Consider the following 56,369-nt stretch of genomic DNA (forward strand, 5'->3'; position numbering starts at 1 on the left):
GATCTGCAGGAAAAGCGCGTCTCGTTCGAGCAGTTGTCCGAAAACGCCTATGCCTACACGACGGAAGGCGATCCGAATTCCGGCGTAGTGATCGGCGACGACAGCGTGCTCATCGTCGATACGACTGCGACGCCCGCCATGGCGCGCGATCTGATCGCCAGGATCCGCAGCGTCACCGACAAACCGATCAAGCACGTCGTGCTGTCGCACTACCATGCCGTGCGCGTGCTCGGCGCGTCGGCCTATGCGAGCGAAGGAGCCCAGGAAATCATCGCGAGCCGCGGCACGTACGAGATGATCGTCGAGCGGGGCGAAGCGGACATGCACTCCGAAATCGAACGCTTTCCGCGGCTCTTCGCAGGCGTGGAGACGGTGCCGGGCCTCACTTGGCCGACGCTCGTCTTCGAGCGGGAGCTCACGCTGTTTCTCGGCAAGCTGGAAGTCAAAATCATGCATCTCGGGGCGGGCCATACGAAAGGCGATACGGTCGTCTGGCTCCCCGGGCAAAAGGTACTGTTCTCGGGCGATCTCGTGGAATACGAGGCGGCCTGCTATTGCGGCGACGCACAACTCGCGCAATGGCCGGCCACCCTCGATGCATTGCGCGCGCTCGGGGCCGAGAAGCTCGTGCCGGGACGCGGCCCCGCACTGACGAATCGCGCGGCCGTGAACGCCGGCATCGACTACACGCTGGATTTCGTCACGACGCTGCTTGCGCAAGCGCGCACGGCCGTCGAGCGCAAGCTCGATCTCAAGGCCGCGATGGCCCTCGCGCGCGAGGCGATGGACCCCAAGTTCGGTAGCGTCTTCATCTACGAGCATTGTCTGCCGTTCGACGTTTCGCGTGCTTACGACGAGGCGAGCGGCATCGTTCATCCTCGCATCTGGACGGCGCAGCGCGACAAAGAAATGTGGGGCGCCCTGCAGGCCTGAGCGCCCGAGGCAACGTATGGAAACGCCGGCCGACTATCGGAACGCGCACTTCGCCTATCGACGCGCGGCGGAAGCTGCGTCCGATCCGCAGGCGGTGGTCCATCCGGTCGTCGTCGTGGGTGCGGGCCCGACGGGACTCGCGACGGCAATCGATCTCGCGCAGCGCGGCATCGAGGTGGTGCTCGTCGATGACGATGACCGCCTCTCTGTCGGATCGCGCGCGATCTGTTTTTCGAAGCGATCGCTCGAGGTATTCGACCGTCTCGGTTGCGGTGAGGTCATGGCGGCGAAGGGCGTGCGCTGGCACGTCGGGAAGGTGTTCGTCCGCGACGAACTCGTCTATGCGTTCGACCTGCTCGGAGAAAGCGGTTACCGCCGCCCGGCGTTCGTCAATCTGCAGCAGTACTACGTCGAAGGATATCTGCTCGAGCGGGCGATGCAGCTCGACAATCTCGACGTGCGCTGGAAAAACAAAGTGGTCGCAATCGAAGCGCCGCGGATGGGCGATGCGGGTACGCGCGGCAACGGCTGCGAGCCGATCGCGTTGACGATCGAGACCCCCGAGGGGCAATACGCGTTGCGCGCGCGTTTCGTCGTGGCCGCCGATGGCGCGCGCAGTCCGCTGCGCAAGCTGCTCGGCTGCGACAGCGCGGGACGCACGTTCAAGGACCGCTTCCTGATCGCCGACGTGAAGATGGAGGCCGATTTTCCGCCTGAACGATGGTTCTGGTTCGATCCGCCATTTCATCCGAATCAGTCGGTGCTGCTGCATCGACAGCCCGACAATGTATGGCGAATCGATTTCCAGCTCGGCTGGGATGCCGATCCGGAGCTCGAGAAGGCGCCCGAGCGTGTGCTTGCGCGCGTGCGTGCACTGTTGGGCCACGATGCGCAATTTTCCCTCGAGTGGGTCAGCGTCTATACGTTTTCATGCGTGCGCATGAAGAGCTTTCGGTGCGGCAATGTCCTTTTCGCGGGCGACAGTGCGCATTGCATGTCGCCGTTCGGTGCTCGCGGCGCGAATAGCGGCTTGCAGGATGCGGATAACCTTGCCTGGAAGCTGGCGCTCGTGCTGCGAGGACTGGCACCGGACGCGCTGCTCGATTCCTATGCGCGGGAACGCGAATATGCAGCCGATGAGAACATCCGCCACTCCACGCGCTCGACCGATTTCATCACGCCAAAGACGCCGACGAGCCGGGTCTTTCGCGACGCGGTGCTCATGCTCGCGCGACATCATGCGTTCGCTCGCCAGCTCGTCAACAGCGGCAGGCTGTCGGTTCCGTCGGTGCTTGCCGACTCCGCGCTCAACACCGCGGATCGCGACACCTTCTCGGGCAGCACGGTGCCCGGTTCCGTCGGCGCCGACGCCCCGGTCAATCGCGACGGTGATGACGACTGGCTGCTCTCGCACCTCGGCGATACTTTCTCGCTGCTCATTTTCGGCGGTCCGAATGGACTCGACGCGAATGCGCGAGGATTGCTGGCGGCCTCAACGAGTTGCCGGGTTCCAGTCCGAAACGTCGTCGTATTGCCGGCGGGTGCGCAAGTGAGCGGCACCGATGATGCCGCTGCCGCGACCCTTTTATTCGATCGGGAAGGGCTGGCTGCCGCACGCTACGACGCGAAACCCGGCACCGCATACCTGATCCGGCCGGACCAGCATGTCTGCGCGCGCTGGCGTGCGGCAACTGCCGCCGATCTGGAAGCAGCGCTCGCGCGTGCGCTATGCGCCAACGTGGATTGACGCCGCCAAGCGCGGCGATGCGATCGAGGTGACGATATGCCGTTGAAGACCGAACCGAATCTGACCCGGCCAGACGATTTTTATGAAGCGTTGCTCGAGATGCATCGGGACCTCGACGATGCGCAAAGCCAGTCTGCCAATGCGCAACTGATTCTGTTGCTCGCCAATCATATCGGCGAGCAGGCCGTGCTTGTCGAAGCCATGCGGCTCGCGCGCGAAGGCGTGACGGAGCGTTCGACGCCTCGCGCGAGCGTTACGCGTTGAGCAGCCCGCGGCGCGCGAGGTTGCGGTAAAGCGCGCGCACGCCGAACGTCCACGGTGCAATTTCATTCGACCGTTGCACCGTATTCACGAGCGCGCCGAGCGAAGGCGTCGAAATCGTCACCACATCGCCGAGGTGATGGGTGAATCCGGCGCCGGGCGCATCGCGATCCTTGATCGGCGAAAACATCGTGCCGAGAAACAGCACGAAGCCGTCGGGGTACTGATGATGTGGGCCGAAAGTCTGCGAGACGAGGTCGGCCGGATCGCGGCTGATCTCGCTCATGTGGCTGACGCCCTCGAGCACGAAGCCGTCATCGCCCTCGATGCGCAGCGCGAGACTCGCGAGACGCACCGTATCGAGCGTGAAATGTTCGTCGAAAAGGCGCACGAACGGGCCGATCGCGCACGAGCCGTTGTTGTCCTTCGCCTTGCCGAGCAGCAGCGCCGAGCGGCCTTCGATGTCGCGCAGGTTCACGTCGTTGCCGAGCGTCGCGCCGACGATGCCGCCCGCGCTGTTCACGGCCAGCACGATCTCGGGTTCGGGATTGTTCCATTGCGAGCTCGGGTAAAGACCGACGGCCGCGCCGAGTCCGACCGCCGACATCGGCTGGGACTTGGAGAACACTTCGGCGTCCGGGCCGATGCCGACTTCCATGTATTGCGACCAGGCATTGCGACGCTCGAGCTCGGCCTTCAGCTTCATGGCCGCTTCCGAGCCGGGTTTGATCTTCGCGAGATCCGTGCCGATCAGCTCGACGATGAGCTGCCGCACCTGCTCGGCCTTGCTCGCATCGCCGCCGGCTTGCTCTTCGATCACACGTTCGAGCAGGCTGACGGCGAACGTCACGCCGCAGGCCTTGATGGCTTGCACATCGCACGGCGCCAAGAGCCGCGCGCCGCTTGCGCCGCCACCGTCGAAGCTCGCCTCGATCCATCGCGCGACGGGACCGAGCGACTCGCCCGGTGCGTGCCGGGCGACGTCGACGGCATCGGGGCGATCGAAGAGATCGGCTGTCGTGGGTGCCGAGGCCGTGATATCGAAGACCTCGCCGTTGCGCACGGCGACGACGGACGGCCCATCGACGGGCGCTTCGCGCCAGACGCGCCCGACGAGGAGCGCTCGGTCGAGGTCGGTCGGCAAAACGGAAAGCGATGCTGGCTGCATGAGCGTATTCGGTACGAAAGTTGACGGTTCGACGATCGTAGCCACTGCGCGTCACAGTGTCCACGGTTTCGATGCGTAGCCGGTCGCGCGCGTGGGCGGGCGACCGGCTAAGACCCCACGCAGGGTGGGGGAGGGAGACTCAATCGTAGAGCTGCGATGCGATCTTCGGATCGTCGATGTTCGACTTGTCGTACCAGTAAAAGCCCGTGTCGATCACCTTCGGAATCTGCTTCGCCTTGCCGTTGATGGCCTCGACGGCCGCCTTGACCGTTTCGTAGCCGATACCGCCCGGGTTCTGCGTGATTGCGCCGGCCTCGATGCCGGAGCGGATCGCTTCTTTTTGCTCCTTGCCCGAGTCGTAGCCGATGATGACGACCTTGCCGGTCATCTTCATTTCCTTGGTGCCGTGGATGACACCGATCACCGAGCCTTCGTTCGCGCCGAAGATGCCCTTGATCTTGGGATGCGCGGCGAGCAGCGCCTTCGTGATCTCGGTCGATTTCAACTGATCGCCGGCGCCGTATTGAATATCGACGATCTTGACCTTCGGATGCTTGGCCTTCATTTCGTCGACGAAACCGTCGCGCCGATCGATACCCGTGCGGCTCGTCTGGTCGTGCACGACGAGCGCGACTTCGCCTTCATCGCCGATGAGCTGGGCCATCTTGTCGGCGGCGAGCGCGGCTGCCTTCTTGTTGTCGGTCGCCGCGGTGGCGAGCGGGATGTTGCTGTCGACGCCCGAGTCGAACGCGATGACGGGGATCTTCTCCTGCTGTGCCTTCTTCAGGAGGGGGATCGCCGCCTTGCTGTCGAGCGCGGCAAAACCGATCGCGGCGGGCCGTTTCGCCAGCGCGGCCGAGAGCATGTCGATCTGCTTGTCGACCATCGCTTCGGTTTCGGGCCCTTCGAACGTGACTCTGACGTGATAGTCCTCGCCAGCCTTTTCAGCGCCTTTTTTCACGGCTTGCCAGAACTGATGCTGAAAGCCCTTGGAGATCAGCGCGACATACGGCTCGTCCGCCGCTTGTGCCCCCGCACCGAATCCCAATGCCAGGGCAAGCCCGACTGCCGCGCCGATCAATCTCGGTTTCATCATTTGCACGTCTCCTCTCTGGTTGAACTCATGGCGCGGGCGAAGCGCGCGCCTGCTGTAAAACAAAGCAAACGTTACCGCTGTTTTCTTCGACGCAGCATGTCCATATAGACGGCCGCGATGATGATTCCGCCCGTCACGACGATCTGCCATTCCTGCGCGACCGACATCACGCGCAGCCCGTTCACGAGCACGCTCATGATGAATGCGCCGATCATCGTACCCGTGATCGTGCCGATGCCGCCCGATAGCGACGTGCCGCCGATGACGACGGCCGCGATTGCATCGAGCTCGTAGCCCTGGCCGAGCGCCGGTTGCGCGGAATTCAGCCGCGAAGCGATCAGCAGACCGGCGATGCCGCAAATGGCGCCGCCCACCGTATAGACGGCGATCTTCCACCGATCGACGGCAACGCCGGACAGGCGCACGGCTTCCTCGTTGCTGCCGAGTGCGAACGTATAGCGGCCGAACAGCGTCTTGTTGAGCGCCACCGCCGCAATGACCGCGAGCAGGAAGAGGATCAGCACCGAGTTCGGAATCGGCAGCGCGGGAATCAAAGTGCCGATCACCGAATCCTGCGAAATGCTCGTGAAGCCCGGCGTGTCGTTGAAATAGATGGGCCGCGTGCCCGAGATCACGAGCGAGAGTCCCTTGAGCAGCATCATCATGCCGAGCGTGGCGATGAACGGCGGAATGCGCAGCTTCGCGATCAGAAAGCCGGAGATCCAGCCGCACAGCGCGCCGAAGAAAATCGCGGCGAGAATGCCGACGAAAAGCGGCATTCCCCAGTTCGTCAGCACCATGCCCGTCATGACGGCGCAAAAGGTCATCAACGTGCCGACGGACAAGTCGATGCCGCCGGTGATGATGACGAACGTGGAAGCGACCGCGAGCACACCGTTCACCGCCGTGGCCTGCAAGATGCTGACCAGGTTGTCGACCTGCAGGAACTGCGGCGACGCAATGCCGAAAAATGCGATGAGCACGATGAGACTGGCGAACGCGAGCAGCTTCTGGCGTGCGCCGGAGTGAAAAATCTTGCCGAGGAGTGCGGCGACGCTGCGCTCGCGCTCCATCGACAGGGCGGGTTCTGCCGGAGGCAGCGGGTTCGGTGTCTGGCTCATGTTCGATTCCGTCGATTCATTCGGTGACGACTGACTCGCGTTGCGTCGCGAGCTGCATGATGTTTTCCTGCGTGGCGGTGCCGGCCGGCAGTTCGCCGGTCACGCACCCCTCGCACATGACGAGCACACGATGGCTCATGCGCAGGATTTCGGGGAGCTCCGACGAGATCATGACGATGGCCTTGCCTTCGGCCGCCAGCGCGTCGATGAGCTTGTAGATTTCCGTCTTCGCGCCGATATCGATGCCGCGCGTCGGTTCGTCGAAAAAGAGGATGTCGCAATCGCGCAGCAGCCACTTGGCGATCACGATTTTCTGCTGATTGCCGCCGGAGAGCAGACGCACCTGCTGATCGACCGAAGGTGTCTTGATGCGCAGCTGCTTCACGTATTTGTCGGCCGCGCGATGAATCGCGCGCTGGTCGAGAAACATGCCGAACGAGGTGAAGCTGTGCATGCTCGGCAGCGCCACGTTGGCTTTCACGTCCATCCCGGTGGCGAGGCCGAAATGCTTGCGGTCTTCGGACAGATAGCCGATGCCGTGGCGCACCGCATCCTTCGGCGATTTGATCGATACGCGCTTGCCGTGCACATGGATCTCGCCGCGCTCGAGCGGATCGGCGCCGAAGATCGCGCGCGCCACTTCCGTGCGGCCCGCGCCCATGAGGCCGGCGAAACCGAGCACCTCGCCGCGACGCAACGTGAAGCTCACGTCGCGGATCGCGGTGCCGCGCGTCAGGCCTTTGACTTCGAGCGCGATCTCGTTATCGGCGGTGTGGCTGGGGTGCCGCGGCGCGCTGTCGAGCTGGCGTCCGACCATCATGCCGATGATGGTCTCGACCGGTGTTGTCGCGGTGGGAACCGTGGCCACGTACTGTCCGTCCCGCATGACCGTCACGCGGCTCGCGATCTGCCGCAGTTCGTCCATTTTGTGGGAGATATAGACGATGCCGACGCCATGCGTCTGCAGTTGCCGAATGATACGAAAGAGGTCCTCGATCTCGACGTTGTTCAACGCCGCGGTGGGCTCGTCCATGATGAGCACGCGCGAATCGAACGAGAGCGCCTTCGCAATCTCGACCATCTGCTGCTTGGCCACCGTGAGCTCGCCGACCGGCGTGCGCGGATCGAGCTTCAGATGCATACGCTTGAAGATCGCCGTGGCCCGGCGATTGAGCTCGCGCTCGTCGATGAAAAGCCCGAGGCGCCCCTTCGGCTCGCGCCCGATGAAGATGTTCTGCGCGGCGCTCAGATGATTCATCAGGTTCAATTCCTGATGCACGATGCCGATGCCGAGTGCCTGGGCGGCGCGCGGGTCGGGAATGTCGACAGGTTGGCCATCGACGAGGATTTCCCCCTCGTCCTTTTGGTAGACACCCGATAGCACCTTCATCAGCGTCGACTTGCCGGCGCCGTTTTCGCCCATCAGGGCATGGACCTCGCCCGGCAGCAACTCGAACTGACAATTGTCGAGCGCACGCACGCCGGGAAACGACTTGCACAAGTTGCGGATGGACACCAGGGGGCGCGGCGCTTGCCCGGCTGGCGGTTGATCTGTCTCACTCATCTGTCTCGTCCTGGACGGGGCCCCGAAGGGAGCCCCGGCGGTTCGCTTGCCGAAACGTTTCGCTAAACGTTTCGGCGTGAGACTAGATGGCGCTAAGGCCGATGTCAACAGGTGAGACGGCACTATCGGGTTAACCATGTTGCCGCATCCATCGAAACGTTTCGCTAAACGTTTTGCCACAGTTTGGGAATGCGGATATGATCGGGGCTCGTCTTGCCGGCGAGACCATGAGGAGCGGCTCGGCAAAGGCATCGATGGGACCATTCAGAGCGGGAAACAACGTGGCAGCAACGATGAAGGATGTGGCGCGGCTGGCCGAGGTCAGCCTGGCCACTGTCTCGGCAGTACTCTCGGGTTCGACGTACGTGAGCCCCGAGCTGACGAGCCGCGTGCAAAAGGCGGTGGCGGCGCTCGGCTATGCGCCGAATACCGTGGCGCGCAGCCTCAAGAAAGGTGCGACCAAGCTGATCGGTCTCGTGGTGCCCGATATCACGAATCCATTTTTCACGGAGCTCGTCCACGAAGTCCAAAAGCGCGCGCGCACGCTGGGCTATGCCGTGCTGCTTTGCGATAGCGAGCGCGATCTCGAGCAGGAACGCTGGTACTTGCGCATGCTGCGCGCGCATCTGGCGGTCGGCGCGATTCTGTGCGCGACGGGCCCCGACGAAACCTACAAAGACCTCGCCAACGACGTCGGCATCATGCCGATCGTGGCCGTCGATCACATCATCCGGGCGTCGGATTACGACTCTGTCGTGTTGGACAACGTGGCCGCTTCGCGCATCGTCATGCAGCACATCCTCTCGCTCGGCCATACGCGCGTTGCGATCCTTGCGGGTCAGCAACATCTCGTGCCGGGCCGGGATCGCCTGGCCGGATTCGTCGACGGGTTGCGCGCGGCAGGGCTCGATGTGATACCGGAACTCGTGCGGCAGGGCGCTTTCGGCGAGCCCGAGGCATTCAAGGCCGCGCAGGCGCTGATGAAGCTGCCCGAGCCGCCGTCCGCCATCTTCGCGACGAACAACCAGATGTTGATCGGCGCGATGCGCGCGCTGGCCGAATCGGGCATCCGGTGTCCCGATGACATCTCGGTGGTCGGCATCGACGACTTCGCGTGGGCGGCCGCATTCTCACCGGCGCTGACTACGGTGCGGCAACCCGTCGACGAGATGGCCGCCGCCGCGCTCGACATGCTCGTCGAGCGGGTGAACGGACTCGATGTCGCGCCCCGCCATATCGTCTTCGCCCCAGAGCTGGTCGTGCGTCAATCGTGCGTCGCGCCAGCCACCAAGCGCGCCTCGGCCCGTCGGGGCAAGGCGGCGAAATCCGAACGCGCGGCCAAGGCGCCGCAGTTATCCCACGCCTGATACGGGCGCTTCGTTTATGGAGATACGACCGTGACCCACGATCGCTCAGATCGCCACGACCGTGACGAGCGCGGCGCGATCGCCCCCGGCCCAATGGGCTTCGGGGCGGCGCCGCTCGGCAATCTTTTTGCGCGCGTCAGCGACGAGGTGGCGCTGGAGACGGTGTCGGCCGCCTGGGACGCCGGCATTCGCTACTTCGACACGGCGCCGTTTTATGGCGCGGGTCTCTCGGAAACGCGGCTGGGCCGCGCGCTTGCGCGCTATCCGCGCGACGCATTCGCCGTATCGACGAAAGTGGGGCGTCTGCTGGTTCCGGACGCTTCCGTGCCCGAGGTTCATAACGGCTTTGTGGGCGGCCTGCCGTTTCGCGTGGAATACGATTATTCGGGCGACGGTGCGCGCCGCTCGCTCGAGGCGAGTTTGAAACGGCTCGGCACCGATCGCATCGATATCGTCTATATCCACGATGTCGCACAGGACACGCATGGCGACGACTGGCTGCGACACTACCGGATCGCGGTGGACGGCGCGATGAAGGTGCTGTCTCAATGGCGCGACGAGGGCGTCATCGGCGCGTGGGGGCTTGGCGTGAATCGCGTCGAGCCTTGCCTGAAAACGCTCGACGATGCGGATCCCGACATTTTTCTGCTCGCGGGGCGCTATACGCTGCTCGATACCGGCGCGCTCGATGCGCTGATCCCTGCTTGCGAGGCGCGCGGCGTGCAGTTCGTGATCGGCGGTCCTTACAACTCGGGGCTCCTCGCGGGCGGCAATACGTTCGAGTATGCCGAAGCCCCCGCTTCGATGCTCGACAGACGGGCACGCCTTCTTGCCTTATGCGAGCGCTTCGGCGTCGATCTGAAGGCCGCCGCGCTGCAGTTTTGCAAGGCGCCGCGACCGGTGGCCTGCGTCATCGCCGGTGCGCGCACGCCCGAGGAAGTCCGGCAGAACTGCGCCGCGATGGCGGCGCCCATTCCGCGCGCGTTCTGGGTGGCGCTCAAAAGCGAGGGGCTCATTCCCGCGAACGCGAGCGAGCCCGGCTGAGGGCTGCCCGGCGCACGATGCCGCCGCCCGCGATGCGGCGGATCGCCAGAAAGACATTTCCTTTGCTTGTTCAGGATTCCTGACGATGGTCATCGACGGACATTTTCATATCTGGTCCTTGGCGCGGGGCGATTACGGGTGGCTCACGCCCGAGTTCGGCGTGCTTTACCGCGATTACGGGCTGGCGCACTGGCGCGACGAATTCGCGCCCCTCGGCGTAAGCGCCGGCATTCTCGTGCAAGCTGCGCCGACCGAGGACGAAACGACCTTTTTGCTCGAGCACGCGTTGGCGCATCCCGGCGAAGTCGCTGGCGTGGTCGGATGGACGGACTTCGAGCGCGACGATGCGCCCGCGCGTATCGCGGCGCTGGCGACGCATCCGCATCTCGTCGGCTTGCGGCCGATGCTGCAGGACCTGCCCGATCCGGGGTGGATCGGGCGCCCGTTCGCGCGTCGTGCGCTCGATGCGATGGCCGAATCGCAGCTGACTTTCGACGCGCTCGTTCGCCCCGTGCATCTGCCCTGGATTCTCGAGCTCGTCGAGCGGCATCCGTCGTTGACGGTCGTGATCGACCATGCGGCGAAGCCCGTCATCGCCTCCGGAGAGGGGCGCGAGGCCTGGAGCGAGCGGCTCGCCGCGCTCGCCGCCCATCCGTCGGTCTACTGCAAACTGTCAGGTCTATGGACCGAGGCGGCGCCGGGCTCGCCCGTCGAGACGGTCGAGCCGTGGGCTCGGCGTGTGCTGGAGCTGTTCGGCACCGAGCGGACGATTTGGGGCAGCGATTTTCCCGTCGTGCGCTGTGCAGGAGAAGGGCGGGCGTGGCTCGCTCATGCGCTCGAACTGGTCGGCACGTACGGTGCCGACGCGGTGCCGCGCGTCTTCGGTGCCAATGCCCGGCGCGCCTATCGGCTCGGCGATCCCGCCGTGGCGAGCAGCGGCGCGTCCTGACGCGATGACTGCACGCTAACCGTCGGTTTGCGCGACCTTGCCCCGCGCGCCCCGAAGCCGGGCGTCGCGACGCTTTTGCAACCGTTTTTGCAGCGCCAGATAAAGCAGCGCGCAGGCGCTCATCACGAGCGGCCACAGCAGGAACCATCCGGTCGCCACGCATAGCGCCGCGACCGCGATCAATGCGATGCCGGCGCATCGGTGGGCGGCGCTGCCGCGCGGCAGCAGCTTCAGTGCGGCGGCCGTGCCGAGCGCGTAGACCGTGACGAACGAACCCGTCGTCACCAGCACGAGCGGTTTGGGCCCGAGCTGCGCCCATGCAACGACCGCGGTGGCGAGCGCGGCCAGCGCCGCGACCACGCCCAGGCTGCGACGCGGGACGTCGCCCGCGAGCGAGCCTGCTGCCAGCCAGCGCGGCAGGGCCCCGTCGCGACCGAGCGCGGCACCGAGCTTGGCTGCGCCCGCAAAGTAAGCGTTCATCGTGCCAAGCGTGAGCAGGACGGCGGCGAACGCGGCGACGATCCGGACTTTGCCGCCGATACCGATCACCAGCAACTGGGCGAGCGGCGCGTCGGCCTGGCCTGCCGCGGGGCCCAGCACGAGCACGCTGGCCGCGGCGACGGCGAGGTAGAGCACGCCCACGACGACGACCGCGATGCCCGAGGCGAGCGGCAGGTCGCGCGCCGGATGCCGGAATTCGCCTGCCAGGTGGGTGATGGCTTCCCAGCCCGCAAAGCTCCAGACGAGCAACGCTGCCGCGGGTGCGATGGCCGACCAGCCGTGCGGTGCAAACGGGTGCAGATAGGCGAGCCGCGCATGCGGCGCCGAAACGGCGACGGCCGCGAGCAGCAACGCCACGAGCAGCGCCGAGAGCACGACTTGCAAGCGCCCCGAGATCGTGACGCCGAGCGCGTTGGCGGCCGTGACGACAATCACGAGTGCGACGCTCGTCAGCAACACGGTCTGGCTGCCGCCGCCGACGGCCGCAGCCACGTAGGCGCCCGCGAACATGGCCGCGGCCGGCGCGCCGGCGGGCACGGCAAAGTAGAAACACCAGCCGACGATGGCCGAGGCGCGCTCGCCGAACGCGTTGCGCACGTAGGTTGCGACGCCGCCCGCGTCGGGGTAGCGCGCACCGAGCGCGGCGAACGTGGCCGCGAGCGGCGCGGACAGCAGAACGAGTGCGAGCCAGGCCAGCAGCGAAGCCGGCCCGGCAATGTTGGCCGCCAGCGCGGGCAACGCGATGACACCCGTGCCGAGCACGGCGCCGACATAAAGCGCCGCGCCTTGCAACACGGTGAGGCTGCCGTGGGACGGGGCCGGTGGGACGGGCGGCGTGGGCGCCGGCGAGCCGTGCATCGTTGGGTCTCCTGATTATTTGTGGTCATGCCTCGCTATGGCTGCCTACTATAGCGGACCCGTCGGATCGCCGCAGCGAAGTCCACCGTGTGCCTACCGAGCTTGTTTATTATGGAAATCCCGTATACCTACCTTGCATCGGCGAAAGGATCGAGAAGGATTGCGTCCAATAGAATTTCGCCATCAACGCGACAACAGACCGCATCCCGCGGCGCGCGATAACAAAGGAGACGTCACGATGTACCCGACCCTGCGCAACTTGAAGGTCCTCGCTCTCGCTTCGGCACTTTCATTTGGTATCGTCTCGCAGCACGCATCAGCCGCTGATGACGGAAAGGTCACGATCATGGTGGGGGGCATCACCAAGATCATTTATTTGCCTGCGAAGCTCACCGAGCAGCTCGGCTACTTCAAGGACGAAGGTCTCGACGTCGAGCTGCTCTCGCAGCCGGCCGGCGTCGATGCGGAAAACGAGCTCCTCGCTGGCGCCGTGCAAGGCGTGGTCGGCTTTTACGATCACACGATCGACTTGCAGACGAAGGGCAAGGAAACCGAGGCGATCGCCGTGTTCTGTCAGGTGCCGGGCGAAGTCGAGATGGTGTCGACGAAGGCGGCCGATACGCTCAAGTCGTTCGCCGACGTGAAGGGCAAGACGCTCGGCGTGACCGGCCTCGGTTCGTCGACGAGCTTTCTCACGCAGTACCTCGCTGCCCAGCACGGCATCGCGTCTAACCAGTACACGATGCTGCCTGTCGGCGCGGATGCGAGCTTCATTGCCGCGATCAAGCAAAGCCGTATCGATGCGGGGATGACGACGGAGCCGACCGTCTCCAAGCTGCTGAAGACGGGCGACGCGAAGGTGCTCGTCGACATGCGTAACGTCGACGGTACGAAGGCCGCGCTCGGCGGCGTGTATCCGGCGGCGAGCTTTTATGTGCAGCGTGCCTGGGCAGAATCGCACAAGCAGGAGGCCCAAAAGCTCGCGCACGCGTTCGCGAAGACGATGCAGTTCATCAGTACGCACAGCGCCGATGAAATCGCCGCGAAGATGCCGGCCGACTATCAGAAGGACAAGGAACTCTACCTGATGGCGCTGAAGGCTTCGCTGCCGATGTTCACCAAGGACGCGAAGATGCCGAAGGATGGCCCGGAAACGGTGCTCAAGGTATTGGCGGGCTTCAACCCGTCGGTCAAGGGCAAGCACGTCGATCTGTCGAAGACCTACACCAACGCGTTCGTGGAGTCGAAATAATCGGGCACCGTGCGTTCCGGCCGTAGCCGGAGCCCGTGCCTTCACCGGCGCCGCGAGGGGCGGCGCCGGCCACTTCTCTGGATTTGCGATGAACAAAGCTGTCTCCAAAGAATCACCTGTCATCGAGTTCAACTCGGTATCGTGCCGCTTCATTTCGCCCGACGGCAAGGCGACGATCGCATTGCGCGATTTCAGCATGTCGGTCGCCAAGGGCGAGTTCATTGCGATCGTCGGCCCGACGGGCTGCGGCAAATCGACGACGCTCAGCATGATCACCGGCCTGCTCAAGCCGACGACGGGTGAAGTCCGTGTGATGGGCGCGCCCGTGACGGGCATCGATCCACGCATCGGCTTCGTCTTTCAGGCGGACGCTGTGTTTCCGTGGCGCACCGTGCTCGACAACGTCGCGGCCGGCCCCATGTTTCGCGGACGTTCGAAGGCCGTCGCACATGAAGAGGCGCGCGATTGGCTGCGCCGCGTCGGTCTCGAAAAGTTCGAGAATCACTATCCGCACCAGCTCTCGGGCGGTATGCGCAAGCGCGTCTCGCTCGCCCAGACGTTCATCAACAAGCCCGAGATCCTGCTCATGGACGAGCCGTTTTCGGCCCTCGACATGCAAACGCGCACGCTGATGCAAGACGAGCTGCTGCAATTGTGGTCGGCCAATGCGGGCTCCGTCGTTTTCGTCACGCACGATCTCGAGGAAGCGATTGCGCTGGCTGACCGCGTGTTCGTGCTCACGGCGCGTCCGGCCACGCTGAAAAAGGTCTACGAGATCGATTTGCCGCGGCCGCGCATCACCTCGGAAATTCGCTACGAACCGCGCTTCATCGAAATCTCGCGCGACATCTGGCGCGACCTGCGCGAAGAAGTGCAGATCGCTTGATGTCTACCCTCGCGCAAGAACCGAAAGAACGCGGCAAGAACTGGAAGGAAGGTCGGAAAATGTCAACAGTTGAACATGCTCAACGCGCCTTTGGCGAACAATCGCTCGCCGAGGTCGAAAAAGTCGCGCAACGCCGGATCCGGCAGCGCCGTGCGCTCGTCATCGGCTTGCGTATTCTCGTGCTCGTCGTCGTGCTCGGCGGCTGGGAGCTCGGCGGACGATTCAAATGGTTCGATCCGTTCTTTTTCTCGATGCCGTCGCTGATCTTCGATCAGATCGTCGACTGGTTCGTGAACGGAACCTCGCAAGGCCCGCTGCTCGTGCAGGTCTGGGTGACGCTCGAAGAAACGATGCTCGGCTTTCTGATCGGCGCGGTGGGCGGCATCATCTGCGGCGTCATCCTCGGCCGCAACAAGCTGCTGTCCGACGTCTTCAGCCTCTACATCAAGATCGCGAACTCGATTCCGCGTGTGGTGCTCGGCTCCGTATTCGTCATTGCGCTGGGCCTCGGCATGGCATCGAAGGTGGCGCTCGCGGTGGTCATGGTGTTCTTCGTCGTCTTCGGCAATGCGTTCCAAGGCGTGCTCGAAGCGGACCGCTATATGATCGCGAACGCGCAGATCCTCGGCGCGTCGAAGCGTCAGCTGACCACCGCGGTCGTGATTCCGTCGGCGCTCTCCTGGATTCTTGCCAGCTTGCATACGAGCTTCGGTTTCGCGCTCGTCGGTGCGGTCGTCGGCGAATTCCTCGGCTCGAAGCAGGGTATCGGCCTGTTGATCTCGACGGCGCAGGGCGCGTTCAACGCAAGCGGCGTGTTTGCTGCGATGATCGTGCTGGCTGTGGTCGCGTTGACGACAGACTACCTGCTGACGGCACTGGAAAGGCGTTTGCTGAAGTGGAGACCGTCCGCCTTCTGAGGAAGTAGGCGCCGCGGCCGCAACGGAAAAGCGGTAAAAGCGGTAAAAGCGGTTCTTCGCGGGCACGCATCGAAAGATGCGTGCCCGCGCCCCGTTGAGCGTCGGATGAATAGGGGGAGTTCGTGATGCTGCATAGCCTGCGTGCGCGGCTGCTGCTGTGGGTTTTTCTGCCGCTCGGCACGTTTGTCTTCGTCACGGGCTTGATGGCGCACGACGCGTCGCGGCAGACGGCCGATCTCGTGCAGGACAGCGTCCTGCTTGCGTCCGCGCGCACCATAGGCGAAAACATCGAGTGGCGCGACGGGGCGCTGATCGCGAATATCCCGCCCGCGGCGCTCGAAATGTTCGAATCGCCTTACCGCGACCAGGTCTTCTACAAGGTCGTCGCGGGCGAGGACAAGCTGCTCGGCGGGTCGATCGATCTCGCGCTGCCCGGGCACCTGGCGAGCTTTCCCGTGTTTTACGACACGGTGCTCGACGGACAAAACCTGCGCGCCGTCGCATTCCAGCGGCAAGTCTACGACTCGGGCTCCGTCACGCCAGTCACCGTGATCGTGGCCAAGACGCAAGCTTCGCGCGAGGCGATGCTCTCGCAGCTTTGGCACCCGCAGGTCCTGCGGCAGGGTTTGATGCTCGCGCTGGCCGCGGTACTTGTCGTGATCGGCCTCACGAGCGAGTTGCGGCCGCTCATGAAGCTCAGCGAAAACGTTGCCGATCGCGACGCCATGGAGCTGGAACCGATCCGCTTCCACCATTTGCCGTCTGAACTGCGTCCCATCGTCGACGCGATCAATCAATGTATCGCGCGCCTGAAACTGCATACGACCACGCAACGGCAATTCATCGCCGATGCCGCACATCAATTGCGCACGCCGCTGACGCTGCTCGACACGCAGGTCCAATACGCCTGCCAGCACAACGCCGGCGATCCCCTGCTCGTCGATGTGCTGCATGGCGTGAGGCGCACGAGCCTCAAGATGATCGAAATCACGAATCAGCTGTTGCTGCTGGCGCAGGCCGAGTCGACGCGGGCCGCCGCCACGCTTGTGCGCGTCGATATGGCACGTGTGGTTTTCTCCGTGCTCGAGGAGCTCATCATGGCGGCACAGCGGCGTAATATCGACCTGGGGGCCGACCTCGCCGATGACATCGCCGTGATGGGTATCGAGCAATTGCTCGCCGCGCTCGTTGCGAACCTCGTCGACAATGCGATTCGTTATACACAGGAAGGGGGGCACGTGACGGTGATTTGCAGGCGCGAGGGGGACGAGGTGCTGCTGGAAGTGGTGGACAACGGGCCGGGCATTCCCGCGGAGATACGCGCACACGTGTTCGAGCGTTTTTATCGCGGCGCGACCGATGTCGACGGGACCGGTCTCGGACTCGCGATCGTGCAGGGCATCGCGCGCTCGCATGGCGGCGCGGCGTCCGTCGCACCGGGCCCTGGGCGCGTCGGCCTCACGGCCACCGTTCGTCTGCCGGCTGCAAGCCGTGAAGGAATGACGCAATGAAACTGCTTCTGGTCGAGGACAACGCCGAACTGGCGCACTGGATCGTCAATCTGCTGAGAGCCGAGAATTTCGCCGTCGATTGCGCGAGCGACGGCGAATCGGCCGATGCCGTGCTCAGTACGCAAAGCTACGATGTCGTGCTGCTCGATATGCGTTTGCCGCGCATGAGCGGCAAGGAAGTGCTCGCACGATTGCGCAGACGCGGCGATAACGCGCCGGTCTTGATGCTGACGGCCCATGGTTCGATCGACGACAAGGTCGATTGCTTCAGCATCGGTGCGGACGATTACGTCGTCAAGCCGTTCGACGCGCGCGAGCTCGTTGCGCGCATCAAGGCGCTGATCCGCCGTCAGACGAGCGGTAAATCGGGCTCGCTCGTGTGCGGCGACCTGCAGTACAACACGGATACGCGCGAGTTCTCGCACAACGACGCGCCGCTCGCCTTGCGGCGCCGAGAACATGCGATTCTTGAAACGTTGATGCTCAAGCAGGGCAAGACCGTCACGAAGGCCGCGCTGATGGATAGCGTGTTCAGCCTGGAGGATGAGGCGAGCGCCGATGCTATCGACATCTACATTCATCGATTACGTAAGCATCTTTCCGCATCCACGGCGCAAATCATGACGTTGCGCGGGCTTGGCTATATCCTCAAGGAGAAAGAAGCACAATGATGAACTAGTCATCATTGCGTAACTAGTGAAAGCACTTAGTACTACTAAGCGATCACGAAAGCAGCGCGAAGGATTCGGACCACTACGATTGTCTCCATTCCGTTTTGGCGGAAAGCTCGGTGCTCAGATGGGAGTGGCACCGTTCAAACAAGCAGAAGTTCAACGCAGTGAATGAGGAGACGATCTTGAGAAGGACCTATCGGACCTTGGCAATTGCCGCCGGCGCATTGGCCGCGGCGAGCGGCGCGCACGCGCAGTCGAGCGTGCAGCTGTATGGGCTCATGGATTTGAGCTTCCCCACTTACATCACGCATGCCGATGCGAAGGGCAATCACTTGATCGGCATGGGTAACGCCGATGGCGAGCCGTGGTTCAGCGGCAGCCGCTGGGGCTTGAGGGGCGCGGAAGATCTCGGCGGCGGCACCAAGCTGATCTTCACCCTCGAAAGCGAATTCGTGGTTGCCAACGGGAACATGGAAGATCCGGGCCAGATCTTCGATCGCGATGCGTGGGTTGGCATCGAGAACGATACGTACGGTAAATTCACTGCCGGCTTCCAGAACACGATCGCGCGTGACGCCTCGGCGATCTACGGCGATCCGTACGGCAGTGCCAAGCTGCGCTATGAAGAGGGCGGCTGGACGAACTCGAACAACTTCAAGCAGATGATTTTCTATGCTGCCGGCGCAACGGGTACCCGTTACAACAACGGTCTCGCGTGGAAGAAGTTGTTCAGCAACGGCATCTTCGCAAGCGCAGGTTATGCGTTCAGCAACTCGACGTCGTTCGCATCGGGCAGCACCTATCAGGCAGCGCTCGGTTACAACGGCGGCCCGTTCAACGTGTCGGCTTTCTACAACCACGTGAACAACACGGGCTTCGTCGATCAAACGTGGTCGGTGGGCGGTAACTACACGTTCGGTATCGCGCGTATCAACGCGGGCTACTTCCGTTATCTCGGCAATCAAGGCTCGCTGGGCCAGCGCCAGGACAACGCGTGGACGGTGTCGCTCAAGCTTGCGCCGAAGGGACCGTTCGACTATGAGCTCGGTTATCAGCAGATGCGCGTTCACAACGCCGCGTACAACGCCGACGGCGATATTCCGAACGCCAACACGGCCCACGTGTTCGATGCGACGGCCGGCTTGCACAACGGCTTCAAGGAAACGCTCTACGCATCGACGTTCTATCACCTGTCCAAGCGTACCGAGCTGTACCTTGCGGGCGACTACATGCGGCTTCACGGCGGCTACACGGTTGGCAGCACGTTCGGGGCGAAGAACCAGCTCGAGCTGACCACGGGTGTGCGTACCCGCTTCTGATTGTCCCACCTCCTCCAAGACGGTGCTGCCTGATGAGGGCAGCCATTTAAAGGCGGCGGCGAGCCTCATTGCTTGCCGCCTTTTTTTTGGGAAGACAGCATGGTTAGGGTCACTAACGTTCGTGCCGCGCTGAGCGCGACGGTCGCCGGCTACACGGGCGCGTTGATACTCGTGATCGTGGCATCGGTCATCGGACTCAGATCCGCCAATGTGGCGCTAGAGAAGATGCATAGTGCCGAGACCGCGGCGCTGACGCATCTTGCGGAGACCTCCGCGAACCTCTTGCAAGCGCGTGTCGATCTGGGCAGCTACGAGACACTCGTTGCACAAGGCAAGCCGACAGAATCGACGCTGGCGAACATTCATGCGGCGCTGGCCGCCAGCGATCGCGCGCTCGAGGCTTACAGCGCGCTGCCCGTATCGGGCGATGCGGAAGCCTCGCTCGCGAACGCGTTGCGCACCGCTCGCGCCACTCTGATCAAGCAGGTCATCGCGCCGGAAATCGCGGCGCTCGACCAGGACGATTTCGCCTCCTTCCGCACCATCGAGCGGCATGCACCGGAAGCAGTTTTCTCGGACTACAAAGAGGCGGCGCAGCGGCTCATGGATTTTCAGGTGCGCGCGCAAAAGATGCATTTCGATGCTGCGCAGGACCGCTTTCACCGCTTGCTGGCGCTTTTTGCCTGCGTCGGGGCCGCGTCTGTCGTTCTCGCAGTGCTCGCTCGGCGAGTCCTGAGCGCGTCGATCGTCAAGCCGATCGGCACCGTGATCGATCACTTCGAGCGAATCGCTTCAGGCGACCTGACCTCGACGATCGATACGTCGCGCGGTGCGGAGATGGGCCGGCTGCTGGATGCGCTCGCGCGCATGCAGGCAAGCCTGGCGGCGACCGTCACACGTGTGCGCGACGGCACCGGCGAAATTCGTCACGGTGTGCACGATATCGCGAGCGGCAATGCCGATTTGTCCGCGCGCACCGAACAACAAGCAGCAGCGCTCCAAGAGACAGCGGCGAGCTTGAAAGAGCTCACCACAACCGTCGCGCAAAACGCGCAGCACGCCCGGCAGGCGAGTGTGCAGGCGCAAACGGCCTCAGCGACCGCGGTGCGCGGCGGCGAGGTGGTAGGGGAGATCGTTCATGCAATCGCGGACATGTCGGCCGACTCGGATCATATCGTCAACATCATCGGAGCAATCGAAGGCATTGCTTTCCAGACGAACATACTGGCGCTCAATGCGGCGGTCGAAGCCGCGCGGGCTGGCGAAGAGGGACGCGGATTCGCTGTCGTGGCCGGCGAGGTTCGCGCGCTTGCTGGCCGGTCCGCCGCCGCGGCCAAGGAAATCCGTGCACTGATGACGGCGTCGGTCGCCAAGGTGCAAGGCGGGACCGAATTGGCCGAGCGCGCTCGCGCGACGATGGGCGACATCGTCAAGGCGGCGCACGAGGTCAATGCGATCGTCGCGGAGATTAGTACGGCGTCGGACTTCCAGTCCCAGGGAATCGAAGAGATCGAGCGCGCCGTATCGCACATGGACCGCTCGACGCAACAAAACGCCGCGCTCGTCGAACAGGCAGCGTCGGCTGCGGCATCGCTGGAGGAGCAGGCGCGCCTGCTCGACGAAACGGTGGCCGTCTTCCGGCTTCGCGCCGACGCGCTCGCAAGCACGACGCGCGAGCGCCCCGCACCGGTTGGCATGCTGCCGGCCCATTCACTCGCTCACGAATGACCCACCACGTTCATCCTTCGCGCCGTCATCGCACCCATCTGATCGTGGGTCTCACACACGGCGGGAAAACGTTTCGGCCCGGCGACTGGGCCGAGCGTCTTGCCGGTGTCATCGCGCTGTTCGTCAAAGAGAAGCGGCCGGGCAGGAATTCGGCATCGACATGGCTTGCGGTGCCGTTTGTCGATGAGGGCATCAAGTGTCTCACCGTGTCGGGCGAGCTGGCCGAAATCTGCCCGGAGGCGTTCGAGTTCGTGATGCGATTCGCCGCGGACAACGAGCTGCCGGTCGAAGAGGGCCTGCGCATCCTGCGTGCAGGTTGAACATCAACGTATGGCCCGGCACTTGATGTCGGGCGCGGTGTACGGCGTGGGGTAATCGGACCAGGGGCCCGTCTCGAGGAAGAGACGATGCATGGCCAGGACCTCGGCCTGGCGCTCCTCGCTGGTACTGAGCGGTGCGGCCGGCCCACTCCGGCCGGCAAGCGGCTCGTTGACCGCGCATTCGACGGTCTTGCCGTCGGGAATCGCCACGGTCGTCGTATAGGCGTAGTCGGGCCGGCCCTGTTCGGCACAGCCGGCGCCGCAGGAGACGATGGCACCCATCAAAACCGAGGCTGCTACGGATCGCATCTTCATGGCGGCTCACTCCGGCGAGGCGCGCTCGGCGCCCGGGTTCAGGGCGGCTGATGATTATCAGTATGGGCTTCGGAACCGGCATTGGGGCGAAGACCCTACGGTTCGCGCGTGTCGCGTCCTTGTTCGCATTTGCGCTTTTTGTTCAGGCGAATAACGAGGCGACCGGGCGGCTGATAGAGTGGCGTTTTCACCCTCTGACCAAGCGAGGCATCAATGCAACTGATTGGCATGCTCGATTCGCCGTTCGTACGCCGTGTGGCGGTTTCGATGGCCGTGCTCGATATCGGCTTCGAGCACCGTCCGCTCTCCGTGTTTCGTCATTTCGATGCATTTTCCGCGGTCAACCCCGTCGTCAAGGCGCCGACGCTGATCGACGACGACGGCACGCTGTTCATCGATTCCAGCCTGATTCTCGACTATCTCGATCAGAAGGTGCCGCCGGAGCGCCGGCTGATGCCTCAGGAGTTGGCGCAACGCCGGCGCGCGCTTCATCTGATCGGTTTTGCGCTTGCCGCCAGCGAAAAGACAGTGCAGATCGTCTATGAGCGTAACCTCCGGCCGGCGGAGAAGCAGCACGAACCTTGGGTCGACCGCGTGTCGGGCCAACTGTCCTCCGCCTACGCGCTGCTCGAGCGCGAAGTCGGTTCGGCCGGCGGCGCGGGCTGGCTCACCGGTGAGCGTCTGATGCAAGCCGATATCACCGTGGCGGTGGCTTGGCGTTTCACGCAACACATCCTGCCCGGTGCGGTCGATCCCGCGCTTCACCCGGCGCTGGCCGCCTTCTCCGAGTGTGCTGAAGCGCTGGCCGAGTTCGCGGCTGCGCCGCTCGATTGATCGGCTCGTTGTTCCTATTGTTCGGGAAGGCCGACAAGTGACTTTTCGTTTTGCGGATTTATCGCGCCTCGCGGTCTGCCTAGAATGGCTTCATGTCGAAGTCGTCATAGCAGGTCGCGGGTCGAGCCGCACCGAGCAAGGGGAAAGCCACCATGAAAGCCCTCATCGAACGTCAGCTTTACAGCCCGTCGGTTGTCTTGCCGATGGTCGCTTTCATGGAACTGCTCGTATCGCACGATTTCAATCTCGGGCAGGTCGGAGCGGTCGTGGCCACCCGTGGGGCGCGCGCCGCGCTGACCCGTTCGCGCGGGCTGCTTTTCCCGCCGCGCAGCCATGCCGGCCTGGCTGCCTGAAACCCGTGGTTCCGATCGTGGCCTGACAGGCATGGCAAACGCGGTACGGATCGGCCTCATTTCCGATACGCACAATCTTGTGCGCCCGGAAGCGCTCGCGTGGTTGTCCGGCGTGCAGGCCATCGTGCATGCCGGAGATATCTGCAAGCCTGAAGTGCTCGACACTTTGTCTGCGATCGCTCCGGTCACTGCCGTTCGGGGCAACAACGACAAAGGCGCGTGGGCCGAGCGGCTGCCGTTGTCGACGACGCTCGTGATCGAAGGGGTGGCGATTCACGTCGTGCACGACATCGCCGATTTGCGGTTGAGCGAGGCCGGCTCACGTATCGATGTCGTCGTGACGGGGCATTCGCATCAGCCCGCGCTCGCGCTTCGCGAGGGCGTGCTGTTCGTGAACCCGGGGAGCGCCGGGCCGCGCCGCTTCAAGCTGCCCGTATCGGCGGGCGTCCTCTTGATCGAAGGCGGCCGCGCACGCGCTGAACTCCACACGCTCGTCTGACCCACGATAAAAAAGCCGGCGCGCTGATGCGGCCGGCCTCGTCGTTCGCGGGCAAGCAGTATGCGCTCGCCGCTCAGCCTTCGGTCGGCGGAACGTATCCGGTTGCCTGATCGGCACCTTCGCCGAAGAAGAACTTCTCCGTCTGCTTCATCAAATACTGACGCGCACGCGGATCGGCCATATTGAGCCGGTTTTCGTTGATCAGCATCGTCTGATGCTTGAGCCAGGCCTGCCACGCCTCCTTCGAGACGCTTTCATAGATGCGCTTGCCCAATTCGCCGGGCAGCGGGGGGAAATCGAGGCCCTCGGCTTCCTTGCCGAGCTTCGCGCATTGAACCATGCGTGTCATTGTGGGTTTCTCCAGAAAATCGAATAAGGACGCGCCGCGCCAGCGCGATGTACCGTGCGCGTCGCGCTCAAAGATGCTTCATCAGCACGAGCGACTTGCGCTGCCAGTTGTAGAGGCGCCTGCGGTCTTCGGGTAGGTCGTCGACACTGACTTTCACGAAGCCGCGCTTGAGGAACCAGTGTTCGGTGCGGGTCGTCAGCACGAAGATGCGCGTCAAGCCGCGCGCCCTCGCGCGTTGCTCGACGCGTTTCAAGAGGCGCTCGCCGTCACCGGAGCCCTGGGCGTCCGGGGCGACGGTGAGGCACGCCATTTCGCCGATGCGCTCCTGCGGGTACGGATAGAGCGCCGCGCAGCCGAACAGCACCCCATCGTGCTCGATGACCGAGAAGTGGTCGATGTCGCGTTCGATCTGGTGCCGGCCGCGTTTGACGAGCGTGCCGTCCGATTCGAGCGGCTCGATCAGCGTCAGGATGCCGCCCACGTCGTCGGGCGTGGCTTCGCGCAGGCTTTCGAGGTTCTCGTACGAGATCATCGTGCCCACGCCGTCGTGCAGGAATAGTTCGAGCAGCAGGCTGCCGTCGAGCGAGTAAGGGATGATATGCGCGCGCGGGACGCCGCCGCGGCAGGCGCGCACCGCATGCTTCAGGTAAAAGCCCGCGTCGCCTTTCACTTCGCCGCTTTCGTGCAGACGGTAGGCGTCGTCGAGCGAAAGCTCGCGCACGAGATCGCCGGCTTCGTTCATGATGCCGGGCGTTTCGGTCAGAAAGATGATCTTGTCGGCACGCAGCGCGATGGCCGCGGCGGAGGCGACGTCTTCCATCGAGAGGTTGAACGCCTCGCCGGTCGGCGAGAAACCGAGCGGCGACAGCAGCACGAGCTTGCGGCTTGCGAGCGAATGACGGATCGATTCGGCATCGATCTTGCGCACGACGCCCGTGTGAGCGAAATCGACGCCATCGAGAATGCCGACGGGCCGGGCCGTCACGAAATTGCCTGACACCACGCTGATGTGCGCATGTGCCATGGGCGTGTTGGGCAGGCCCTGGCTGATCGCGGCTTCGATATCGAGCCGCACTTCGCCCGCCGCTTCCTTGGCCGATTCGAGCGCGCGCGCATCGGTGATGCGCATACCGTGCGAGAACTCCGATTGCACGCCGTGCAGGTTCATCTGTTCCTCGACCTGCGGGCGGGACCCATGCACGAGCACGATCTGGATACCCATCGCCTGCAAGAGCGCGATGTCGGACACGAGCGCGTTCAGGAGTCCTTGATGAACGACCTCGCCGCCGAAGCCCACGACGAACGTCTTGTTTCGAAACGCGTGGATGTACGGTGCGACCGATCGCATCCAGTCGACGAACTGGGCGTGTTGGGAAACGGGGTCGGCCGCGACGGGGCGAGTCGCGACGGGTTCCGGGATGGGGACGAGGTCGGATTGTGCGTTCATGCCGGGATTATAATGCGCCCCCATGTCGAACGTACCCAATAGTCCGGCCGCCGATGAGAGCGGACCGCCGCGCCAGGGTCGCGCCCACGGCTCGCGCCACGCGCGCGTGCCGCCGAACCCGATTCCGCCCTTCGAATTTCCCGCCGCGCTGCCGGTCAGCGGTCGCCGCGAGGAGATCGCGCGTGCCATCCGCGACAATCAGGTCGTGATCGTCTCGGGCGAAACGGGCTCGGGCAAGACCACGCAACTGCCGAAGATCTGCCTCTCGCTCGGGCGCGGGCGCGGCGCGGGCGGCAGCGGGCTCATCGGTCATACGCAGCCGCGCCGGATCGCTGCGTCGGCCACGGGGCGGCGCATCGCCGAGGAACTCGGCACGCCGTTCGGCGAGGTGGTCGGATACAAGGTGCGTTTCACCGACAATCTGGCGCCGGGCGCATCGGTCAAGCTCATGACCGATGGCATTCTGCTCGCCGAGACGCAGACCGATCCGCTGTTGCGCGCCTACGACACGCTCATCATCGATGAGGCGCACGAACGCAGCCTGAACATCGATTTTCTGCTCGGCTATCTGAAGGAGATCCTGCCGAAGCGGCCCGATCTGAAGCTGATCGTCACGTCGGCCACGATCGATGCCGAGCGCTTCGCGCGTCATTTCGGTACTGAGTCGAAGCCTGCACCCGTCATCGAAGTGAGCGGGCGGCTTTACCCCGTCGAGATCCGCTACCAGCCCGTCGAGGACCCGCGCGAGCGCAGCGCGGCGATCAAGGCGGCGCAGGGTACGGCGGCCACACCGTCCCCGCGCGAACGCGCGAAGGGTGCGCGCGAAGCCGAGCGCGATCTCATCGACGCGATCGTCGATGCCGTCGACGACCTGTGCCGCGAAGGCCCGGGCGACGTGCTCGTCTTTCTGCCGGGCGAACGCGAGATTCGCGACACCGCCGAGGCGCTGCGCAAACACCACCCGCCGCACACCGAAATTCTGCCGCTCTTCGCGCGGCTCTCCGCGGCCGAGCAGGCGCGCGTGTTCAAATCGTCGAATGCCCGGCGGATCGTGCTCGCAACGAACGTCGCCGAAACCTCGCTGACGGTGCCGGGCATTCGCTATGTCGTCGATACGGGGCTCGCACGCGTGAAGCGTTACTCGTACCGCAACAAGGTGGAGCAGTTGCAGGTCGAGCCGGTGTCGCAGGCCGCGGCCAATCAACGGGCCGGGCGTTGCGGCCGGGTGGCGGACGGCATCTGCATCCGGCTTTACGACGAAGCCGATTTTCAGGCGCGCGCGCGGTTCACCGAGCCGGAAATCCTGCGTTCGTCGCTGGCGGCCGTGATTTTGCGGATGAAGGCGCTGCACCTCACCGCCATCGAGACGTTTCCGTTCATCGAGCCGCCGCCGGGCCGCGCCATTGCCGACGGCTACCAATTGCTGGCCGAGCTGGGCGCCGTCGACGACGACAATGAACTGACGCCGCTCGGGCGCGAGCTGGCGAAGCTGCCGCTCGATCCCCGCGTGGGGCGCATGATCCTCGCCGCGCGCGATCAGGATGCGCTCGCCGAGGTGCTCGTCATTGCGAGCGCGCTCTCGGTTCAGGACCCGCGCGAGCGGCCCGCCGAGGCGCAGGAGCAGGCCGATCAGGCGCACCGTGCCTTCGCCGACGAGCGATCGGAATTCCTGCAATGGCTCAAGATCTGGCGTTGGTTCGGCGAAGCAGTGGCGCACAAGAAATCGAACCGGCAACTGGTCGATGCGTGCCGCGAGCGCTTTCTTTCGCATCTGCGGCTGCGCGAATGGCGCGATGTTCATTCTCAACTGCTCACCGTGGTGCGTGAGCACGGCTGGCGGATCAACGAAAGCGAAGCGACCTTCGAGCAGATTCATCTGGCCCTGATGACCGGCCTCATCGGCAATCTAGGCCTCAAGGCCGACGACGAGCCGTACTATCTCGGCGCTCGCGGAATCAAGTTCTTTCTCTGGCCCGGCTCGACGCTGGCCAAGAAGGCGGGGCGCTGGGTGATGGCGGCCGAGCTGGTCGAGACGAGCCGCCTCTATGCGCGCTGTCTCGCGAAAATCGAGCCGGAATGGATCGAGAAGGTCGCGTCGCACCTGCTCAGGAAATCGCTCTCGGAGCCGCATTGGGAAAAGCGTGCGGCCCAGGTGGCGGCATTCGAGCGCGCCGTGCTCTTCGGGCTGCCCGTCTACCATCGGCGGCGCGTCGCGTTCGGCTCGCAGGATCCGGCGCGCGCGAGAGAGCTTTTCATTCGCGGTGCGCTCGTCGAGGGCGAGTTCGATACCAAGCTCGGGTTTTTCGCCCACAACCGCAAGCTGCTTGCCGACATCGAGCAACTCGAGCACAAGTCGCGCCGGCAGGACGTGCTGGTCGACGACGAACTGATCTTCGCGTTTTACGATCAGGCGCTGCCCAAAGGCATCTACACCGGGGCCGCATTCGAGCGCTGGTACCGCAATGAAGTGAAACGCAGCGGCCAGCCGGAGGACAAGCTCCGCTTGCTCTATCTGTCGCGCGACGACCTCATGCGTCACGAGGCGGCGGGCATTACGACCGATCTGTTTCCGAAGCGTGTCGCGATGGCGGGCGTCGACATGGCGCTCGCCTATCATTTCGAGCCGGGCTCGCCGCGCGACGGCGTGACGCTCGCCGTGCCGCTTTTTGCGCTCAATCAGGTCGACGCGCTGCGCGCGGAATGGCTCGTGCCGGGCATGCTGAAGGAAAAGGTCCAGTTGCTGCTCAAATCGCTGCCGCAGAAGCTGCGCCGGCATTGCGTGCCGCTGCCGGAGTACGCAGCGGGATTCGTCGAACGTCACGCCGGACGCTTTGGCGTGCCCCCATTGCACTCCTCGAAGGGGGCTGCCGTCGGGGCGGGCGAGCCGCCTCGCGGCGCAGCCGGTCTGGTCGAGGCGCTGATCGCCGACGTGCGCGAGACGACGCAGGTCTCGATGAAACCGACCGACTTCAAGCTCGAAACGCTGCCGGCCCACCTCTTCATGAACTTCAAGGTCGTCGACGAGCACGGGCGGCAGCTCGCGATGGGCCGCAATCTGGCCCAGTTGCGCGCCGAGCTCGGGGGCGAGGCGCAGCGGCAGTTCCAGAAGCTGGCCGTCGGTGCGTCGCTCGACGGCGCTGCTGGCATCGGGCAAGCGCGCCCGGATGCCGAGGCCGGCGCGCGCGGACCTGCCGCAGCGCGACAGGGGCCGCGTGAAACCGCGGCGGCCGAGTCCTCCCGCAGTGCGTCGGCCGGCGAGGCGACGGCGTTGTACGAGAACCTGACGACCTGGAACTTCGGCAAATTGCCGGAACTGCTGGAGATTCGCCGCGGCGGCCAGACGTTGTTCGGCTATCCGGCGCTCGTCGACCGCACGACCCATTGCGACGTCGAAGTCTTCGATTCGCCCGACGAGGCGGCGCGGGCGCACCGCGCCGGTCTGCGGCGGCTTTTCGCGTTGCAATTGCGCGAGCCGATCAAATATCTGGAGAAAAACCTCCCCGGCCTTCGCGAAATGGCGCTGCAGTTCATGCCGCTCGGTACGCAAGAGGAGCTGCGCGATCAGCTGATCGACACGGCGCTCGACCGCGCGTGCCTGCAAGATCCGCTACCCGACGACGACGCGACGTTTCACGCGCACCGCGACGAGGGCAAGAGCCGGCTTTCGTTGCTCGCGCAGGAAATCGCGCGACTCGTCGGACAAATCCTCGCCGAATACGCGGCCGTGACGAAAAAGCTCGTGCAGGCCAAGCCGCACGCGGCCGCTTACGCGGATATGCAGCAGCAACTGCAGATGCTGATCGGCAAGCGGTTCATCGTAGACACGCCGTATGCCCAGCTTGCTCATTTCCCTCGCTACTTGAAGGGCATTGCGCTGCGCATCGACAAGCTCAAGGCCGATCCGGCCCGCGACGCACGGCAATTCGCGGAGCTGCAGCCGCTCGTGCAGCAATACCAGCGCGCGCGGCAGGCCCGCGGCGGCGTACCGGACGCGCGGCTCGCCGAGTTTCGCTGGTTGCTCGAGGAGCTGCGCATTTCGCTCTTCGCGCAGGAGCTGCGCACGCCGATGCCCGTTTCGACGAAGCGGCTCCATAAGGTGTGGGAATCGCTGCAAAGATGATCGAGAAAACTTCGACGGTGCCGATAACCCGATTAGGGCGCGCAAACGGAAAAAGCAGTATTTATTCCGAGGCCGTCAACCTCGGCCCGCGCCAAGCCGTTTAAAAGGGCGTTGGCCATTCGAACGAGTTCTCATGCCCAAGATTATTTCCTTCCGCGCGCGGGGCCTGATCGGCACCGCCGCGCTCGCGCTGCTGGCGGCAAGCGCCGCCGCCGTCTCGTTGCCTGCCAATGCCAACAACGTCATCGTTCTGAATTCGGCCGAGGCGACGCTTTCGCTGATCGACGAGGCGACGCATCAGGTCGTCGGTACGGTGCCGACGGGCAAGGAACCTCATCACCTGATGGCGACGCCCGACAATAAAACGTTGATCGTCGCGAATTCGGTCTCGAACGATCTGATCTTCGTCGATCCGAAGACGGGCAAGCCCCAAGGGCGCGTGCCCGGCATCGAGGACCCGTATCAGCTCGGTTTTTCGCCCGATCGCAAGTGGTTCGTCACGACGGGGCTGCGTCTGGACCGGCTCGACATCTACAGTTACGACGCGCCTACGAACGGCCTGAAGCTCGTGCGGCGCCTGCCGCTTGCGACGATGCCGAGCCATATGGCGTTTTCCAACGACAGCCGGACCGTGTTCGTGACGCTGCAGGTGTCGGGCGAACTCGCGGCGATCGATCTGCCGACGCAGACAGTGCTCTGGAAAATGCCCGTCGGTAAGACCCCGGCGGGGCTCTGGATGACGCCGGGCGACAAATATCTGCTCGTCGGCATGACGGGCGAGGACGACGTGGCAGTCGTCGACTGGCGCACGCGGTCCGTAGTCAAGCGGATCAGGACGGGTAACGGCGCGCACAACTTCCGCTCGCTCGACGACGGCCGCCATGTGCTCGTCAGCAACCGCGTTGCGAATACGATCAGCATCCTCGACGAACAGACGCTGACGAACGTCGGCGAAATCACGGGCCTGCTGCCTGGCCCCGACGACATGGAACTCACCGCGGACAAACGCTACCTCTGGGTGACGTTCCGCTTTGCGAAACACGTCGGCATCATCGACATGACCACGAAAAAGCTCGTGCAGACGATTGCCGTCGGCCGCTCGCCGCATGGGATCTATTTCTACGATCGCGCCCCGGTAACGGCCGCGAACGGCGCGTAAGCCAGGGGCCGCGCGCGCCGCTATGCTGCATTCGGTCATCGCTTCGCTCGACGGCGTCGTCTCGGCGCTGCAGACCTGGGCCTATGTCCACGTGGTCCAGCCGCTCCTGTTCCGGTTCGGCTGGATGGACTACGACGAAGATTCCTACGATGCGCTCTATCCGGTGATCGTCGGCTTGCTGACGATCGGTGCAACCTATCTGCTGCTGCGCCCCCTCGAGGCGCTGCGTCCCGTCGAGCGATGGGAAAACCGCCGGGCCGTGCGCGTCGACGTCCTCTATACGGCCATCTCCAAGCTTGGCGTCTTCAATCTGCTGTTCTTCCTCGGTTTCCAGCCGTTCTTTGCCGACTTGCAGGTCTGGCTGCGCTATCGCGGCATCGCCAACATGGACCTCGATCACCTGTGGCCCGGCGTCACGTCGCAGCCGATCGTGGCATTCCTCATCTACCTCGTCGTACTGGATTTTGCCGGCTACTGGTATCACCGCTGGCAGCATCGCTTCGGCATCTGGTGGGAGCTGCATGCGGTTCACCATAGTCAGCGCCAGTTGTCGCTCTGGTCGGACGATCGCAACCATTTGCTCGACGGGATCGCTCAGGCTTCGTTCTTCGCTGCCATCGCGCTGGCGATCGGGGTGGCGCCGACGCAGTTCGTGGTGCTCACGGCCGTGACGAACTTTCTGCAAAGCGTGCAACACACCAACGCGCGGTTCGGCTTCGGGCGTCTGTTCGAACGGGTACTCGTCAGCCCGGCGTTCCATCGTCGCCATCACGCGGTCGGCTACGGACACGAGGGCACCGCCTACGGCTGCAATTTCGGCGTGCTCTTCCCCTGGTGGGATATGCTCTTCGGCACTGCCTCGTGGGTTCGGTCCGTCGAGCCGACGGGGATCCGTCAGGAAATCGAGGGCGAATCGTATGGCGATGGCTTTTTCTCGCAGCACTGGCTCGCGTTCGCGCGTATCGCGCGGCGGCTCGGGTTCGGCCGCGGCGCGGGCCGAGGCAGTGCGCCGGCTGCCTGAAGGCGCATGCCGATGAACGAGCTCATGCGTGCATTCGGCCGGGCGCTCGCGGGCGTGCTGCACCCGCGCGTGCTGTGGCTCACGTTCTTGCCGTTCGTGATCGCCTCGGCGGGATGGGGGCTTTTCTTCTGGTTCACCTGGCAGGACCTCGTCGGCACCGCGCGCGGCTGGCTTGCCGGCTCGACGTTGGGGATGGCGCTTTACCGCGCGTTCGACTGGGTGGGCTTGACCAACCTGCATGCGGTGATTGCGCCGCTCATCGTCGTCGCGTTCTCGATTCCGGTCATCGTTTCCACCGTATTGCTGCTGATCGCCACGCTGTCGATGCCGATGGTGGTGCGGCATCTGTCGGCCCGCCGGTTCCCGACACTGGAGGCGCGGCACGGCGGAACCTGGTACGGCAGCCTCGCGTACGGCATTGCGACGACACTCGTTTGCCTGCTGCTCATTCTCCTCACGCTGCCGCTTTTCGTTCTGCTTGCGCCGCTGCTGCTGATTCCGCCGCTTTTTGCCCTGATTTCGCCGCTCTTCGCGCTGATTCCGACGCTGTTATGGGGCTGGCTCACCTATCGCGTGATGACATACGACGCGCTGGCGCTGCACGCGAGCCGCGCCGAGCGGATTGCGTTGATGCGGCGCCACCGTGTGCCGCTGCTCGCGATCGGCATTGCGAGCGGCCTCATGGGGACGTTGCCGACGTTACTCTGGGCCTGGTCGCTCTGGCTCGTCGTGCTCTTTCCCGTCATTGCAGCCGTCACGATCTGGATGTACGCGTTCATCCTCGTGTTCTCCGCGCTCTGGTTCGGTCACTATTGCCTGGAGGCATTGCAGGCGATGCGCGAAGAAGAGGGCTTGCAGCCGTCACGATCATGAACGACGATGAGCGATCTCTCAGCTTCGTGAGGCGGTCATGGCATTTGGCGTCATCATCATCGGCGATGAAATCCTGTCGGGTCGGCGTACCGACAAGCATCTGCCGAAGGTCATCGAGCTATTGAACGCGCGGGGCCTGGCGCTCGCCTGGGCCGAGTACGTCGGCGACGACCCCGCACGGATCACGGCCACGCTCGAGCGCAGTTTCGCCTCGGGCGACATCGTCTTTTCGACGGGAGGCATTGGCGCGACGCCGGACGACCATACCCGGCTTTGCGCGGCCAACGCGCTCGGTGTTCCGCTCGAGTTGCACCCGGAGGCGGCCGAACTGATTCGCCAGCGAATCCGCGACATGCACCCGGCCGGCGCGCCCCCTCTCGATCTCGATTCCCCCGAGAACCGTCATCGCCTCAATATGGGCGTCTTTCCGCGCGGCGCCTCGATCATTCCGAACGGCTACAACAAGATTCCGGGGTTCTCGATCGGCGATCACCATTTCGTTCCCGGTTTCCCCGTGATGGCCTGGCCGATGATCGAATGGGTACTCGATACGAAGTACGCGCAGATGCACCATCAAGTCGCGCATGCCGAGCGATCGCTGCTCGTGTTCGAACTCATGGAGTCGACGCTGACGCCATTGATGGAGAAAATCGAAGCCGATTTTCCGGGCGTTCGCGTATTCAGCCTGCCGAGCGTGGGCGACGCGGAGCGTGGCGGCGTCTATGCCCGGCGGCACATCGATCTCGGTGTGAAGGGCGAACCCGAAGCCGTCGCCGCAGCCTTCGTCAAGTTGCGCGAAGGGGTGCACCTGCTCGGCGGCGATGTCGTCGAACCCGAAGCCGGGCAGACGCGATAGGCTCACCCCGAGCGAGCCACGTCCTGGACGAGCGTTCGCGCGGGCGCAAGCTCAGGCGCCGAGCCAGGGCAACCCGCTGTGGCACCAGCCGTCGACGGTCTTGCGATGACCGTTGCCGTCCTTCGCGCCTTCGAAACCCTCCAGCAGATCGAACGCTTTGCCGAAGCCCGCCTTTTCGGCTGCGACGGCGGCCAGCTTCGAGCGCGCGGCGCTGCGGCACAAAAAGATGAGGTGCGTATCGGCCGAGACTGCGCTGCGCAGCTGTTCGATGAACTCCGCGTTCGGCACGCCGCCGGGGTAGCGCGTCCATTCGATGTGGATATACTGGCCGTCGCCGACGACCGGGCGGCCGACCCAATCGAGTTCGGCGCGCGTGCGGACATCGACGAGCCGGGCCTCGGGCTTGAGCTGGAGAAACTCGAAAGCCTCGGCCGGCGTGAAAGCGCCGGCGTAGGGCAGTTGATGTTCGGCGCGGCGTTTGTTCGCTTGCGCCAGGATCTGTTCGAGCGTACTCATGAAGCCGGTCTCCTCGTGGCAAAAAAGCATTCTAGCGCGGCGAGCTTGCGTGCGAGAACGAACAGGTTGGGGCGTGAGGACAAGGGAATGCCCCAGAGAGGTGCATAATCACACCGAATGCACCGGATTCGAGCGCTCCGGCGCGCTGCGTTCGCATCGCGCACCGAAAAGGTGCCTTTCTGCCGACCCGCACGGCGACAAGGCACGTCACGGTGCAGCGCAGCGTTCCAACGCGGGGCGCGGCACTCGGCGTCGGCACGAGGGACCAACTAAGTCGTGCGGGAAAACGAGCATGCCTGGCACGAAAGATGCTCTAACGGGCGGCGACCGCTTGCGCGGTGGCATCCGGCGTACGCAAGTCGTTCGCCGGGGCTTTCGCGCAGTGAAGAACCGCCGAACCTATCAAATGGAGAAGAGGATATGAGTAAAACCGTGGCCGACGTCATGCAGCTCGTCAAGGACGAGGACGTCAAGTTCGTCGACTTTCGCTTCACCGACACGCGCGGCAAGGAGCAGCACGTCTCCGTTCCGCTGTCGGCGTTCGACGGCGACAAGTTCGAAAGCGGCCATGCGTTCGATGGTTCCTCGATCGCGGGCTGGAAGGGCATCGAAGCATCGGACATGTTGCTCGTGCCGGACCCCAACACCGCTTTCATCGACCCGTTCTACGAAGAGCCGACGCTCGTGTTGACGTGCGATGTGGTCGAGCCCGCGGACGGCAAGGGTTACGAGCGCGATCCGCGCTCGCTCGCCAAGCGCGCCGAAGCCTACCTGAAGAGCACCGGCCTGGGCGACACCGCCTTCTTCGGACCGGAACCCGAGTTCTTCATTTTCGATTCGGTGCAGTGGAACACGGATATGTCGGGCTGCTTCGTGAAGATCGGCTCGGAAGAAGCGCCGTGGTCGTCGGGCAGGGAATTCGAAGGCGGCAACACCGGTCACCGTCCGGGCACGAAGGGCGGCTATTTCCCGGTCGCACCGGTGGATTCGTTCCAGGACATGCGCTCGGAAATGTGTCTGCTGCTCGAGCAGATCGGCATTCCCGTCGAAGTGCACCACCACGAAGTGGCCGGCCAGGGCCAAAACGAGATCGGCACCAAGTTCGCGACGCTCGTGCAGCGCGCCGACTGGACGCAGCAGCTCAAGTACATCGTCCACAACGTCGCGCATACGTACGGCAAGACGGCGACGTTCATGCCGAAGCCGGTCGTCGGCGACAACGGTTCGGGCATGCACGTTCACCAGTCGATCTGGAAGGATGGTCAGAACCTGTTCGCCGGTAACGGTTATGCGGGCCTCTCGGAGTTCGCGCTGTTCTACATCGGCGGCATCATCAAGCATGCTCGCGCGCTGAACGCGATCACGAACCCGACGACGAACTCGTACAAGCGCCTCGTGCCGCACTTCGAAGCACCGGTGAAGCTGGCCTACTCGGCGCGCAACCGCTCGGCCTCGATCCGTATTCCGCACGTGTCGAATCCGAAGGGCCGCCGTATCGAGACGCGCTTCCCGGACCCGATGGCCAATCCGTACTTCGCGTTCTCGGCGCTGATGATGGCGGGCCTCGACGGCGTGCAGAACAAGATCCATCCGGGCGAAGCCGCGGACAAGAATCTCTACGATCTGCCGCCGGAAGAAGACGCGAAGATCCCGACCGTCTGTGCCGGTCTCGATCAGGCGCTCGAGGCGCTCGACAAGGATCGCGAGTTCCTCACGCGCGGTGGCGTGTTCACGGACGGGATGCTCGACGCGTATCTGGAGCTCAAGGAAGGCGAACTGCAACGCTACCGCATGACGACGCATCCGATCGAGTTCGAAATGTACTACTCGCTCTAAGCATTGCGATGCGCAGCGCCCACCTCCGTGGCCGTTGCGCAGAACATGCTTGCGATCGGTCTCGAGGGACGGCGCCGCCGTCCCTTTTTTGTGTGTCGGCCTCAGTGAGCGCTTCGGCGCTTGCTGCGGCTTCCTGCCGGGTCGGCCCAGGGTGACCGTGCTTTCACGATGGCGCTAAAAAATCTGATCAAGACCAGCAAAGGGCAGAGCGAGCCTTTGACAGACGATGCCGCGCTTGGCGCATCCGGTCTGTTGCCGGGTCTCGAGGCGTTGCCGACGGTCGTGCTCGTGCTCGAAAAGCGCACGCTGCGCGTCGCATTCGCGAACCCGTCCGCCGAGTCGCTGCTCGATTTATCGCGGCGTCAATTGATGCAGATGTCGTGGCCCGACATCTTTGCGAACGGTGATGTGCTCGTCGAGACGATCGCGGCGATCGCGGAACAACGGTTCCATGCGACGCATCTCGACGCGGAATTCGAGCGTCCGGGCCGTGAAACGCTGCAAGTGCACATGGTGGTGGGTTTTCTCGAAAGCGCGCCGGACTACGTGTTGCTCGAGCTGTTCCAGAACGAGCGGCACTTGCGTACCGATCGCGAGGAACGCATTCACGATCTGGCGACCGCCAACAAGCAGTTGATCCGTAACCTCGCGCATGAAATCAAGAACCCGCTTGGCGGTATTCGCGGCGCGGCGCAATTGCTCGAATTGGAACTCGACGCGCGGGAGCGGCACGAGCTGCGCGAGTACACGCAGGTGATCGTCAAGGAATCCGATCGATTGCAAACGCTCGTCGACCGCCTGCTCGAGCCGCATCGGCATCCGCATATCGTGGGCGACGTGAATATCCATGAAGTCTGCGAACGCGTGCGAGCGGTCATCCTGGCGGAGTTTCCGCGCGGCCTCACGATCGAGCGCGATTACGACGTGAGCGTGCCCGAGCTGCGCGGCGACAAGGAGCAACTGATTCAGGCGCTGCTCAACATCGTGCGCAATGCGGCCCAGGCACTGCGCGAACGTATCAGCGAGGGCGATGCGCGCATCGCGCTGCGCACCCGCGTGGCGCGCAATGTCACGATCGCCAAGCGCCTTCACAAACTGGCATTGGACTTGCGTGTCATCGACAACGGCCCGGGCATCCCGCACGACATCCGCGAGCGCATTTTCTATCCGCTCGTCTCCGGCCGCGAGGGGGGCAGTGGGCTCGGCCTCACGCTCGCGCAGACCTTCGTGCAACAGCACGACGGGATGATCGAAGTGGAAAGCCGGCCGGGCCACACCGAGTTTCAGATTCTATTGCCGCTAGATAATTGACCAACGACCTTCCATGAAGCCGATCTGGATAGTAGACGACGACCAATCGATTCGCTGGGTGCTCGAAAAGGCGCTCGCGCGCGAGAACCTGGCCACGCGCAGCTTCCCCAACGTGCGCGAAGCGCTGGCCGCGCTCGAGCACGAGACACCGCAAGTGCTCGTCTCGGACATCCGGATGCCCGGTTCGTCGGGCCTCGATCTCTTGCAGTCGATCCGCCAGCGGCTACCCGAGCTGCCCGTCATCATCATGACGGCGTACTCGGACCTCGACAGCGCCGTGGCCGCGTTTCAGGGCGGCGCATTCGAATACCTCGCGAAGCCGTTCGATATCGATCGCGCCGTCGAGCTCATTCACCGTGCCGTCGACGAGAGCTTGCGCGGTGCCCATGCGGCCGATCCGTCGCTCGCCGACGCGCCCGAGATGCTCGGTCAGGCACCGGCGATGCAGGACATGTTCCGTGCGATCGGGCGCCTTTCGCATTCGTCCGCGACGGTGCTCATCACGGGCGAATCGGGCACCGGCAAGGAGCTCGTCGCGCGCGCATTGCACCGGCATAGCCCGCGTGCGGGCGGCCCGTTCATCGCGCTGAACACCGCCGCGATTCCGAAAGATCTTCTGGAGTCCGAACTGTTCGGCCACGAGCGCGGTGCGTTCACGGGCGCGCAGGCGATGCGGCAAGGTCGTTTCGAGCAGGCAGAGAATGGCACGCTCTTTCTCGACGAAATCGGCGATATGCCGTTCGATCTCCAAACGCGGCTGCTGCGCGTGCTGTCGGATGGGCAGTTCTATCGCGTCGGCGGCCACAGCCCGCTGCGCGCGAATGTGCGCGTGATTGCGGCGACGCACCAGAACCTCGATGCGCGCGTGCGCCAAGGCCTCTTTCGCGAAGATCTCTATCACCGGCTCAACGTCATTCGCTTGCGTTTGCCGCCGCTACGCGAACGCAAGGAGGATATCCCGCTGCTCACACGGCACTTCCTGCAAAAGAGCGCGCGCGATCTCGGGGTCGAGCCGAAGCGCGTATCCGAGGCCACCGTTGCCTATCTTGCCTCGTTGCCGTTCCCGGGCAACGTTCGTCAGCTCGAGAACCTCGCGAACTGGCTCACGGTGATGGCGCCCGCGCAGACCATCGAGATCAAGGACTTGCCGCCCGACCTCGTGCCGCTGCAACAGCCTGCGCATGCCGCCAGCGAGATCGTCGCGGGCACGGCGATAGCCGGCGCCTCGGCTGTTGCGGGCAACATGCCGCTCGAGGCAGAGGCCAACGGCGCGTCGATGACGGCGCCGACACCCGCCGTGCTGGGCACCGTGCCGACCAGCTCGCCGGTGGGCGTATGGGAAAGCGGTCTGCGTACCGAAGTGGCGCGCATGCTGCGGGAAAATGCGCCCGACGTGATGGACGAACTGGCTCGCCGTTTCGAAGCCGCGGTGATACGCGAAGCGCTCGACTTCACCCGGGGACGCAAGGTGGAGGCGGCCGAACGGCTCGGTATCGGGCGCAACACCATTACACGCAAGATCCAGGAGCTGCGTCTCGAATCGTGAGGTGCGAAGGGTGTACACGGGACCGCGCGAGGCACTATGAAGTGCCTCGCGGTGCGTGGCCCCGTGCTACGCTGCCTGAGCGCGGGCGCTCTCAGCGATTGCCATAACGCGGATTGGCTTCGAGAAACACGCCAACGTTGGAAGCATACTCATCGTATTTGAACTGCACATCCGCAAGACCGGCCAATGATTTCAAATAGTGCGGTTTTGTGCCGTAATACGCATCTACGCACGGTTGCTCGAGTACACGGTTGTTTTTGTCGTAACAAGCGGTAAGCGTTCGGGCGACAGGAATCTTCGTGCCGTATCCGGAGCGATTGGCGTCATATTCGGGGGCCTTCGTCCCCAGGTCTCCCTCGGCGAATTTGACTGCCTCGAATTCCGCGGTGTACTGATCGCCGCTATCGGCGTGCACGGCCGTACATTGGACCTTGTATTGGCCGCCTGGGCCCGCAAGCAGGCTTTGCAAAGTGACGACTGAAGCGCCGCTTTGCTCCTGTCCTTGCGCCGTGATGCTTTGTCCGCCGCTATGCGTGGCGATGCATTGAACGGATCGATAGGTCCTCGCGGCGCCCTCCTGGTTGACGAAATCGATCGAGGGCGCCGCGCAAGCGACCGTGGCGAGGCAAAGAGGCAGCAATCCAAAGACGGCGGTTGTTCCAAACTTCATATAGCGGCTTTTCCTATGGGTTGATGTGAGAAGCGCGCTCAGAATAACGTCGGTTCAGCCGATATTTGCGATCACCGGCGCATGATCGGACGGTTGATCCCATTTGCGCGGCGTTTTATCGACTTCACAGTGGGTGCAGCGTTCGGCGAGCGGCGGCGATAACAGAATGTGATCGATCCGCAGGCCGGCATTCCGCCTGAACGCGAGCATGCGGTAATCCCACCAGGTGAACATTTTCTCCGGCTGTTCGAATCGGCGAAAAACGTCGACCAGTCCGAGACCGGTCAGTTTGACGAATGCCGCGCGTTCTTCCGGCGAGACCAGATTTTGTCCCTCCCAAGCTTTCGGGTCATGCACGTCGCGGTCTTCGGGCGCGATGTTGTAGTCGCCCAGCAGCGCGAGCGACGGGTAGCGTGTCATTTCGCCGCGGAGCCATTCGGCAAGCGCTTCGAGCCAGCGTAGCTTGTAGGCGAATTTTTCGGTGGCCGGGGCCTGGCCATTCGGAAAGTATGCCGAGACGATGCGCAGGCCATTCACCGTGGCGGCGATCAGGCGCTGCTGTTCGTCGGCAAAGCCCGGGATGTTGCGCACGATGTCGGTCTCGTCGACTTCGATGCCATCCCGCACGAGGATACCGACGCCGTTATAGGTCTTTTGCCCCGCGCACCAGCTCCGGTAGCCCTTTGCGGCAAGCTCGGCATGCGGGAACTTTTCGTCGGGCATTTTCAGTTCCTGCAGGCACAGCACATCGGCTTGACTGAGCTCGAGCCAATCGATGACATGCTGCTGGCGCACCTTGAGGGAATTCACGTTCCACGTGGCGAGTTTCATGTTTTTCCGCATCCTTGCTAAGACGTTTTTATCCGGTCGGGTAGGGGCTCGTCGTTTCGTTCGCTGCGCGTCATTTTCGGCGATGGGAACGTTCGAGTCCGGTTCGATTCGCTAGCCTGCGACAGCGTGCGTTTTCCGGATCGTATCGCGCTTCGGCATACCCTGTCTTGGTCGGCGGCTCTCATGAAAATCAATCTAAAACAACTCGATATCGCTGCGATCGAGCCGGCGGATCCGGAAGCGCTCGCGTCCGAGGTGTCGCCGCGGCGGCAGCGATCGCCGTCGTCGAACGCGGCTTTGGCTCAGCTCAGGACGCGCTCGGCCGACGAGGGCGCATCGTCGCCGCGATCGAATCGAAGCGATCTCAAGCGGCCGCTCGAGAAAGACGATGACCTGCCGGAGCCGGCGGCGGTGAAACGGCAGCGGCGCCCCGACCTGCCCAGTCCGAGTTCCTCGAGCACCGGGTTGTCTCCAGCGGCTGCTTCGGCGGCGCGGCCCGCGCCGCCGTCGTACAGAAAATGGGCGTCGTTCATGGACGCGGCCCGGCGTCCTGTCAAGCCGCGTATGCCGGGAGACTCGTCGCGAACCGCCACGCCCGATCAACTTCTCAGAGCGGCACGCAAGTACGCGCGCCAGGGCAGCAGCGATCAAATGCTGTGCGATACGCTGAGTCCGAGCCTGGTGGCACGGCTCAATGAACTGCCGATCAAATCGACCTTGGCCTCGGCCATTGCCGCGATGAAGTCGGGCGTCGCGCAAACCAGCTCGGGATTCCGCGAGGTGAGGCTGGCTGGGTCCCCGCGAACGCGGGCTGCGCAGCCTCTCAAAGAGCAGCTCGGCAGGGGCAGGTTTGGCAAGGCCTACGCGGTGACGCTTGCGGAAAATCTGATGAGGGACGGTAAAAATCTTGGCCGAGAGTTCGTTTTCAAGGCGCTCCTTCGCCCCGATCTCGAGAACCCCGTGCCGGTCGATCTGTATGCGGCGTTACGTGGCGACGAGCTGAACGACCCGGCGGCAAGGGAAGCGGTGATCGAGAGGAAAAAGCAGCAGATAATCGATGAATTTCAGATCACGGCGGCGCTGACGAAGACCACTCACGTCATGCAGGTCTACGATCTGGTCCGCATCGACGATGAATTCGGAATCCTGTGCGAAAAGATAAACGGCGAAAGTCTCCGAGGCGTCGTCAAAAAATCGCGAGCGGCGCTCGAAGCGGTCGTGATCGACGAACGAGACTATCTGGACCTCGTGAAGCAGGCTATCGCCGATATCCTCATCGCGATTGCACTGTGCGAGCAGCAAGGGGTGGCCCATTCGGACATTTCTCCCAACAACGTCATGTATGACGCGGACGAGAAGATGTTCAAGCTGATCGATATGGGCAATAGTCGTGAGGTGGGACAAAGGCGTCCGCCGGGCACCCCTGGGTATATCGATATCTGGTCGTCGGTCGCCAATCACAAGAGCGACATCTACGCAGTGGGACAGTTGCTCGCCTATTTCGTCAAACGCGCCACAACGTCAACCGCGATAAGCGGCTTCGCCCCCGAGAGCTTGACCGTCGACGATTTCCCGTTTTTCGATGATCTGCAGTATCTGCCATCGACGGACAGGGACGAAATCCTCGATGTCACTCGCCGCATGATTCAACAGTCGCCTGAAAGCAGGCCTTCGTCGATCGAATTGCTGCGGCATCGATTTTTTGCGGCGCTGGCTCCTCGGGATCAGACACACCTGTCTTACGAAAAGTCGGAGCGATGGGATCGCAGCCAGTCGATATCGTCGAGATTTACGGCATGTTATCCCCACATCGAAGACATGCAGGCCAGGGGCGCTATCTACGACCTCGTATTGGGGTTGAACGAAATGTGGCAAGACGATCAACAGGGGAACCGTCAGGCAGACATCGAGGAGCGCTTGAAAAAACTGAGCGAGCCGTCGGTTCGCCAACTGTTGGATCGCGCCGAGCAACTGCAATGGGGTGGCGCGGGGCTTGCGTCGACTGAATCCGAGCCGGCCGACGCCGACGCATGATGCGTTTCGCCCGCGCAGTGACGGACGACCTTGACTGCGACAGGGTTTTGGCGGCGGGTCTACAATGATTCCAGTCGGTTTCAGCGCGCGTCTGGAACGTGCGCCAGTGCAAACGGGCGCCCACTGATACCGTCATCGTCCTGGGTTGGGATCGCGGGGCCTGAATCAGTACTGTTCTGGTCCTGATTAGGAGAACGATGCGATGCTGCGTATGAGCAAGCTGGCCGATTACGGCACGGTCATCCTCGTCGCGATGGCCCGGGAGCCGGAGGCTGTGCAAAGCGCCGGCAACCTCGCCAGCGTCACCGGCATTCCCGTGCCTACGGTCTCCAAGGTCATGAAAATGCTCGTGCGCGGTGGGCTGACGGCCTCGCTGCGCGGCGTCAGCGGCGGCTACCGGTTGAAACGCTCCGCGGCGCTTGTCTCGCTCGCGGACATCATCGCCGCCGTCGACGGGCCGTTCGGCATGACCGAATGCAGCCTGGCGCCGGGCGTGTGCCAGCAGGAATCGATCTGTAGCGCGCGGGCGAATTGGCAAAAGGTCAATCGTGTCGTCTTCGAAGCACTGAGGCAGGTCTCGCTGGCCGATTTGGCCGGGCCCGTGCTCAGCGATGTCGACATCAGCGCGATTCGCGCACGCGAAGCCGTACCGCTCGTACGCGCCGCCGCGCGCCGCAGCTGACCGGGAGAAACGCATATGAGTTCCACGCCATCCAGCCTCGATCGTCTGATCAATCGCGAATACCGTCACGGATTCGTGAGCGACGTGCTGGCCGATACGCTGCCGCGCGGCCTGTCCGAGGACGTGATCCGGCTCATCTCGGCGAAGAAGGACGAACCGGCATTCATGCTCGAATGGCGGCTCGCCGCCTACCGCCATTGGCTGACGATGACGGAACCCGCCTGGGCCACGGTTCGTCACCCGCCGATCGATTATCAGGACATTGCCTACTATTCGGCGCCGCTCGCACAAAAGGATGGCCCGAAGAGCCTCGACGAAGTCGATCCCGAGTTGCTGCGCACTTACGAAAAGCTCGGTGTTCCGCTTAAGGAGCGCGAATTGCTGGCCGGTGTCGCGGTGGACGCCGTGTTCGACAGCGTCTCCGTGGCAACGACGTTTCGCGAGCAACTCGGCAAGCTCGGCATCGTCTTTTGTTCGTTCTCCGAAGCGGTTCGGGAGCACCCCGATCTGGTGCGCCAGTATCTGGGCTCGGTCGTGCCGCATACCGACAACTTCTATGCCGCGCTGAACTCCGCGGTGTTCAGCGATGGATCGTTCTGCTATATCCCGCCGGGCGTGCGCTGCCCGATGGAGCTCTCAACCTACTTTCGCATCAATGCGCGCAACACGGGGCAATTCGAGCGCACGCTCATCATCGCGGACAAAGGGGCATACGTGAGCTACCTCGAAGGTTGCACGGCGCCGATGCGCGACGAGAACCAGCTGCACGCGGCGGTGGTCGAGCTCGTAGCGCTGGAAGGCGCGCAAATTCGCTATTCGACGGTGCAAAACTGGTATCCGGGCGATGCCCAGGGGCGCGGGGGCATCTACAACTTCGTCACGAAGCGGGGGGATTGCCGCGAAGCCGGCGCGAAAATCTCGTGGACGCAGGTGGAGACGGGCTCGGCCATCACCTGGAAATACCCGAGCGTGATCTTGCGCGGCGACGATTCCGTCGGCGAATTCTATTCGGTCGCACTGACCAATCATCGTCAGCAAGCCGATACGGGCACGAAGATGATCCACCTGGGCCGCAACACGCGCAGCACGATCGTGTCGAAGGGCATTTCGGCCGGGCATGGCAAGAACGCCTACCGCGGTCTCGTGAAAGTCGGTCGCGACGCGCACGGGGCGCGCAATTACACGCAATGCGATTCATTGCTGCTCGGCGATCGTTGCAGCGCGCACACGTTCCCGTATATCGAGGTGAAGAATCCGAGCGCGCACGTCGAGCATGAAGCCTCGACCTCCCGTATCGGCGAGGACCAGCTCTTCTATTGCCGGCAGCGCGGCCTGTCCGAAGAAGACGCGGTTTCGATGATCGTCAACGGATTTTGCAAGGAAGTATTCAAGGAGCTGCCGATGGAGTTCGCGGTCGAGGCGCAGAAGCTGCTCGGCGTGAGCCTCGAAGGCAGCGTCGGTTGAAGCGGCGCAACAGGAACCAGAACCATGCTCCATATCGATGACCTCCATGTCGAAGTGAACGGCAAGCCCATTTTGCGCGGTATCGATCTGCATGTCGGGGCGGGCGAGGTGCACGCCATCATGGGCCCGAACGGCTCGGGCAAGAGCACGCTCGCACACGTGCTCGCCGGCCGCGACGGCTATACGGTGACGGGCGGATCGGTCCGCTACGCGGAGCGCGACCTGCTGGCGCAGGCACCCGAAGAGCGTGCGCGCGAAGGGATATTTCTGGCGTTCCAGTACCCGGTGGAGATTCCCGGCGTCAGCAACGTCTATCTGATGAAAGCGGCTTTGAACGCGCAGCGCAGGCACCGCGGCGAGCCCGAACTCGACGCGATCGATTTCCTGCAACTCGTCAAAGCAAAAATGGCGCTGATGCGGATGGACGAGGGCCTGCTTTACCGGGCTGTCAACGAGGGTTTCTCGGGTGGCGAGAAAAAGCGTAACGAGATTCTGCAGATGGCCGTGCTCGAGCCGCGCCTCGCGATTCTCGACGAGACCGATTCCGGTCTCGATATCGATGCACTGCAGATCGTGGCGGGCGGCGTGAATGCGCTGCGAAGCGCCGAACGCGCATTTGTGCTCGTCACGCACTATCAACGGCTGCTCGATTATGTCGCGCCGGACTACGTGCATGTCCTGGCTCATGGGCGCATCGTCAAGTCGGGCGGGCGGGAATTGGCGCTCGAGCTCGAGCGCAAGGGGTATGGTTGGCTTGCCGACGAAGCAGGCAGTCGAGGCGAGGAGGGCCAGCTATGAGCGATTTAACGGTCGATCGTTATCATCACGCGTTTCGCACGCTCGCGAGGACGCTGCCGGGTGCGGAGCTGCCCTGGCTGCGCGGCGCACGACGCAGCGCGTTCGAACGGTTCGACAAGCTGCGGTTTCCGACTACGCGGCAGGAAGACTGGAAATATACGAACGTGGCGTCGATCGGTGCGCGCGAATGGCATTTTGCGTCGCCGCGCGGCGATGTCGACGTATCGGCAATCGTCGACGATCTCATACTGGACAAGTCGGTGCATCGGCTCGTGTTCGTCAACGGTCGGCATGCGCCAAGGCTCTCGCGAACGAGCGGTCTGCCAGAGGGCATATTCATCGGCAGCCTGACGCGCGCGCTGCGGGAGATTCCCGAGCAGCTCGAGGCGCTCCTTGCCCATCACACACCGCACGACGGTTTCGAGGCGTTGAACACCGCTTTCCTCAGCGATGGTTATGTGCTCGTATTGCCGCCCGATTGCCGGCTCGACGCGCCGATTCAGATGCTGTTCGTCGCCGAGGAAGCCGGCCTCGCCATTCATCCGTTCAATGTCGTGATAGCGGGCCGCGGCGCACGCTGTACCGTCATCGAGCAGTTCGTCGGCGTGGCCGACGACAGCTATCTGACGAACACGGTGACGCGCATCGTCGTCAAGGAGGGGGCCGACGTCGAGCATTGCCGGATTCAGCAGGACGCGCGCCGCGCCTACCATATCGGCCGCCTCGCGCTGGACCAGGAGCGTGCAAGCCATGTTGCATCGCATTCGTTCGCACTCGGTGCCGCCCTGTCGAGGGTTGAGATCGATACACGTCTGATGGGCACCGACGCCGATTGCACGCTCAACGGGCTCTACTTCGCGCTCGCGCGGCAACACGTCGATCATCACACCTGCATCGACCACGAGTCCGCGCGTTGCACGAGCCGCGAGTTCTACCGCGGTGTGCTCGACGGCGCGGCGCACGGCGTGTTCAACGGCCGCGTCATCGTGCATCAGGATGCGCAGAAGACGGACGCGCACCAGTCCAACCGCAATCTGCTGCTGTCACGCGACGCCGAGATCGACACCAAGCCGCAGCTCGAAATCTATGCGGACGATGTCAAGTGTACGCACGGTGCCACCGTCGGCAAGCTCGACGAGGCGCAACTCTTTTATCTGCGCGCGCGCGGCATCGACGAGCCGCAAGCGCGCGCGACGCTGATCTGGGCATTCGCGCGCGATATCGTCGATCGCGTCAGTGACGAAAACGTGCGGGGCCGGCTCGCGAAGATGCTGCTGGCACGCATGCCCGACGGCGAACGGATACAGCGGGAGCTCGCATGAAGCCCATCGAACCGCTCGCTTTTTTCGACGACTCGGCCCATGCGCGGTGGCGCAGCGATTTCCCGATTCTCGACGAACGCGTGCATGGCAAGCCGCTCGTCTACCTCGATAACGGGGCGACGACGCAAAAACCGGCTTCGGTCATCGAGGTGCAACGGGCTTACTACCTGCACTCGAACGCGAACGTTCATCGTGGTGTGCACGAACTCTCGCAGCGCGCGACCGATGCGTACGAGGGCGCACGTGCGCGGATCGCGCGCTTCGTCAACGCGGCGCGCACCGAGGAGATCGTCTTCGTGCGCGGCACGACCGAGGCGATCAACCTCGTTGCGCAAAGCGGCGTGCGTCCTCGCCTGCAGCCCGGCGACGAGATCCTCGTGAGCGCGATGGAGCATCACTCGAACATCGTGCCGTGGCAACTCGTGTGCGCGCAAACGGGGGCCCAGCTCAAAGTGGTGCCGATCGACGACAGCGGTACGCTCGATATGGCCGCCTGCGAACGCATGCTCGGCGAGCGTACGCGGCTCGCAGCGTTCGCGCATGTTTCGAACGCGCTCGGGACGATCAATCCGGTGAAGCAACTCATCGAGCTTGCGCACCGGCGCGGGGTGCCGGTGCTGATCGACGGCGCGCAGGCCATCGCACATCTGCGCGTCGATGTGCAGGCGCTCGATTGCGATTTTTACGCGTTCTCCGGACATAAGGTCTACGGTCCGACCGGTATCGGCGTGCTCTATGCGAAGGCGCGTCATCTCGAGGCGATGCCGCCGTGGCAGGGCGGTGGCGACATGATTCGCTCGGTCACGTTCGAGCACACCGAATACAACGCGATTCCATGGAAGTTCGAAGCGGGCACGCCGGACATTGCCGGGGCGATCGGGCTCGCGGCAGCGCTCGATTATGTCGATGCGATCGGTATCGAGGCCATCGGGGCGCACGAAGCGGCGCTGCTCGCGTATGCGACGCAGGCCGTCGGGGCGCTCCCGCATATACGCCTGATCGGTACCGCGCGCGAGAAGGCCGGCGTGCTTTCGTTCGTTCATGACGAGGTCCATGCGCACGATGTCGGCACGATTCTCGATCACGAGGGTGTTGCCGTGCGAGCCGGACACCATTGCGCAATGCCCGTCATGCAGCGCTTCGGGGTGCCGGCGACGGTGAGGGCATCGTTCGGGATGTACAACACACGTGCCGATGTGGACGCGTTGCTGCGCGGGCTGTCGAAGGTACAGGAGGTATTCGGCCGATGAGCGATCTGCGTGAGCTCTACCAGGAGGTGATTTTCGATCACTACCGGCACCCGCGCAACCGCGGGGCGCTGGCGGATGCCAATCACAAGGCCGTCGGCTATAACCCGCTGTGCGGCGATCGGATTTCGCTCTATCTGCTCGTCGAGGACGGCATCGTGAAGTCCGTGCGCTTCGAAGGCTCGGGATGTGCGATTGCGACCGCATCGGCATCGATGATGACGGAGGCGCTCGTCGGCAAAAGCGAGACGCAAGTGCAGGCGCTGTTCGAACGGTTTCACGCGATGGTGACCGAGCAACGCGAGCCATCGGCCGACGAGCGCGAAGCGCTGGGCAAGCTGGCGACGCTGGCTGGCGTGCGTGAATTCCCTGCGCGCATCAAATGCGCGACGCTGGCGTGGCACACATTGCGTGCTGCATTGAACGATGCGGGCGAGACGGTATCGACGGAATGAGGACGATGCGATGACTGCGATGGATTGGCTCAAACGAAGCGACCGGATCGACCAGTCGAGCGAGGGTGAACTCGAGGAGCGCGTCGTCGAGGCGTTGCGGACCGTCTACGATCCCGAGATTCCCGTCAACATCTACGATCTCGGTCTCATCTATGCGCTCGATGTCGACGAGGCCGCGGGGCGGATCGCGATCCGCATGACGTTGACCGCGCCCGGTTGCCCGGTGGCGCAGACGTTTCCCTCGATCGTAGAGGATGCGGTGCTTTCGGTTGCCGGCGTCAACGACGCGACGGTCGAGCTCGTGTGGGATCCGCCGTGGGACCGGGATCGGATGTCGGAGGCCGCACGGCTGCAATTGGGGATGCTCTGATGTCCGGCTGGATCGATGTTGCACCCGTCGAAGGTTTGCCGCCCGGTTCGTCGAAAACGACCGATGTGGATGGCGTGCCGATCGCGGTCTTCAATGTGGATGGCACCTGCTATGCGATCGAGGACAGGTGCACCCATGATGGAGGCGTGCTGACGGGAGGCGAGGTACAGGGCGATGTCGTCGTATGCCCTCGTCATGGAGCGCGCTTTTGCATCCGGACGGGCAAAGCGATGAGTCCGCCGGCTTATGAAGACGTGCCGACGTTCGACGTGCGCATCGATTCGGGCATCGTACAGGTGCGCGATTCGCGCTGGGACGACGAGGCGGACTAGGGAACGATGCGTTTCAGTCCGCTCGAGCCGCCGCAGCCGGCTACTGGACGGATCGTTCGCATTGCAGGATGATGCGGGAAAGCTACGGAGCCGGAGGCACGCCCATGAGCACTTACGATACGACGCTGAAAGTACGCGATATCGTGGCGATGGACACGATGCTGTTTGGGTTTGAACGCCCGGACGGGTTCCAGTTCAAGGCCGGCCAGGCGATGGATCTGGTGCTCGTCGAGAGCGAAATCGAGGCGGCGCGCGGTGCGCGGCACACGTTTTCGATCGTGACCGCGCCATCCGAGGACGGGCTGGCGATCGCCACACGCATGCGCGACAGCCCGTTCAAGCAGGCATTGAAGCGGTTGCCGCTGGGCGCCAAGGTCCGGCTCGACGGGCCGTTCGGTTCGCTCGTGCAAAAGGATGCAAAGCGCTCGGCCGTTCTCATCGCGGGCGGTATTGGCATCACGCCGTTCATGAGCATGCTCCGCCAGGCGGCTCACGATCAAGCTCCGCAGCTCCTCATGCTCGTCTATTGCAACCGCCGCCCCGAGGATGCCCCCTTCATTTCCGAGCTGACACAGCTCGAGCGCGCGAATTCGAACTTCCGGCTCGTGGCGACGATGACCCAGCCCGGAAAATCGAATATCCATTGGAACGGCCATATCGGCCGGATCGACGAGGCGTTGCTGCGGCAGGTGATGGGCCATGTCAACGAGCCCCTTTATTACTTGGCGGGGCCGCCGGCCATGGTAAGCGACGTCTACCAGACATTGAGCGACATCGGCATTGCCGACGACGCGATCCACAGCGAAGAGTTCTACGGATACTGATGGATCGCGTCGAGCGCGCAGGCCGGCTTCAAGCGTTCGCGGCCACGCCGAGCCGGTACTTCGTCACCTGACGATACGGCTTGTCGGGCCGCACGATCAAATGATCGCGTTCGAGCCGGTTGATCTCGTTCGGAAAGGCGCCGGCCTCGAGGCAAAACCCGGCGTGCCGCGCGTACCGGCTGCCGTTGCGCCCCGGCTCGTCATCGAGGAAATTGCCCGTATAGAACTGCAAGCCGCGCTGATCGGTCGAGACCGTCAGCTCGCGGCCGCTCGAGGGGTCGTACACGCGCGCGACCTCACGCACGGGCCGCCCTTCCAGCGCCGTGCCGGGCAGTACGTAGCAGTGATCGAAGCCGCCCGCGAGCGTCAGCTGCTCGTGGGGCCAGTCGAGCCGCGCACCGATCGGCGCGCTTTGTCGAAAATCGAATGCGTTGCCGGCAACGAGCGACTCGCTGCATGGGATCAGCGCCCCATCGACCTCGAAAAAGCGGTCCGATTCGATCGATACGACATGGCCGCGAATATCGGTGCCCGGTTCGCCCGTCAGATTGAAGTACGCATGGTTCGTCAGGTTGATCGGCGTCGGTGCGTCGCTGCGGGCCCCGTATTCGATGCTGAGCTCGCCTTCGTCGTCGAGCGAGTAGCGCACCGTGACATCCACGTTCCCCGGAAAGCCCGCTTCACCTTCCTCCGAGTGAAGTCGCATGACGAGCCCGCCGTCGTCTTCCTCGGCGTCCCACAGCGCGCGATGAAAGCCGGCATTGCCACCGTGCAGCAGATTTGGTCCTTCGTTGCGATCGAGCGTGTACTCGACGCCGTCCAGCACGAACCGCGCGCCGGCGATGCGGTTCGCCCATCGCCCGACGGTCGCACCCATGTAAGCCGTGGAGGCAAGGTATTCGGCGGGCGTGTCGTGGCCGAGCACGACATCGCCCAGGCGTCCCGCGCGATCGGGGGCGAGCCACGACACGAGCGTCGCGCCGAGGTCGCTGATGGCGACTTTCATGCCCTGGGCGTTGCGCAGCGTGAACAGACGCACAGGCTGCGAGCCGGGCAGCATGCCCCACGGTTCGGAACACGGTATTGCGGTGTTGATCATGACGTATCGTGAAGTGAAGAGACGGTAAAGAGAGGAAAAGAGAAAAGGGGCCGGCGCCGATTCACCCCGTCGCCGGTGCGCTCGCGCGCTCCTGGAATTCGCGCGGCGTGCAGCCGAGCTCGCGACGAAAGACGGCGTGCATGTACTGTAGCGAAGTAAACCCGCAGCGAATGGCGACCTCCGCCGTCGCCATGTCGCGCCGCGCCAGCAGCGCTTTCGCGGCATCGAGTTTCTGCCGCAGGATTTCCTGGTGGATCGTGCAGCTCAGCTCGCGGCGAAAATGCTCTTCGAGTGACGAGCGCGAGACGCCCACGTAGTCCGCGACCTGTTCCGTGCGGATGCCCTGGCAGGCGTATTGCCGGATGAAATGACGGGCACGCGCGACATACGGGCTGGCGATGGGGCGATGCTTCGTCGATTCGAGCACATTGATGCCGACGGGCGGCACGAGGATGCGGCGCGCCCCGAAGCGCGCCCCATGCAGCATTTGATGCAGCAGATGGGCGGCCGTACGCCCCATTTCTTCGGTGCCTTGAATGACCGACGACAGCGGAATGCGCGTGAGCGTGCGCGCGAGCGGATCGTTGTCGATGCCGATGATGGCGACGTCCTCGGGTACGGGAATACCCGACATCAGGCACGCCTGGAGCAGGTGTCGCGCTCGTGCGTCGGTCACGGCGATGATGCCCACAGGCTTCGGCAGCGCGTGCAGCCAGCCCGTGAGCTGCTCGATCGCCTGGTCCCACGTGGGCGCGCTCGTGCTGAGACCGCGATAGATTTCGCCTTCGATATCCTCGGGCGTTCGGCCATCGGCGCGGCGCAGGCGCGCGAACGCGAGCTCACGCTGATGGGCCCAGCGGTGATTCGGCGTGGGCGGCAGGCTGTACAGCGCGAAATGCTGCAAGCCCGCGCCGATCAGATGCGTATAGGCGAGCGAGACCAGCTTGACGTTGTCCGTCGCAATATATGGGACATCGGACGGATAGTCCGACGGGTCCTCGTAGGACGAACCCACCGCCACGACGGGCAGCGGCGAGCCTTCGAGCGCTTCGCTGACGGCCGGATCGTCGAAATCCGCAATGATGCCGTCGCCGTCGAAGCGCTCGATGCCCGTCAGCCTGCAGCGGAAATCCTCTTCGAGAAAGACGTCCCACCCGATGCGGGTGGACAGCAAATAGTTGCCGACGCCGGTGATGATCTCGCGATCGTAGACCTTGTTGGCGTTGAAGAGCAAGGCGATGCGGTGCGCCTTGGGCGGCACGGACGGCTTCGTCATCGTGGCGTTCGCGCGCGGGGGCGCGGTGTCTCGTGCATGCTCGTCTCCGGTATCGATTCTTGTCTCGCTGCTCCGCGATTTTAGGCGCGAAAGCCGTTACGCGTAAGACGTGTGCCCGGCACCCGCAAGAAACGTTATGGCGGATGCGCAATTTCGTAATTGTCGCGGCCCGGGCCGCGCGGCAGTATGGCGTCACTTCGAGGGCGGCATGCTGTGCACGCCGGCGCGTCGAAGCCCGCCCGACAGACGAGGTTGCCGCCACCCGAGCGCTTTTCGTCTGCCGCGGCGTCAAGCCCAATATAAAAAGGAGTGAGACATGCAATCCGCAAAGCGTCGTTCGTTCTTGAGTTCGCTGATATGCACGGCCATCGTCGCCGGTTTGTCGGCGGCCGCCCCGCTCGCGCATGCGAGCAAGGATCACCCCGAAATCGGTTTTTGCATCGACGATCTGCGCGTCGAGCGCTGGTCGCGCGATCGCGACTATTTCGTCGAAGCCGCGAAGAAGCTCGGCGCGACGGTCTCCGTGCAGTCGGCCGATGCGAGCGAGGCCCGCCAGAATGCCCAGATCGAAAACCTCATCTCGCGCGGCGTCGATGTGATCGTCATCGTGCCGTTCAATTCGAAGACGCTCGGCAACGTCGTCGCCGAAGCGAAGAAGGCTGGCATCAAGGTGATCTCGTACGACCGGCTGATTCTCGATGCCGATGTCGACGCCTATATCTCCTTCGACAACGAAAAGGTCGGCGAACTGCAGGCGCAGGGTGTCTTCGACGCTCAGCCGAAGGGCAACTACTTCCTGCTCGGCGGCGCGCCGACGGACAACAACGCAAAGATGCTGCGTGAAGGGCAATTGAAAGTGCTCAAGCCGGCGATCGATCGAGGCGATATCAAGGTCGTCGGTCAACAGTGGGTGCCCGAATGGAGCGCATCGAATGCGCTGCGCATCGTCGAAGACGCGTTGACGGCCAACAGCAACAAGATCGACGCGATCGTCGCCTCGAACGACGGTACGGCGGGCGGCGCGATCCAGGCGCTGGCGGCGCAGCACTTGGCGGGCAAGGTTCCGGTCTCGGGCCAGGATGCCGATCTGGCGGCGGTCAAGCGCGTGATGGCCGGCACGCAGACGATGACGGTCTACAAGCCGATCCGGCAAATCGCGAGCGAGGCGGCGAAGCTCGCCGTGCAATTGGCCAAGGGCCAGAAACCCGCCTTCAACGCTCAGTACGACAACGGCAAGAAGAAGGTCGACACGATACTGTTGCAGCCGATCCTGCTCACCAAGAAAAACGTCGACGTCGTCGTCAAGGACGGCTTCTATACGCAGACGCAGCTTTCGAGCAATTGACGCGAAGGCATTCGCGCGGCACTGCTGCCCGGCCCCGGCCGGCGGCGGTGCGCGCGCATCGACGTGGATGAATCGAATGACGCAAGCTTTGCTGACGATGAAAGGCATCGTCAAGACGTTCTCGGGCGTGAAGGCGTTGGACGGCATCGACCTGCGCGTTTCGCCCGGCGAGTGTCTCGGTCTGTGCGGCGAGAACGGCGCAGGCAAATCGACGTTGATGAAAGTGTTGTCGGGTGTCTATCCCCATGGCACCTGGGAGGGATCGATCGTCTGGGATGGCGCCGAGCTCAAGGCGGCGAGCGTGCGCGACACCGAGCGCGCCGGCATCGTCATCATTCATCAGGAACTGATGCTCGTGCCCGAGCTGTCGGTGGCCGAGAACATCTTCCTCGGCAACGAGCTCACGCTGCCGGGTGCTCGCATGAACTACGCGGCGATGTACCAGCGCGCGGACGAATTGCTGCGCGGACTCGGCATCGCCGGCATCAACGTCGCCCAGCCCGTCATGAACTATGGCGGCGGGCATCAGCAACTGATCGAGATCGCCAAGGCGCTGAACAAAAAGGCGCGGCTCCTGATTCTCGACGAGCCGTCCTCATCGCTCACCGCGACGGAAACGCGGATCCTGCTCGATATCGTGCGCGATCTGAAGCGGCGCGGCGTGGCGTGCGTCTACATTTCGCACAAGCTCGACGAGGTCGAGGCGGTGTGCGACACGGTCACCGTGATCCGCGACGGACGCCATATCGCGACGCAGCCCATGCGCGGCCTGACGACCGAGCAAATCATCGCGATGATGGTCGGCCGCGAGATCACGAATCTTTTTCCGCGCGAGCCCCACGAGATCGGCGAGACGGTTTTCGAAGCGCGTAACGTCACCTGTCTCGATGTCACGAACCCGCGGCGCAAGCGAGTCGACGACGTGTCGTTCAACGTGCGGCGCGGCGAGATTCTAGGCGTCGCGGGCCTCGTCGGTTCGGGCCGCACGGAACTGATGCAGGCCGTTTTTGGCGCCTATGCCGGAACGAGCACCGCACACGTGCTGCTGAACGGGCAGCCGTTGTCGATTCGAAGCCCAGCCGACGCGATTCGCGCGGGCATTGCGATGGTGCCCGAAGATCGTAAGCGGCACGGCATCGTGCCGCTCCTGGGCGTCGGCCACAACATCACGCTGTCGGTATTGCAGCGCTTCACCCGGCACGGCGCGCTCGACGCCGCGGCCGAACTCGATACGATCCGCACGGAGATGAAGCGTCTTTCGGTGCGCGCCGCGCATCCGATGCTGCCGATTGCGAACCTCTCGGGCGGCAATCAGCAAAAGGCGGTCCTCACCCGCATGCTGCTGACGCATCCCAAGGTGCTGATTCTCGACGAACCGACGCGTGGGGTCGACGTCGGCGCGAAGTACGAAATCTACAAACTCATCTTCGAGCTCGCGAAAACGGGTATGGCGATCATCGTCGTCTCGTCGGAGCTGCCCGAAGTACTTGGTTTGAGCGACCGCGTTCTCGTGATCGGCGAAGGCGAAGTGCGCGGCGATTTTGTCAACGACGGGCTCACGCAAGAGCAGATCCTGACGGCCGCGATTCAGCCTGCCGGCCGCCAGGCGCAACAGAACGAGGCCAATGCCGCATGACTCCCGAAACGATTTCCCCAAGCCGTGCCGGAACGACAGACGAACGCTCGCTGCCGGGCACCGAGCGCATCAGGCAACTGTTCGCGCGCTACAAGATTCTTGCGCTGCTCCTTGCGGTGGCGGTGATTTGGGTCTTCTTCGCGGTACTGACGCACGGCGCGTTCGCCACGCCGCGCAACCTTTCCAATCTGCTGCGACAGATGGCCGTGAGCGGCATGCTGGCGTGCGGCATGGTGTTCATCATCATTGCCGGTGAAATCGATCTGTCGGTGGGTTCGCTGCTCGGTTTGCTGGGCGGCGTCGCGGCGATCCTCGATGCCAACCGGCACTGGCCCATCGGGCTGACCGTGCCGGCCGTGATGGTGCTGGGCATCCTGGCCGGACTCTTCAACGGATGGCTTTCGACGTACCGGCGCATACCATCGTTCATCGTCGGATTGGGCGGCATGCTCGCCTATCGCGGCGTGTTGCTCGGTATCACGGGCGGTTCGACCATCGCGCCGGTCTCCGACCCATTCGTCTTCATCGGCCAGGGTTATTTGCCGCGGGCGGCGGGGATTGCACTGGCGGTGGTTCTGTTCGCGCTCCTCACGCTGTTGACGGTGCGCCAGCGTGCCAACCGCCGCCGCTACGATCTGGCTCTCCTGCCGCTTTGGCAGGATGTGGCCAAGGTCGTGGGTGCCGGCGCCATTCTCGGGGTGTTCGTTGCCGTGCTGGACAGCTACGGCGGCATCCCGCTGCCCGTGCTGCTCGTGTTGGTGCTGCTGGGCGTATTCAGCTGGATCGCGACGCAGACCGTCTTCGGACGCCGGATTTACTCGGTCGGCTCGAACCTGGAAGCGACGCGCCTATCCGGCGTAGACACGAACCGCGTGAAGCTCGCCGTGTTCGCGCTGATGGGGCTCATGTGCGCATTCGCCGGCATCGTGAATACCGCCCGGCTCGCGGCCGGCTCGCCGTCTGCCGGCACGATGGGCGAACTCGACGCGATCGCGGCCTGTTTCATCGGCGGCACGTCGATGCGCGGCGGTTCGGGCACCGTTTACGGGGCGCTGATCGGCGCGCTCGTCATGGCGAGTCTCGATAACGGCATGTCGATGCTCGATGTCGATGCCTATTGGCAGATGATCGTGAAAGGCGGCATTCTTGTTCTGGCGGTCTGGATCGACGTGGTGTCCGGATCGAACCGGCGTTGAAACCGGGGCGGCCAGACGCGCCCCAGATTCGCAACTCTTGGAATTCGCATGTCGTACGCAATTTATCCGAGTCTTACCGGCAAGTCCGTCGTCGTGACGGGGGGCGGCAGCGGCATCGGTGCCGCGATCGTGGAAGCGTTCGCGCGGCAGGGCGCGCGCGTATCGTTCATCGACGTGGCCGAGGACGATTCGCGCGCACTCGTGACGCGTCTGGCCGACTGCGCGCACATACCGCGCTTTTATCGTTGCGATCTGCGCAATCTCGACTCGCTGGCGGCAGTGTTCGCCGATATCGAAGCGGCGTCGCAGACGATCGACGTGCTCATCAATAACGCAGCGAACGACGACCGCCACGCTCTAGACGAAGTCACGCCTTCCTACTGGGACGAGCGCATCGCCGTCAACCTGCGCCACCAGTTTTTCTGTGCTCAGCATGCGGCGGCCGCAATGAAGCGCGCGGGGCACGGTGTTATTCTCAATTTCGGCTCGATCTCGTGGCATCTGGCTTTGCCCGAACTGTCGATCTACATGACCGCG

Annotated in this window: 52 protein-coding genes (1 of these 52 running past the window's edge); 39 read left to right on the plus strand and 13 right to left on the minus strand. The window is 63.7% G+C overall.

Annotated elements, in window-relative coordinates:
• Nucleotides 1–3 precede the first annotated feature (3 nt).
• The 3 genes from VGL01_RS02630 to VGL01_RS02640 are packed head-to-tail and all read left to right on the plus strand — an operon-like array spanning nt 4 to nt 2,944.
• Nucleotides 4–933 carry an MBL fold metallo-hydrolase gene (locus VGL01_RS02630; protein ID WP_414720159.1) on the plus strand — a complete coding sequence of 310 codons (930 nt, stop codon included), beginning with the start codon at nt 4–6 and terminating at the stop codon, nt 931–933.
• Between the two features lie 16 nt (nt 934–949).
• Complete coding sequence (locus VGL01_RS02635) at nt 950–2,680, plus strand: FAD-dependent oxidoreductase (RefSeq protein ID WP_331566788.1); 1,731 nt, start codon at nt 950–952, stop codon at nt 2,678–2,680.
• A gap of 36 nt (nt 2,681–2,716) precedes the next feature.
• Nucleotides 2,717–2,944, plus strand: coding sequence for a DUF2783 domain-containing protein (locus VGL01_RS02640; RefSeq protein ID WP_331566790.1), 228 nt, complete (start codon nt 2,717–2,719; stop codon nt 2,942–2,944).
• Here the strand turns inward: VGL01_RS02640 and VGL01_RS02645 are convergent.
• From VGL01_RS02645 to VGL01_RS02660, 4 genes are all read right to left on the minus strand, one after another.
• A complete protein-coding gene (locus tag VGL01_RS02645; RefSeq protein WP_331566792.1) occupies nt 2,934–4,109 on the minus strand; it encodes a fumarylacetoacetate hydrolase family protein in 1,176 nt (391 codons plus the stop codon). The genes VGL01_RS02640 and VGL01_RS02645 overlap by 11 nt on opposite strands.
• 139 nt (nt 4,110–4,248) lie before the next feature.
• On the minus strand, nt 4,249–5,205 hold the full coding sequence (locus VGL01_RS02650; RefSeq protein WP_331566794.1) for an ABC transporter substrate-binding protein: 957 nt from the start codon (nt 5,203–5,205) through the stop codon (nt 4,249–4,251).
• A gap of 71 nt (nt 5,206–5,276) precedes the next feature.
• Nucleotides 5,277–6,278, minus strand: coding sequence for an ABC transporter permease (locus tag VGL01_RS02655; protein WP_331566889.1), 1,002 nt, complete (start codon nt 6,276–6,278; stop codon nt 5,277–5,279).
• A gap of 64 nt (nt 6,279–6,342) precedes the next feature.
• Complete coding sequence (locus VGL01_RS02660) at nt 6,343–7,890, minus strand: sugar ABC transporter ATP-binding protein (protein WP_331566796.1); 1,548 nt, start codon at nt 7,888–7,890, stop codon at nt 6,343–6,345.
• Between the two features lie 281 nt (nt 7,891–8,171).
• Here VGL01_RS02660 and VGL01_RS02665 point away from each other — a divergent pair, with 281 nt between their 5' ends.
• The 3 genes from VGL01_RS02665 to VGL01_RS02675 all read left to right on the plus strand — a co-directional run bounded on the left by VGL01_RS02665 (nt 8,172) and on the right by VGL01_RS02675 (nt 11,250).
• Nucleotides 8,172–9,257 carry a LacI family DNA-binding transcriptional regulator gene (locus VGL01_RS02665; RefSeq protein WP_331566798.1) on the plus strand — a complete coding sequence of 362 codons (1,086 nt, stop codon included), beginning with the start codon at nt 8,172–8,174 and terminating at the stop codon, nt 9,255–9,257.
• Nucleotides 9,258–9,350: 93 nt separating this feature from the next.
• Nucleotides 9,351–10,301: an aldo/keto reductase gene (locus VGL01_RS02670; protein ID WP_414720160.1), complete on the plus strand. Its 951-nt coding sequence runs from the start codon at nt 9,351–9,353 to the stop codon at nt 10,299–10,301.
• A gap of 85 nt (nt 10,302–10,386) precedes the next feature.
• A complete protein-coding gene (locus tag VGL01_RS02675; RefSeq protein ID WP_331566802.1) occupies nt 10,387–11,250 on the plus strand; it encodes an amidohydrolase family protein in 864 nt (287 codons plus the stop codon).
• A 15-nt stretch (nt 11,251–11,265) separates the two neighbouring features.
• On the opposite strand, the gene VGL01_RS02680 is transcribed toward VGL01_RS02675, so the two are convergent.
• Nucleotides 11,266–12,609: an APC family permease gene (locus tag VGL01_RS02680; RefSeq protein WP_331566803.1), complete on the minus strand. Its 1,344-nt coding sequence runs from the start codon at nt 12,607–12,609 to the stop codon at nt 11,266–11,268.
• A 238-nt stretch (nt 12,610–12,847) separates the two neighbouring features.
• Here VGL01_RS02680 and VGL01_RS02685 point away from each other — a divergent pair, with 238 nt between their 5' ends.
• The 8 genes from VGL01_RS02685 (at nt 12,848) to VGL01_RS02720 (ending at nt 21,216) form a co-directional block, all read left to right on the plus strand.
• Entirely contained in the window at nt 12,848–13,861 is a 1,014-nt protein-coding gene (locus tag VGL01_RS02685; protein WP_331566805.1) for an ABC transporter substrate-binding protein, read from the plus strand.
• 88 nt (nt 13,862–13,949) lie between these two features.
• On the plus strand, nt 13,950–14,747 hold the full coding sequence (locus VGL01_RS02690) for an ABC transporter ATP-binding protein (protein WP_331566807.1): 798 nt from the start codon (nt 13,950–13,952) through the stop codon (nt 14,745–14,747).
• 59 nt (nt 14,748–14,806) lie between these two features.
• Nucleotides 14,807–15,664: an ABC transporter permease gene (locus VGL01_RS02695; RefSeq protein WP_331566809.1), complete on the plus strand. Its 858-nt coding sequence runs from the start codon at nt 14,807–14,809 to the stop codon at nt 15,662–15,664.
• A gap of 125 nt (nt 15,665–15,789) precedes the next feature.
• The gene (locus VGL01_RS02700) at nt 15,790–17,175 is read left to right on the plus strand and encodes a sensor histidine kinase (protein WP_331566811.1); all 1,386 of its coding nucleotides are present in this window, start codon (nt 15,790–15,792) and stop codon (nt 17,173–17,175) included.
• Complete coding sequence (locus VGL01_RS02705) at nt 17,172–17,846, plus strand: response regulator (RefSeq protein WP_331566812.1); 675 nt, start codon at nt 17,172–17,174, stop codon at nt 17,844–17,846. The genes VGL01_RS02700 and VGL01_RS02705 overlap by 4 nt, the downstream gene beginning before the upstream one ends.
• Before the next feature lie 167 nt (nt 17,847–18,013).
• A complete protein-coding gene (locus tag VGL01_RS02710) occupies nt 18,014–19,168 on the plus strand; it encodes a porin (protein WP_414720158.1) in 1,155 nt (384 codons plus the stop codon).
• Between the two features lie 99 nt (nt 19,169–19,267).
• On the plus strand, nt 19,268–20,896 hold the full coding sequence (locus tag VGL01_RS02715) for a methyl-accepting chemotaxis protein (RefSeq protein ID WP_331566816.1): 1,629 nt from the start codon (nt 19,268–19,270) through the stop codon (nt 20,894–20,896).
• The gene (locus tag VGL01_RS02720) at nt 20,893–21,216 is read left to right on the plus strand and encodes a DUF3579 domain-containing protein (RefSeq protein ID WP_331566818.1); all 324 of its coding nucleotides are present in this window, start codon (nt 20,893–20,895) and stop codon (nt 21,214–21,216) included. The genes VGL01_RS02715 and VGL01_RS02720 overlap by 4 nt, the downstream gene beginning before the upstream one ends.
• 3 nt (nt 21,217–21,219) lie before the next feature.
• Here the strand turns inward: VGL01_RS02720 and VGL01_RS02725 are convergent, their stop codons facing one another.
• The gene (locus tag VGL01_RS02725) at nt 21,220–21,531 is read right to left on the minus strand and encodes a hypothetical protein (protein ID WP_331566820.1); all 312 of its coding nucleotides are present in this window, start codon (nt 21,529–21,531) and stop codon (nt 21,220–21,222) included.
• Between the two features lie 213 nt (nt 21,532–21,744).
• Here VGL01_RS02725 and VGL01_RS02730 point away from each other — a divergent pair, with 213 nt between their 5' ends.
• From VGL01_RS02730 to VGL01_RS02740, 3 genes are all read left to right on the plus strand, one after another.
• Nucleotides 21,745–22,365 carry a glutathione S-transferase gene (locus tag VGL01_RS02730; protein ID WP_331566822.1) on the plus strand — a complete coding sequence of 207 codons (621 nt, stop codon included), beginning with the start codon at nt 21,745–21,747 and terminating at the stop codon, nt 22,363–22,365.
• 152 nt (nt 22,366–22,517) lie between these two features.
• Nucleotides 22,518–22,718 (plus strand): hypothetical protein, encoded by a 201-nt coding sequence (locus VGL01_RS02735; protein WP_331566824.1) that lies wholly within the window; start codon nt 22,518–22,520, stop codon nt 22,716–22,718.
• A 31-nt stretch (nt 22,719–22,749) separates the two neighbouring features.
• Entirely contained in the window at nt 22,750–23,217 is a 468-nt protein-coding gene (locus tag VGL01_RS02740) for a metallophosphoesterase family protein (protein WP_331566826.1), read from the plus strand.
• Between the two features lie 73 nt (nt 23,218–23,290).
• On the opposite strand, the gene VGL01_RS02745 is transcribed toward VGL01_RS02740, so the two are convergent.
• The gene (locus VGL01_RS02745; protein WP_331566828.1) at nt 23,291–23,566 is read right to left on the minus strand and encodes an oxidative damage protection protein; all 276 of its coding nucleotides are present in this window, start codon (nt 23,564–23,566) and stop codon (nt 23,291–23,293) included.
• 67 nt (nt 23,567–23,633) lie between these two features.
• Nucleotides 23,634–25,013: an amino-acid N-acetyltransferase gene (argA, locus tag VGL01_RS02750; RefSeq protein ID WP_331566830.1), complete on the minus strand. Its 1,380-nt coding sequence runs from the start codon at nt 25,011–25,013 to the stop codon at nt 23,634–23,636.
• A 22-nt stretch (nt 25,014–25,035) separates the two neighbouring features.
• On the opposite strand from argA, the gene hrpA reads away from it, so the two are divergent.
• The 5 genes from hrpA to VGL01_RS02775 all read left to right on the plus strand — a co-directional run bounded on the left by hrpA (nt 25,036) and on the right by VGL01_RS02775 (nt 33,042).
• A complete protein-coding gene (gene hrpA, locus VGL01_RS02755; RefSeq protein WP_331566832.1) occupies nt 25,036–29,133 on the plus strand; it encodes an ATP-dependent RNA helicase HrpA in 4,098 nt (1,365 codons plus the stop codon).
• A gap of 133 nt (nt 29,134–29,266) precedes the next feature.
• Entirely contained in the window at nt 29,267–30,292 is a 1,026-nt protein-coding gene (locus VGL01_RS02760) for a beta-propeller fold lactonase family protein (protein WP_331566834.1), read from the plus strand.
• Between the two features lie 22 nt (nt 30,293–30,314).
• On the plus strand, nt 30,315–31,313 hold the full coding sequence (locus VGL01_RS02765) for a sterol desaturase family protein (protein WP_331566836.1): 999 nt from the start codon (nt 30,315–30,317) through the stop codon (nt 31,311–31,313).
• A 12-nt stretch (nt 31,314–31,325) separates the two neighbouring features.
• Entirely contained in the window at nt 31,326–32,186 is an 861-nt protein-coding gene (locus VGL01_RS02770; protein WP_331566838.1) for an EI24 domain-containing protein, read from the plus strand.
• A gap of 37 nt (nt 32,187–32,223) precedes the next feature.
• Entirely contained in the window at nt 32,224–33,042 is an 819-nt protein-coding gene (locus VGL01_RS02775) for a competence/damage-inducible protein A (RefSeq protein ID WP_331566841.1), read from the plus strand.
• Nucleotides 33,043–33,093: 51 nt separating this feature from the next.
• On the opposite strand, the gene VGL01_RS02780 is transcribed toward VGL01_RS02775, so the two are convergent.
• Entirely contained in the window at nt 33,094–33,558 is a 465-nt protein-coding gene (locus VGL01_RS02780) for a rhodanese-like domain-containing protein (RefSeq protein WP_331566843.1), read from the minus strand.
• Nucleotides 33,559–33,978: 420 nt separating this feature from the next.
• On the opposite strand from VGL01_RS02780, the gene glnA reads away from it, so the two are divergent.
• The 3 genes from glnA to ntrC all read left to right on the plus strand — a co-directional run bounded on the left by glnA (nt 33,979) and on the right by ntrC (nt 38,251).
• Complete coding sequence (glnA, locus tag VGL01_RS02785) at nt 33,979–35,394, plus strand: type I glutamate--ammonia ligase (protein WP_331566845.1); 1,416 nt, start codon at nt 33,979–33,981, stop codon at nt 35,392–35,394.
• Nucleotides 35,395–35,562: 168 nt separating this feature from the next.
• Nucleotides 35,563–36,705 (plus strand): nitrogen regulation protein NR(II), encoded by a 1,143-nt coding sequence (gene glnL, locus VGL01_RS02790; protein WP_331566847.1) that lies wholly within the window; start codon nt 35,563–35,565, stop codon nt 36,703–36,705.
• 13 nt (nt 36,706–36,718) lie between these two features.
• Entirely contained in the window at nt 36,719–38,251 is a 1,533-nt protein-coding gene (gene ntrC, locus VGL01_RS02795; RefSeq protein ID WP_331566849.1) for a nitrogen regulation protein NR(I), read from the plus strand.
• 91 nt (nt 38,252–38,342) lie between these two features.
• Here ntrC and VGL01_RS02800 read toward each other — a convergent pair whose 3' ends face one another.
• Nucleotides 38,343–38,921 (minus strand): hypothetical protein, encoded by a 579-nt coding sequence (locus VGL01_RS02800; protein WP_331566851.1) that lies wholly within the window; start codon nt 38,919–38,921, stop codon nt 38,343–38,345.
• Between the two features lie 54 nt (nt 38,922–38,975).
• Entirely contained in the window at nt 38,976–39,752 is a 777-nt protein-coding gene (xth, locus tag VGL01_RS02805; RefSeq protein ID WP_331566853.1) for an exodeoxyribonuclease III, read from the minus strand.
• Nucleotides 39,753–39,935: 183 nt separating this feature from the next.
• Here xth and VGL01_RS02810 point away from each other — a divergent pair, with 183 nt between their 5' ends.
• The 10 genes from VGL01_RS02810 (at nt 39,936) to VGL01_RS02855 (ending at nt 49,280) form a co-directional block, all read left to right on the plus strand.
• The gene (locus VGL01_RS02810; protein WP_331566855.1) at nt 39,936–41,786 is read left to right on the plus strand and encodes a serine/threonine-protein kinase; all 1,851 of its coding nucleotides are present in this window, start codon (nt 39,936–39,938) and stop codon (nt 41,784–41,786) included.
• Between the two features lie 202 nt (nt 41,787–41,988).
• On the plus strand, nt 41,989–42,468 hold the full coding sequence (locus tag VGL01_RS02815) for an SUF system Fe-S cluster assembly regulator (RefSeq protein ID WP_331566857.1): 480 nt from the start codon (nt 41,989–41,991) through the stop codon (nt 42,466–42,468).
• A 15-nt stretch (nt 42,469–42,483) separates the two neighbouring features.
• Nucleotides 42,484–43,932, plus strand: a complete 1,449-nt coding sequence (sufB, locus tag VGL01_RS02820; RefSeq protein WP_173255393.1) for a Fe-S cluster assembly protein SufB — start codon at nt 42,484–42,486, stop codon at nt 43,930–43,932.
• Nucleotides 43,933–43,956: 24 nt separating this feature from the next.
• A complete protein-coding gene (gene sufC, locus VGL01_RS02825) occupies nt 43,957–44,730 on the plus strand; it encodes a Fe-S cluster assembly ATPase SufC (RefSeq protein WP_331566859.1) in 774 nt (257 codons plus the stop codon).
• Complete coding sequence (gene sufD, locus VGL01_RS02830) at nt 44,727–46,052, plus strand: Fe-S cluster assembly protein SufD (RefSeq protein WP_331566861.1); 1,326 nt, start codon at nt 44,727–44,729, stop codon at nt 46,050–46,052. The genes sufC and sufD overlap by 4 nt, the downstream gene beginning before the upstream one ends.
• Nucleotides 46,049–47,302, plus strand: coding sequence for a cysteine desulfurase (locus VGL01_RS02835; RefSeq protein WP_331566863.1), 1,254 nt, complete (start codon nt 46,049–46,051; stop codon nt 47,300–47,302). The genes sufD and VGL01_RS02835 overlap by 4 nt, the downstream gene beginning before the upstream one ends.
• Nucleotides 47,299–47,754, plus strand: a complete 456-nt coding sequence (sufU, locus tag VGL01_RS02840) for a Fe-S cluster assembly sulfur transfer protein SufU (protein ID WP_331566865.1) — start codon at nt 47,299–47,301, stop codon at nt 47,752–47,754. The genes VGL01_RS02835 and sufU overlap by 4 nt, the downstream gene beginning before the upstream one ends.
• Before the next feature lie 10 nt (nt 47,755–47,764).
• Nucleotides 47,765–48,124, plus strand: coding sequence for an SUF system Fe-S cluster assembly protein (locus VGL01_RS02845; protein ID WP_331566867.1), 360 nt, complete (start codon nt 47,765–47,767; stop codon nt 48,122–48,124).
• Nucleotides 48,124–48,456 carry a non-heme iron oxygenase ferredoxin subunit gene (locus tag VGL01_RS02850; RefSeq protein WP_331566869.1) on the plus strand — a complete coding sequence of 111 codons (333 nt, stop codon included), beginning with the start codon at nt 48,124–48,126 and terminating at the stop codon, nt 48,454–48,456. The genes VGL01_RS02845 and VGL01_RS02850 overlap by 1 nt, the downstream gene beginning before the upstream one ends.
• A 104-nt stretch (nt 48,457–48,560) precedes the next feature.
• Nucleotides 48,561–49,280, plus strand: a complete 720-nt coding sequence (locus tag VGL01_RS02855; protein WP_331566871.1) for an FAD-dependent oxidoreductase — start codon at nt 48,561–48,563, stop codon at nt 49,278–49,280.
• Nucleotides 49,281–49,308: 28 nt separating this feature from the next.
• Here VGL01_RS02855 and VGL01_RS02860 read toward each other — a convergent pair whose 3' ends face one another.
• Both VGL01_RS02860 and VGL01_RS02865 read right to left on the minus strand, forming a co-directional pair.
• Nucleotides 49,309–50,379, minus strand: coding sequence for an aldose epimerase family protein (locus tag VGL01_RS02860; RefSeq protein ID WP_331566873.1), 1,071 nt, complete (start codon nt 50,377–50,379; stop codon nt 49,309–49,311).
• A 61-nt stretch (nt 50,380–50,440) separates the two neighbouring features.
• Nucleotides 50,441–51,655, minus strand: a complete 1,215-nt coding sequence (locus VGL01_RS02865) for a DNA-binding transcriptional regulator (RefSeq protein WP_331566875.1) — start codon at nt 51,653–51,655, stop codon at nt 50,441–50,443.
• Nucleotides 51,656–51,971: 316 nt separating this feature from the next.
• On the opposite strand from VGL01_RS02865, the gene xylF reads away from it, so the two are divergent.
• The 4 genes from xylF to VGL01_RS02885 all read left to right on the plus strand — a co-directional run.
• On the plus strand, nt 51,972–53,000 hold the full coding sequence (xylF, locus tag VGL01_RS02870) for a D-xylose ABC transporter substrate-binding protein (RefSeq protein WP_331566877.1): 1,029 nt from the start codon (nt 51,972–51,974) through the stop codon (nt 52,998–53,000).
• Nucleotides 53,001–53,076: 76 nt separating this feature from the next.
• Complete coding sequence (gene xylG / locus VGL01_RS02875; protein WP_331566879.1) at nt 53,077–54,636, plus strand: D-xylose ABC transporter ATP-binding protein; 1,560 nt, start codon at nt 53,077–53,079, stop codon at nt 54,634–54,636.
• Complete coding sequence (locus VGL01_RS02880) at nt 54,633–55,832, plus strand: sugar ABC transporter permease (RefSeq protein WP_331566881.1); 1,200 nt, start codon at nt 54,633–54,635, stop codon at nt 55,830–55,832. The genes xylG and VGL01_RS02880 overlap by 4 nt, the downstream gene beginning before the upstream one ends.
• A gap of 48 nt (nt 55,833–55,880) precedes the next feature.
• Nucleotides 55,881–56,369, plus strand: partial view of an SDR family oxidoreductase gene (locus VGL01_RS02885; protein WP_331566883.1) — the 5' portion only. It continues 279 nt past the right edge of the window; only the first 489 of its 768 coding nucleotides appear in the window; it begins with the start codon at nt 55,881–55,883; its stop codon lies beyond the right edge, outside the window.

This window comes from Trinickia sp., assembly GCF_036503415.1.
Classification (GTDB): domain Bacteria; phylum Pseudomonadota; class Gammaproteobacteria; order Burkholderiales; family Burkholderiaceae; genus Trinickia.

What these genes read in the sequence shown, in the direction of transcription:
- VGL01_RS02705 (WP_331566812.1), top strand. Translation starts at nt 17,172, where the DNA reads ATGAAACTGCTTCTGGTCGAGGACAACGCCGAACTGGCGCACTGGATC.
- VGL01_RS02735 (WP_331566824.1), top strand. Translation starts at nt 22,518, where the DNA reads ATGAAAGCCCTCATCGAACGTCAGCTTTACAGCCCGTCGGTTGTCTTG.
- xylF (WP_331566877.1), top strand. Translation starts at nt 51,972, where the DNA reads ATGCAATCCGCAAAGCGTCGTTCGTTCTTGAGTTCGCTGATATGCACG.
- VGL01_RS02670 (WP_414720160.1), top strand. Translation starts at nt 9,351, where the DNA reads ATGGGCTTCGGGGCGGCGCCGCTCGGCAATCTTTTTGCGCGCGTCAGC.
- argA (WP_331566830.1), bottom strand. Translation starts at nt 25,013, where the DNA reads ATGAACGCACAATCCGACCTCGTCCCCATCCCGGAACCCGTCGCGACT.
- VGL01_RS02700 (WP_331566811.1), top strand. Translation starts at nt 15,790, where the DNA reads ATGCTGCATAGCCTGCGTGCGCGGCTGCTGCTGTGGGTTTTTCTGCCG.
- VGL01_RS02690 (WP_331566807.1), top strand. Translation starts at nt 13,950, where the DNA reads ATGAACAAAGCTGTCTCCAAAGAATCACCTGTCATCGAGTTCAACTCG.
- ntrC (WP_331566849.1), top strand. Translation starts at nt 36,719, where the DNA reads ATGAAGCCGATCTGGATAGTAGACGACGACCAATCGATTCGCTGGGTG.
- VGL01_RS02850 (WP_331566869.1), top strand. Translation starts at nt 48,124, where the DNA reads ATGTCCGGCTGGATCGATGTTGCACCCGTCGAAGGTTTGCCGCCCGGT.
- VGL01_RS02660 (WP_331566796.1), bottom strand. Translation starts at nt 7,890, where the DNA reads ATGAGTGAGACAGATCAACCGCCAGCCGGGCAAGCGCCGCGCCCCCTG.
- VGL01_RS02775 (WP_331566841.1), top strand. Translation starts at nt 32,224, where the DNA reads ATGGCATTTGGCGTCATCATCATCGGCGATGAAATCCTGTCGGGTCGG.
- glnA (WP_331566845.1), top strand. Translation starts at nt 33,979, where the DNA reads ATGAGTAAAACCGTGGCCGACGTCATGCAGCTCGTCAAGGACGAGGAC.
- VGL01_RS02800 (WP_331566851.1), bottom strand. Translation starts at nt 38,921, where the DNA reads ATGAAGTTTGGAACAACCGCCGTCTTTGGATTGCTGCCTCTTTGCCTC.
- VGL01_RS02860 (WP_331566873.1), bottom strand. Translation starts at nt 50,379, where the DNA reads ATGATCAACACCGCAATACCGTGTTCCGAACCGTGGGGCATGCTGCCC.
- VGL01_RS02640 (WP_331566790.1), top strand. Translation starts at nt 2,717, where the DNA reads ATGCCGTTGAAGACCGAACCGAATCTGACCCGGCCAGACGATTTTTAT.
- VGL01_RS02780 (WP_331566843.1), bottom strand. Translation starts at nt 33,558, where the DNA reads ATGAGTACGCTCGAACAGATCCTGGCGCAAGCGAACAAACGCCGCGCC.
- VGL01_RS02645 (WP_331566792.1), bottom strand. Translation starts at nt 4,109, where the DNA reads ATGCAGCCAGCATCGCTTTCCGTTTTGCCGACCGACCTCGACCGAGCG.
- VGL01_RS02720 (WP_331566818.1), top strand. Translation starts at nt 20,893, where the DNA reads ATGACCCACCACGTTCATCCTTCGCGCCGTCATCGCACCCATCTGATC.
- VGL01_RS02810 (WP_331566855.1), top strand. Translation starts at nt 39,936, where the DNA reads ATGAAAATCAATCTAAAACAACTCGATATCGCTGCGATCGAGCCGGCG.
- VGL01_RS02760 (WP_331566834.1), top strand. Translation starts at nt 29,267, where the DNA reads ATGCCCAAGATTATTTCCTTCCGCGCGCGGGGCCTGATCGGCACCGCC.
- VGL01_RS02880 (WP_331566881.1), top strand. Translation starts at nt 54,633, where the DNA reads ATGACTCCCGAAACGATTTCCCCAAGCCGTGCCGGAACGACAGACGAA.
- VGL01_RS02730 (WP_331566822.1), top strand. Translation starts at nt 21,745, where the DNA reads ATGCAACTGATTGGCATGCTCGATTCGCCGTTCGTACGCCGTGTGGCG.
- sufB (WP_173255393.1), top strand. Translation starts at nt 42,484, where the DNA reads ATGAGTTCCACGCCATCCAGCCTCGATCGTCTGATCAATCGCGAATAC.
- VGL01_RS02845 (WP_331566867.1), top strand. Translation starts at nt 47,765, where the DNA reads ATGACTGCGATGGATTGGCTCAAACGAAGCGACCGGATCGACCAGTCG.
- VGL01_RS02650 (WP_331566794.1), bottom strand. Translation starts at nt 5,205, where the DNA reads ATGATGAAACCGAGATTGATCGGCGCGGCAGTCGGGCTTGCCCTGGCA.
- VGL01_RS02815 (WP_331566857.1), top strand. Translation starts at nt 41,989, where the DNA reads ATGCTGCGTATGAGCAAGCTGGCCGATTACGGCACGGTCATCCTCGTC.
- sufD (WP_331566861.1), top strand. Translation starts at nt 44,727, where the DNA reads ATGAGCGATTTAACGGTCGATCGTTATCATCACGCGTTTCGCACGCTC.
- VGL01_RS02855 (WP_331566871.1), top strand. Translation starts at nt 48,561, where the DNA reads ATGAGCACTTACGATACGACGCTGAAAGTACGCGATATCGTGGCGATG.
- sufU (WP_331566865.1), top strand. Translation starts at nt 47,299, where the DNA reads ATGAGCGATCTGCGTGAGCTCTACCAGGAGGTGATTTTCGATCACTAC.
- VGL01_RS02685 (WP_331566805.1), top strand. Translation starts at nt 12,848, where the DNA reads ATGTACCCGACCCTGCGCAACTTGAAGGTCCTCGCTCTCGCTTCGGCA.
- glnL (WP_331566847.1), top strand. Translation starts at nt 35,563, where the DNA reads ATGGCGCTAAAAAATCTGATCAAGACCAGCAAAGGGCAGAGCGAGCCT.
- VGL01_RS02675 (WP_331566802.1), top strand. Translation starts at nt 10,387, where the DNA reads ATGGTCATCGACGGACATTTTCATATCTGGTCCTTGGCGCGGGGCGAT.
- VGL01_RS02635 (WP_331566788.1), top strand. Translation starts at nt 950, where the DNA reads ATGGAAACGCCGGCCGACTATCGGAACGCGCACTTCGCCTATCGACGC.
- VGL01_RS02680 (WP_331566803.1), bottom strand. Translation starts at nt 12,609, where the DNA reads ATGCACGGCTCGCCGGCGCCCACGCCGCCCGTCCCACCGGCCCCGTCC.
- VGL01_RS02740 (WP_331566826.1), top strand. Translation starts at nt 22,750, where the DNA reads ATGGCAAACGCGGTACGGATCGGCCTCATTTCCGATACGCACAATCTT.
- xth (WP_331566853.1), bottom strand. Translation starts at nt 39,752, where the DNA reads ATGAAACTCGCCACGTGGAACGTGAATTCCCTCAAGGTGCGCCAGCAG.
- VGL01_RS02745 (WP_331566828.1), bottom strand. Translation starts at nt 23,566, where the DNA reads ATGACACGCATGGTTCAATGCGCGAAGCTCGGCAAGGAAGCCGAGGGC.
- VGL01_RS02715 (WP_331566816.1), top strand. Translation starts at nt 19,268, where the DNA reads ATGGTTAGGGTCACTAACGTTCGTGCCGCGCTGAGCGCGACGGTCGCC.
- VGL01_RS02695 (WP_331566809.1), top strand. Translation starts at nt 14,807, where the DNA reads ATGTCAACAGTTGAACATGCTCAACGCGCCTTTGGCGAACAATCGCTC.
- sufC (WP_331566859.1), top strand. Translation starts at nt 43,957, where the DNA reads ATGCTCCATATCGATGACCTCCATGTCGAAGTGAACGGCAAGCCCATT.
- VGL01_RS02725 (WP_331566820.1), bottom strand. Translation starts at nt 21,531, where the DNA reads ATGAAGATGCGATCCGTAGCAGCCTCGGTTTTGATGGGTGCCATCGTC.
- VGL01_RS02655 (WP_331566889.1), bottom strand. Translation starts at nt 6,278, where the DNA reads ATGGAGCGCGAGCGCAGCGTCGCCGCACTCCTCGGCAAGATTTTTCAC.
- VGL01_RS02865 (WP_331566875.1), bottom strand. Translation starts at nt 51,655, where the DNA reads ATGACGAAGCCGTCCGTGCCGCCCAAGGCGCACCGCATCGCCTTGCTC.
- hrpA (WP_331566832.1), top strand. Translation starts at nt 25,036, where the DNA reads ATGTCGAACGTACCCAATAGTCCGGCCGCCGATGAGAGCGGACCGCCG.
- VGL01_RS02770 (WP_331566838.1), top strand. Translation starts at nt 31,326, where the DNA reads ATGAACGAGCTCATGCGTGCATTCGGCCGGGCGCTCGCGGGCGTGCTG.
- VGL01_RS02835 (WP_331566863.1), top strand. Translation starts at nt 46,049, where the DNA reads ATGAAGCCCATCGAACCGCTCGCTTTTTTCGACGACTCGGCCCATGCG.
- xylG (WP_331566879.1), top strand. Translation starts at nt 53,077, where the DNA reads ATGACGCAAGCTTTGCTGACGATGAAAGGCATCGTCAAGACGTTCTCG.
- VGL01_RS02765 (WP_331566836.1), top strand. Translation starts at nt 30,315, where the DNA reads ATGCTGCATTCGGTCATCGCTTCGCTCGACGGCGTCGTCTCGGCGCTG.